This window comes from Zobellia barbeyronii (assembly GCF_018603515.1).
GTDB lineage: Bacteria > Bacteroidota > Bacteroidia > Flavobacteriales > Flavobacteriaceae > Zobellia > Zobellia barbeyronii.
The window spans coordinates 922,744-980,414 of sequence record NZ_JACATN010000002.1; the positions used below are offsets into that span (position 1 = coordinate 922,744).

The 57,671-nt window shown below is 33.6% G+C and carries 43 protein-coding genes and 1 tRNA gene (2 of these 44 only partly in view); 27 read left to right on the top strand and 17 right to left on the bottom strand.

Going from position 1 to position 57,671, the window contains the following annotated elements:
* The 8 genes from HW347_RS08395 to HW347_RS08430 all read right to left on the bottom strand — a co-directional run.
* A protein-coding gene (locus tag HW347_RS08395) for a TonB-dependent receptor domain-containing protein (RefSeq protein ID WP_214611423.1) crosses the window boundary here: on the bottom strand, positions 1-176 show its 5' portion. It extends 2,242 nt beyond the left edge of the window; 176 of the gene's 2,418 nt are visible here — the first part of the coding sequence; the start codon lies at positions 174-176; its stop codon lies beyond the left edge, outside the window.
* Positions 177-284: 108 nt separating this feature from the next.
* Positions 285-1,538: a sensor histidine kinase gene (locus tag HW347_RS08400; RefSeq protein ID WP_449668842.1), complete on the bottom strand. Its 1,254-nt coding sequence runs from the start codon at positions 1,536-1,538 to the stop codon at positions 285-287.
* A gap of 1 nt (position 1,539) precedes the next feature.
* Entirely contained in the window at positions 1,540-2,214 is a 675-nt protein-coding gene (locus tag HW347_RS08405) for a response regulator transcription factor (protein WP_214611425.1), read from the bottom strand.
* 60 nt (positions 2,215-2,274) lie between these two features.
* Positions 2,275-3,366, bottom strand: coding sequence for a serine hydrolase domain-containing protein (locus HW347_RS08410; RefSeq protein ID WP_214611426.1), 1,092 nt, complete (start codon positions 3,364-3,366; stop codon positions 2,275-2,277).
* A 151-nt stretch (positions 3,367-3,517) separates the two neighbouring features.
* Complete coding sequence (gene eptA / locus HW347_RS08415; RefSeq protein WP_214611427.1) at positions 3,518-5,041, bottom strand: phosphoethanolamine--lipid A transferase EptA; 1,524 nt, start codon at positions 5,039-5,041, stop codon at positions 3,518-3,520.
* 62 nt (positions 5,042-5,103) lie between these two features.
* The gene (locus HW347_RS08420) at positions 5,104-8,103 is read right to left on the bottom strand and encodes an efflux RND transporter permease subunit (protein ID WP_214611428.1); all 3,000 of its coding nucleotides are present in this window, start codon (positions 8,101-8,103) and stop codon (positions 5,104-5,106) included.
* A complete protein-coding gene (locus HW347_RS08425) occupies positions 8,100-9,020 on the bottom strand; it encodes an efflux RND transporter periplasmic adaptor subunit (protein ID WP_214611429.1) in 921 nt (306 codons plus the stop codon). The genes HW347_RS08420 and HW347_RS08425 overlap by 4 nt, the downstream gene beginning before the upstream one ends.
* Positions 9,021-9,023: 3 nt before the next feature.
* On the bottom strand, positions 9,024-10,268 hold the full coding sequence (locus HW347_RS08430; RefSeq protein ID WP_214611430.1) for a TolC family protein: 1,245 nt from the start codon (positions 10,266-10,268) through the stop codon (positions 9,024-9,026).
* 280 nt (positions 10,269-10,548) lie between these two features.
* On the opposite strand from HW347_RS08430, the gene HW347_RS08435 reads away from it, so the two are divergent.
* The 15 genes from HW347_RS08435 to HW347_RS08505 all read left to right on the top strand — a co-directional run bounded on the left by HW347_RS08435 (position 10,549) and on the right by HW347_RS08505 (position 26,438).
* Positions 10,549-10,824: a helix-turn-helix domain-containing protein gene (locus HW347_RS08435; RefSeq protein ID WP_214611431.1), complete on the top strand. Its 276-nt coding sequence runs from the start codon at positions 10,549-10,551 to the stop codon at positions 10,822-10,824.
* Positions 10,825-10,917: 93 nt separating this feature from the next.
* Complete coding sequence (locus tag HW347_RS08440) at positions 10,918-12,258, top strand: DUF3987 domain-containing protein (protein WP_214611432.1); 1,341 nt, start codon at positions 10,918-10,920, stop codon at positions 12,256-12,258.
* Positions 12,259-12,422: 164 nt separating this feature from the next.
* On the top strand, positions 12,423-13,472 hold the full coding sequence (locus HW347_RS08445) for a DUF6371 domain-containing protein (protein ID WP_214611433.1): 1,050 nt from the start codon (positions 12,423-12,425) through the stop codon (positions 13,470-13,472).
* Between the two features lie 90 nt (positions 13,473-13,562).
* Entirely contained in the window at positions 13,563-13,868 is a 306-nt protein-coding gene (mbpA, locus tag HW347_RS08450; RefSeq protein ID WP_214611434.1) for a mobilization protein MbpA, read from the top strand.
* Positions 13,865-14,716, top strand: a complete 852-nt coding sequence (locus tag HW347_RS08455; protein WP_214611435.1) for a relaxase/mobilization nuclease domain-containing protein — start codon at positions 13,865-13,867, stop codon at positions 14,714-14,716. Before mbpA ends, HW347_RS08455 begins: the two co-directional genes overlap by 4 nt.
* 2 nt (positions 14,717-14,718) lie before the next feature.
* Positions 14,719-15,168, top strand: a complete 450-nt coding sequence (locus HW347_RS08460) for a DUF6730 family protein (protein WP_214611436.1) — start codon at positions 14,719-14,721, stop codon at positions 15,166-15,168.
* A gap of 2 nt (positions 15,169-15,170) precedes the next feature.
* On the top strand, positions 15,171-15,755 hold the full coding sequence (locus HW347_RS08465) for a ParA family protein (protein WP_214611437.1): 585 nt from the start codon (positions 15,171-15,173) through the stop codon (positions 15,753-15,755).
* 49 nt (positions 15,756-15,804) lie between these two features.
* Entirely contained in the window at positions 15,805-16,029 is a 225-nt protein-coding gene (locus HW347_RS08470; protein ID WP_214611438.1) for a hypothetical protein, read from the top strand.
* 687 nt (positions 16,030-16,716) lie between these two features.
* On the top strand, positions 16,717-20,505 hold the full coding sequence (locus HW347_RS08475; RefSeq protein WP_214611439.1) for a T9SS type B sorting domain-containing protein: 3,789 nt from the start codon (positions 16,717-16,719) through the stop codon (positions 20,503-20,505).
* A gap of 540 nt (positions 20,506-21,045) precedes the next feature.
* A complete protein-coding gene (locus HW347_RS08480) occupies positions 21,046-21,927 on the top strand; it encodes a hypothetical protein (protein ID WP_214611440.1) in 882 nt (293 codons plus the stop codon).
* A gap of 307 nt (positions 21,928-22,234) precedes the next feature.
* Positions 22,235-22,957: an SOS response-associated peptidase gene (locus HW347_RS08485; protein WP_214611441.1), complete on the top strand. Its 723-nt coding sequence runs from the start codon at positions 22,235-22,237 to the stop codon at positions 22,955-22,957.
* Between the two features lie 73 nt (positions 22,958-23,030).
* Positions 23,031-23,300 carry a hypothetical protein gene (locus tag HW347_RS08490; protein WP_214611442.1) on the top strand — a complete coding sequence of 90 codons (270 nt, stop codon included), beginning with the start codon at positions 23,031-23,033 and terminating at the stop codon, positions 23,298-23,300.
* A 31-nt stretch (positions 23,301-23,331) separates the two neighbouring features.
* Entirely contained in the window at positions 23,332-23,553 is a 222-nt protein-coding gene (locus HW347_RS08495; protein WP_214611443.1) for a hypothetical protein, read from the top strand.
* 670 nt (positions 23,554-24,223) lie between these two features.
* A complete protein-coding gene (locus HW347_RS08500; protein ID WP_214611444.1) occupies positions 24,224-25,117 on the top strand; it encodes a tail fiber domain-containing protein in 894 nt (297 codons plus the stop codon).
* A gap of 223 nt (positions 25,118-25,340) precedes the next feature.
* A complete protein-coding gene (locus tag HW347_RS08505; protein ID WP_214611445.1) occupies positions 25,341-26,438 on the top strand; it encodes an exonuclease/endonuclease/phosphatase family protein in 1,098 nt (365 codons plus the stop codon).
* A gap of 350 nt (positions 26,439-26,788) precedes the next feature.
* Here the strand turns inward: HW347_RS08505 and HW347_RS08510 are convergent, their stop codons facing one another.
* The 3 genes from HW347_RS08510 to HW347_RS08520 all read right to left on the bottom strand — a co-directional run bounded on the left by HW347_RS08510 (position 26,789) and on the right by HW347_RS08520 (position 30,723).
* Positions 26,789-26,986 (bottom strand): helix-turn-helix domain-containing protein, encoded by a 198-nt coding sequence (locus HW347_RS08510; protein ID WP_214611446.1) that lies wholly within the window; start codon positions 26,984-26,986, stop codon positions 26,789-26,791.
* A gap of 529 nt (positions 26,987-27,515) precedes the next feature.
* Positions 27,516-29,156 carry a hypothetical protein gene (locus HW347_RS08515; protein ID WP_214611447.1) on the bottom strand — a complete coding sequence of 547 codons (1,641 nt, stop codon included), beginning with the start codon at positions 29,154-29,156 and terminating at the stop codon, positions 27,516-27,518.
* Positions 29,157-29,619: 463 nt separating this feature from the next.
* Positions 29,620-30,723, bottom strand: a complete 1,104-nt coding sequence (locus tag HW347_RS08520) for a hypothetical protein (RefSeq protein ID WP_214611448.1) — start codon at positions 30,721-30,723, stop codon at positions 29,620-29,622.
* 250 nt (positions 30,724-30,973) lie between these two features.
* Between HW347_RS08520 and HW347_RS08525 the strand changes: the two genes are divergently transcribed.
* The 3 genes from HW347_RS08525 (at position 30,974) to HW347_RS08535 (ending at position 33,718) form a co-directional block, all read left to right on the top strand.
* Positions 30,974-31,639 carry a hypothetical protein gene (locus HW347_RS08525; protein ID WP_214611449.1) on the top strand — a complete coding sequence of 222 codons (666 nt, stop codon included), beginning with the start codon at positions 30,974-30,976 and terminating at the stop codon, positions 31,637-31,639.
* A gap of 661 nt (positions 31,640-32,300) precedes the next feature.
* The gene (locus HW347_RS08530) at positions 32,301-33,080 is read left to right on the top strand and encodes a sensor histidine kinase (RefSeq protein ID WP_214611450.1); all 780 of its coding nucleotides are present in this window, start codon (positions 32,301-32,303) and stop codon (positions 33,078-33,080) included.
* Positions 33,077-33,718: a response regulator transcription factor gene (locus HW347_RS08535; protein WP_214611451.1), complete on the top strand. Its 642-nt coding sequence runs from the start codon at positions 33,077-33,079 to the stop codon at positions 33,716-33,718. The genes HW347_RS08530 and HW347_RS08535 overlap by 4 nt, the downstream gene beginning before the upstream one ends.
* Positions 33,719-33,905: 187 nt before the next feature.
* Here HW347_RS08535 and HW347_RS08540 read toward each other — a convergent pair whose 3' ends face one another.
* The gene (locus tag HW347_RS08540; RefSeq protein ID WP_214611452.1) at positions 33,906-34,139 is read right to left on the bottom strand and encodes a ribbon-helix-helix domain-containing protein; all 234 of its coding nucleotides are present in this window, start codon (positions 34,137-34,139) and stop codon (positions 33,906-33,908) included.
* 369 nt (positions 34,140-34,508) lie between these two features.
* Between HW347_RS08540 and hsdR the strand changes: the two genes are divergently transcribed.
* The 9 genes from hsdR to HW347_RS08585 are packed head-to-tail and all read left to right on the top strand — an operon-like array spanning position 34,509 to position 52,770.
* Positions 34,509-37,760: a type I restriction-modification system endonuclease gene (gene hsdR / locus HW347_RS08545; protein ID WP_214611453.1), complete on the top strand. Its 3,252-nt coding sequence runs from the start codon at positions 34,509-34,511 to the stop codon at positions 37,758-37,760.
* A gap of 25 nt (positions 37,761-37,785) precedes the next feature.
* Positions 37,786-39,231, top strand: coding sequence for a DUF262 domain-containing protein (locus tag HW347_RS08550; RefSeq protein ID WP_214611454.1), 1,446 nt, complete (start codon positions 37,786-37,788; stop codon positions 39,229-39,231).
* The gene (locus HW347_RS08555) at positions 39,221-41,170 is read left to right on the top strand and encodes a DUF262 domain-containing protein (RefSeq protein ID WP_214611455.1); all 1,950 of its coding nucleotides are present in this window, start codon (positions 39,221-39,223) and stop codon (positions 41,168-41,170) included. The genes HW347_RS08550 and HW347_RS08555 overlap by 11 nt, the downstream gene beginning before the upstream one ends.
* Positions 41,171-42,574: a class I SAM-dependent DNA methyltransferase gene (locus tag HW347_RS08560; RefSeq protein ID WP_214611456.1), complete on the top strand. Its 1,404-nt coding sequence runs from the start codon at positions 41,171-41,173 to the stop codon at positions 42,572-42,574. It abuts the gene before it with no gap.
* Positions 42,575-43,984: a restriction endonuclease subunit S gene (locus tag HW347_RS08565; protein ID WP_214611457.1), complete on the top strand. Its 1,410-nt coding sequence runs from the start codon at positions 42,575-42,577 to the stop codon at positions 43,982-43,984. It abuts the gene before it with no gap.
* Positions 43,981-44,244, top strand: coding sequence for a hypothetical protein (locus HW347_RS08570; protein ID WP_214611458.1), 264 nt, complete (start codon positions 43,981-43,983; stop codon positions 44,242-44,244). The genes HW347_RS08565 and HW347_RS08570 overlap by 4 nt, the downstream gene beginning before the upstream one ends.
* A 10-nt stretch (positions 44,245-44,254) precedes the next feature.
* A complete protein-coding gene (locus HW347_RS08575; RefSeq protein WP_214611459.1) occupies positions 44,255-44,758 on the top strand; it encodes a hypothetical protein in 504 nt (167 codons plus the stop codon).
* Positions 44,759-44,791: 33 nt separating this feature from the next.
* On the top strand, positions 44,792-48,907 hold the full coding sequence (locus HW347_RS08580) for a DEAD/DEAH box helicase (RefSeq protein WP_214611460.1): 4,116 nt from the start codon (positions 44,792-44,794) through the stop codon (positions 48,905-48,907).
* Positions 48,904-52,770 (top strand): UvrD-helicase domain-containing protein, encoded by a 3,867-nt coding sequence (locus HW347_RS08585; protein WP_214611461.1) that lies wholly within the window; start codon positions 48,904-48,906, stop codon positions 52,768-52,770. The genes HW347_RS08580 and HW347_RS08585 overlap by 4 nt, the downstream gene beginning before the upstream one ends.
* 360 nt (positions 52,771-53,130) lie before the next feature.
* Here HW347_RS08585 and HW347_RS08590 read toward each other — a convergent pair.
* The 5 genes from HW347_RS08590 to HW347_RS08610 form a co-directional block, all read right to left on the bottom strand.
* Positions 53,131-53,204: transfer RNA gene (locus tag HW347_RS08590), tRNA-Pro, on the bottom strand.
* A gap of 66 nt (positions 53,205-53,270) precedes the next feature.
* Positions 53,271-54,185: an alpha/beta hydrolase gene (locus HW347_RS08595; RefSeq protein ID WP_214611462.1), complete on the bottom strand. Its 915-nt coding sequence runs from the start codon at positions 54,183-54,185 to the stop codon at positions 53,271-53,273.
* A 14-nt stretch (positions 54,186-54,199) separates the two neighbouring features.
* Positions 54,200-54,922, bottom strand: a complete 723-nt coding sequence (locus HW347_RS08600; RefSeq protein WP_214611463.1) for a M15 family metallopeptidase — start codon at positions 54,920-54,922, stop codon at positions 54,200-54,202.
* 89 nt (positions 54,923-55,011) lie between these two features.
* Positions 55,012-56,850 (bottom strand): DUF5060 domain-containing protein, encoded by a 1,839-nt coding sequence (locus HW347_RS08605; RefSeq protein ID WP_214611464.1) that lies wholly within the window; start codon positions 56,848-56,850, stop codon positions 55,012-55,014.
* Positions 56,851-57,103: 253 nt separating this feature from the next.
* On the bottom strand, positions 57,104-57,671 hold the 3' portion of the coding sequence (locus HW347_RS08610) for a sugar phosphate isomerase/epimerase family protein (RefSeq protein WP_214611465.1). 254 nt of this gene lie beyond the right edge of the window; the window shows 568 of its 822 coding nt (coding positions 255-822); its start codon lies off the right edge, out of view; its stop codon occupies positions 57,104-57,106.

Genomic DNA, 57,671 nt, shown 5'->3' on the forward strand with positions numbered 1-57,671 from the left:
GTCATAGAACCTGTCACCAGCGTATTACTCCCAAAGGAATGTACGGCTACATTAGCAAATGGCAAGGGTTCTTCTGTTTCTGCATCTAATAGTTGTCCACTTACAGTTATAGTTTCCTGAGAAAATAGACCAAGGGTAGATAAAATAAAAATAATAGAGATAAAGATTCTTAACATATAATATTAAATTTTATTAAATGCGCAAAGTACATCTGAAACCTAAAGGGAATTTAAAGTTGTTCTTAGTTTAATATATTATGTAAAAAATCAGAAGAAATATTCAAGTTAGAATTTAACTGTGAAGATATGCCTGCCACTCTTAAAAGTATAGTTGATGTCAAATTTATAGATGTCGCAAATTCTCTTAACAATTGCCAACCCCAGACCAGTAGATTTAATAGCTTCAGACTCTCTATAGAATCTTGAGTACAAATTTTCGGGGTGTTCTAAGGGCTTACTACCGGAATTAGATATGGAATACATATTTTCCATAAAATTGATATCAATAGTTCCGTCCGGGTCACTATGCTTTAGTGCATTTGATATTAAGTTGTTACATAGCACTTCTGCTAAATAAGGATCCATGGCTGCCAGAATATTGGCATCACCTGAAATTTTAATTTGAACATTAGATAGTTCCTGGAAATTTTTAACCGTTTTTTCAACAAGTAGATTCATATCTACACTTTCCATATTGACAAATTGATTATTCTCAATTTTTGTCAAAAGCGTAAGACGTTTGTTCATTTGGGTTAACCGCTGGATATCTCTTTGAATAGATGTTAAATGCTCGAACTGAATATCATTCAAACCATCTCCATTAATAATATTCTCAATTTTAGCTTGGATGATGGCCAGGGGGGTTTGTAGTTCGTGCGAAACGTCTTCCGTATATTGTTTCAGGTTTTTATAATCTGAACGTACCTTGTTCGTTAAAACCTCAATCTCATCTTTAAATTCTGAAAATTCTATAATTTCACTATCTATCAGATATAAAGCCTTATCCGATGTAACGGAGAAATTTTTCATAGCTTCAAGGTTTGTGAAAAAAGGAAGCCACATTTTTTTATTTCGCGCTTTGTTGAGGTAGAATAAAAATATAAAAATTAAAAGGATAATGGTCACATAAGAAAGTATAATGGCAATCAATATATTCTCAGACTCAACAATAAGGTTACGGACAGTAATCTTATACTTTGTGCCATTAATTTCCTTAAATGTAGATAGCTCTCGAAACTCCTCCATTTCTTTCTGTGAAGGATCATAAATAACGGTGTCTTTTAATATTTTTTCAGTAATGAAATTAACACTGGCGACCTCGACTACAGGAGGCAAGGAAAATGGCGTACCATTTTCACCAAGGATCGTTTCAACTCTAGCTGTGGTAGAATAAAGTTCTTCTTCCACTTCTGCTCTCATTAAGTTTTTGACATAAAAATAAAGAGTTATTGTGCTAACAATCATTAAAACAAAACTTACCCAGAGAAAAGTTCTCGAAGTTTTTCTAATCAGTCCTATTTTATTATTCCCTTTTGCCAATTTAATCTTCTATAAATTTATAGCCGCTGCCATATGCTGTTTTTATATATTTTGCTCCTTCACTGGTCATTTTTTTACGCAAATTATTTATGTGTACGTAAATAAAGTCAAAATTATCGGCAAGATCACTGTTATCTCCCCATAAATGCTCTGCTATAATTTCTTTAGAAAGTACCCGCCCCATGTTGGTCATAAAAAAGACCAATAAATCATATTCCTTGCGGGTTAACGATAGTGCTTTACCGTTTACATAGGCTGTCCTAGATTTGGTGTCCACGTTTATCTCATTAAAAGTAATAGTGTCGTCGCCTCCATACTTACCTCTTCTTAACACTGCTTTAATTCTAGAATTAAGTTCAGCCAAATGAAAAGGTTTTGTAATATAGTCGTCCGCGCCAAGATCTAGTCCATCTAGTTTATCATCTAATGAATTGTTGGCCGATATGATGATAACCCCGGATTCTGTTTTGTTTTTTTTCAAAGTTTTGAGAACATCTAAGCCACTTCCAGTGGTTAAATTGATATCTAACAAAATTATGTCATATTCGTAAAGATCTACTTTGTAGATTGTCTCGGTAAAATCAGATGCTACTTCACATGTATTACCATCCTTTTCCAAATAGGTGGCAATAGATTGCTGTAAAGCGATTTCGTCTTCGGCGATTAATATTTTCATCTATAGTAAATTTAAGCATAAAGCTAGTACTTGAATCTAATGGAATTCTAAAGTTTGATTTTATAGCTGATCAATCAATTGTAAAAAAACCTCTTTCCAGTAATTCGGGTGGTATGCCGTGTCCGTATTACCAAATCTAACAATCATTATATTCTTTTCAGGGTACATATATAAAAATTGCCCGTATAGACCAATGGCAAAATAGCTACCATATTTCAAAGGACCTAAACCCCAATTGTTATTGTAATAGCGCTTATTGTTTCCAGAGGGATCCGGGCAAGTAGAATAATCGACCCATTCCTTCGGTACTATTTGTTTGCCTTCCCAGTTGCCGTTGTTCAAATATAAGCGACCGAATTTTGCGAAGTCAATTGTTCGAGCCTGAAGACAGCAGAAGGCCTTTTCAATGGCATTTTTATCTGTACCATCCAAACTCCATGATGCGGATGCCTCCATACCGAGTGGCTTCCAAAGTTTTTCGGAGAGATAATTAGATAAGGTTCCTTCCGTTACCCGCTCTAGAATCATTCCCAATAATTGGGTATTGATACTGCTGTACTTGAATTGCGTGTCGGGCGGAAATTCCAATTCTGCCTCTAATACTTCTTCACGTAAGTCATGACCCCAATAGTACTTAGCGTTATCGGAAGTTAAACTAAATTTGCCATCGCTGAATTTAATTCCTGAAGTATGATGTAATAAATTTCGGACCTTAATCTTTCCCCAACCCACCCTTTCCTTGTACTCGGGCAAGTAATCGACTATTTTATCTTCAACACTCCCTATTCTTCCTTCATTAATTGCAATTCCTACCAAAGTTGAAATCATGGGTTTGACCATGGAAAAACTGGAAACCAAGGTAGTATCCGAATAGGGTTCACTATAATGCTCATACAATAAAGTATCGTTACGGATAACCAAAAATGAAATGGTATTGTGCATACGGACAAAAGTTTCCAAACTGACACTGGTAGAATTAAAAGCCTTATTGGACAAAGCAATAGTAGTACCCAACTTAACATCTTTCTTTGTTTTGATAAAATTAAAATTCGGCACTTGATTGGCAACCTTACGTTGCGGAAAGTGCCTATAATCATTTTGACTTGGCAGCCCTCCATATCGCAACGACCTGTAAACGGTGCACGAATTCACCAGAAGGCAAGTCAGAAATACAAAGATTAAAAATCGGTTTTTATACAGAAGAGGTAACATACGGTTGGTTTATTACCATAAATGTATTAGAAGAATCTAAGGGAATTCTAAAGTAAGTGAAGGCTTTTCTATTTGAAAGTATTGTAGAAAATTATTTTTTCAAAATGCTCATGTCTTTGTCATATATGGGGCTCTCAACCTCTAAAAAGTCTAAAATACTATGGAACACGTTATATTGAGACAATGTTTTCTTGTTTTTAAATTGTAATGATTTATCAGTTGTCCATACTATAAATGGGATTTCAAATTGCTCTTTGGGTGCAATACTTAAAGGTATTCCATGCATATATAAGTTTTTTTCACCTAAAGATTCGCCATGGTCTGAAACATAAATCATTCCAGAATTATATTCATTTAGCTGTTTAAGGTTTTCAATCACTTTGGCTAAGAGATAATCTGTATATAGAATGGTATTATCATACGCGTTCACTAATTCTTGATTTGTACAGTTGGATAATTCAACACTCTTACATACGGGAGTAAATTGTTCAAATTCTGGTGGATATTTTTTGTAATAGGTAGGACCATGACTGGTGCTCGTATGAAGAACTATTAAAATCTTGTTCTTTTTACTTTTTACTATTAAATCTTTTAATTGATAAAGTAAAACATCGTCGTAATCACACTCGGTACCTTCGCATAATTCTCGAAGATAATTCTGATCCTGGTAGTTTTTGATATTCACCTTAGGTTCTCCCCAGTTGGTAGTTCTCCAAATAACTTCAACATCATTTCTATTTAAGTAGTTAGGTAAAATTTCATTTAAATCATTACTTTCTTTATAATCTAAAATAGCCTTAACCCCCGCTGTTGTATAGGTAGCAGATGATTGTGCTTCGTATACATGAAGATCTTTTATTTTGGCTAGTAATGGGTTTGTATTTCTATCATAACCATACAGAGAATAGTTTGCACTTCTAGCAGACTCTCCAATTACGAGAACAACTATAGATTTTCTATCATTTGTTATTTTGGCATCTGGTAGTAGTGTCTGTTTTTGATTCTGCTTATTTTCTTTGTGGTAGAATCTTATCGTATTTGCTACATATGACCATGGCATAACTAAAGAGCCTAATGTTTTTGAATTTTTATCGACCCATAACCAATTTGGAGCGTTGACATAAGTTATGGATAACAAAAAAATTAAAGCCAACGAACAATGTAATAGAAAGGGTTTCAATTTAACTCTTTCATATTTAAGGCGATATATAAATAGACTTGGAAGTACTCCAAGGAATATAAGATAACTGAGAAGCGTAAATGATATAAAGCTACTTGCTTCATCATAATTGGTATTAAGAATATTACCAATCATTGAACGGTCTATTAATACACCATAATTAACGATAAAATAAACACATAAAGAATTGATGATGAAGAATAAAATCAAAAGCCATTTACCAACATGTCTGAGCAAGTAAACGGCTATATAAAATATAAAGAAATTTGATACTATTGCTGTAATAACCAAGCTGGTGATTAATAACACTCCATTGAATGTGCTAAGTTCAATATTGTTGTACCCCAATTTAAAAAGAGGTATATTATATAACACCACATTAATAAAACTAGCGATTAAAGCATAAAAAGGTGTTTCTATTTTCTTTTTGAACATCTCTTTATAATTTTGATAGGTATAGGATAACCAATAAAATTTTAAAAAAGGATATCATTTAATTACTCTTTAATAATTTTTAAAATAGTTGGAAGTACAATCAACAACAAGGGTAAAGCAAATCCCAACCCACCAATAACGGCAATAGCCAAGGGTTGATGTAGCTGCGCCCCAGCCCCTATTCCTAAAGCGAGAGGAATCAAAGCCATTACAGCAGCAAAAGCCGTCATTAATTTAGGTCTTAACCGTGCCGCAATGGAATATTCGATTTTCTCGACATGGCTTAAAGACCCATCGCTTTCTTGGTATTGACGATACGTAAAAATGGAATTTTCTCCAATGATGCCTACAATCATAATAATACCCGTGTAGCTACCAACATTTAGTGGTGTTCCTGTAAGATATAAACTCAAAAGTGAACCAGCCACACCCAATACAGCAATTACGATAATCGCCAATGCAATCTTTATTTTTCGAAATAGAAACAGAATGACAATAAATACCAATAAAATAGCAGATACCAAAATCATCAAAAGTTCTTTAAATGCTTTTTGCTGATCTTTGTATGCTCCTCCATATTCAATACTATAACCTGATGGAAGGCTGATATTCTTAGTCAATTGAGCTTGTATATCCTTCAAGGTAGAACCTAAATCCCGATTGTTCAGTCTCGCAGTAATCACGCCCATCGATTTTTGGTTCTCTCTATTGATTTCGGCTACACCCTTACCTATTTCAATGGTAGCAACCTTTTCTATTGGCACGCTCGACCCGTTTGGTAGTAGAATGGAGGTCTTTTTTATATCTGAAACCGAAGTCTTATAGGCATCAGGATAAATCAGACGGATATCAATAATCTGCTCTTTGTCAATCATATTGCTGACCACCGTTCCTTCTATTTGAGTCTGTAGCTGTAATTGAAAATCGGCAGGAGTCATACCGAATTGTGCCAAAATAGGCACATTGGGAATCAGGGACAGCGTTGGTCCCGCAACGATCAAGCCATCATTAACATCAGCAGTACCGTTCACCTTTTCTATCTCTGAGGCAATTTCTTTTGATAATGTTTCCAGACGGTTTATGTCATCGCCGAACACTTTGACCTCTATGGGTTGAACCGATGACATCAAGTCTCCCAACATATCCCCTATTACCTGCCCAAAATCGATGGTTAACTGCGGAACCAAGGCTTCTATACGACGACGTATTTCATCCGAAACCTCCGTAGTGGTCGTGCTGCGCTTGTCCTTCAACTTGATTAAATAATCGCCTCGGTTCGGTTCGGTAATAAAAAAGCCCATTTGTGTACCCAGTCTGGCGGAATAGGCCTCAACTTCGGGTTGAGTATCTAAAATACCGTTTACTATCTGTAGCATGCGGTCAGTTTCTTCCAAAGTTGTCCCTGCAGGACTATTGTAATCCAATACTATACTGCCTTCATCCATTTCAGGTAAAAAGCCTGAAGGAAGTTTTGAAGGAATGATTATGATAATAGCAATACAAAGCACCATAAAGGCAATTCCAATAATTGGCTTCTCTAGAACACTATGAATCCACTTGGTTTTTGGTTCGTGTTTTTGTTTCAGAGATTTTTTTCGTGTAAATAGTATGGATAACACGGGAACAAGTAACCAAGTAACTAGAAAGGATGCCGCTAGAGCAATCATCATACTAAAGGCCATAACCTGAAAATAGGCTCCAGCCACGCCCGTCATCAAAATAAAAGGAATGAAAATAACCAGCGTACTCAAAGATGACCCAATCATCGCCGGAAATAAGTGCCCGATTGCCTCTCCTGCAATCCAGCCCATTGGTTTGTCATCATTTTCTTCTCGAATCTTATGAATTTGTTCGATTATGATAACCACATCATCAATCATTAAACCTATTGCGGCTGCTACAGCGCCCAAAGTCATAATATTGAAGGTGTACCCAATAGCATCCAACACAATCAAGGTAAGGGATAATGAAACAGGAATGGTAAACAACACGACCATACTTGCCGAAAAGGAACGCAAAAAGAAAATCACTACCAATAAAGCTAAGGCCAGTCCAATCCACAAAACATCCTTTATACTTGCAATGCTTGTCGTAACAAAATCCGCTTGTTTATAATAAGGTTTTAAACTAACTCCTTTTGGTAAAATGTTTTCTAGTTCAGCTACTTTTTGTTCAATGGTATTGTTGACATCGATAAGGTTGGCATTGGGCTGTTTTACAACTGCGATTATAGGTACGTTCTTTCCGTTCGCTAAAATCTTCACATACTCCTTGACCTCGTTGACTTTTACATCAGCAACATCTTTCAATCGAATCAGGCGATTGGAGTTATTTATAATAACCAACTCTTCCAAGTCGTTCAGGTCGTCGACTGCATTGTCAGTCAGCGTCAGGTACATTCGGTTGTAATCGGTAATGTATCCGTTGGACTGTAATAAATTAGAATTAACCACTGCATTTTGGATAGCCGTAATCGAAATGCCCAAAGATTTAATAATATCGGGGCGTAACTCTACTTGATATTCCTTGTCCTTACCTCCGATTACAGCAATATCGGAAACACCTGGAGTAGCAGCTAAATATGGTTTTACGGTATATTTAGCGATTTTTTTCAAATCTACTTGCGAATAACCTTCACCTTCTAAAGAATAGCCCATTACAGGAAGTATGGATGGATTCATTTTCTCTACGGAAAAGACCGTATTGGGCAAAATACTTCCTTGTGATTGATTGATAAATGATTCGATTTGTGATTTGGCAGTATTTATGTCAGTGCTCCAATCCACAAAAACTGAAATCTCACAACTTCCCCTTGAAGTGGTACTACGTATATATTGCAACCCTTCGGTACGGCGAATTATATTTTCTAACGGAATAGTTACTGTGGTCATCATCTTATCTACAGGTTGTTGCCCAGCATCTGCGATAACCTTAATTTTTGGGAAGGTAATATCTGGAAAGAGACCTGTTTTGAGATTTTTATAGGTAAAAACACCACCAATTAAAATCAGAATACCAATGGCTAAAAGCGGAAACTTATATTTGGAGTGTATGTTGTTCATTGCTTCTGTATGCTTACGATAGTAGAATCCTGCATTTGGTATCCACCTTTGGTAACAACCTTATCGCCGAGTTTCATCCCCTTCGATTCAATTTGTACCAGCGAATCATTCTTTAATTTTAGGGTTACGGAATGTTTTAAAGCCATTGAATCGTTAGTCAACTTTAGAACCCAATATTCGGTCAACAATTCATTGGTCTGCACGGCTTCTTTGGGTACCGCCATTGCCTTTGCATCTTCTCTATATATCATACGCACCTGTACATTCAGGTTTTCCGGTAAATCCTCGTTCGGAAGCGCAATCAAAAAAATCTGGGATTGGGCTATTGGGTCTATTGTAGGAAGTATGCCCGTAATCTTCGCAGAAATCGCTTTTTCGTTCTGCAAAACGATTTCACAACTGGAGCCAATGGAAACATAATCCTCGTATTCATAGGGTACATTTACCTGTACGACCAATGATTTCGGTTGTACGACAGTCGCCAGAATATCGCCTTCGGCCAAATAGTCGTTTGTGGTTACGTTGAGAGCTGTAATCACTCCCGTTGCATTGCTTTGAATACGCTGCGGCTGTATGAATTTTGACAAGGTGCTGTCAATCTTTAAAGCTTCTTTGAGGGCATCCTGTTCCTTTGTACGGACAGTTGCAAAAGTCTGTCCGGTTCGAATGGGGTCTCCTATTTTGTATTTCATCCAAGAGACATAACCTGTGACATTGGAGCGGATGTTCTCCTTTTGCTGAAATTGAGTAATACCATTGAACGTCAGGTATTCCTTAATATCATGTTGCTGCACTTCGGCCACATCAACGCTGATGGGTGCTTTTTTTCCTTTTGGGTTATCCGTTTTACTTTTACAGGACAACGCTAGTATAAAGACCAGGAAAATTGAAAGTTTTTTTATGTATTGATGTTCCATATGTTACCAGTTTATAAAGTTGTATTGGCTCTGCAACAGCAGGCGGTTGGTCTGCATTTGCAATTTGGTCTGAACATTCAACTTGTAGGTCTGGATGACGTTCAGGTAATCAACGATGGATACTTGCCCTTGTACCAATTTACCTTTGTAAATCTCCAGTACATTTTGTTGTTTCTGTAGTTGTTCTTCGATGGCCTGCATATTTTCTTCCAAAGCGCTCAGTTGGGCTTCAATGCTCTTTAAATTGTTTTCCAATTGTATTGCGGCATTTTCCTTGTAAAATTCAAGGTTTTCCTTTTTAAGTTCGCTCAGCTGAGCATTGTACTTACGTTGTTTTCCGTCATAAATGGGTACTATCAAACGCAATCCGGCACTTAGCCCGACCCTTCTGTCGATATTGGTCAATTCGACGGCATTCAGCCCTGTATTACCATATAAACTAAGTTGTGGTTTATATTGGTTCTCAAAAACATTCCGGTCAGCTTGCACCTGCAAGCTGTCACTCTGAAATTTACGCTGATAAAAATTTGTTTCGGGCTCGGCTGCGGTTAAGATATTAGGAACGGAAAGACTATCAGTTTTGGCTAAGGGTATTCCACTCAAACTATACAATTGGTCAATAGCGGTTTTGAGATTGGTACCGATTTGCTGAAGTTCCAATTTTTTCGAGTCGATGTCTAATTGTAATAACAGGTAATCGCTCTCCATCAAGACCGCCCTTTTTACCAGAAGTTCAACAACCTTCAATCGATTGTCAAGGTCCGTTAGGATCTCAATTGTAAAATTCTTCTGTAATTGCAACTGATATGCCATGATATAAGCATCAGTAATATTTTTGACCAAATTATGTTCAATGTCTTCAGCCGATAGGGAAAGTGTATTGTTTTGAACCTTGTTCTGGAACAGCAGATTATCGACCATCTTTTGATTGAACAGGTTTTTGTTAACGTTTAGTTGGGCGAAATAGAGTCCGCCATTGGTAATTCCTACATCGTACCCATAGGCCCTAGGGGAGGGAGTTGTAGTAACATCGATAAACCTACCGTTGTTATTAAAATATGGGGCGACTTGAACCTCAGAGGTTGCATTAATTTGAAAAGCCTTATTCTGGGCAATGATGATGTTGTTTTGTATTTCTCCTATTTTTTGAAGATTGTAATTCTCTTTTAAAACAGGGAAATTCATCTTTGCCTCGGAGATAAAATACTCCAATTTAGTTTCTTGAGCTTTTGAAGAAAATATCATCATAAAAAACAGTAGCCAAAAACCCAAGTGCCTCATTTGTAAAAGTTTGATTAGAAGATAGCGAAAATAGATATGAAATCTTAAGAAGTTCTAAAGTAGAGGATTAGCTAGTAAATTGTGTCGGACAAGGAAACTGCATGTTCATATTATCTTGACGGAAAACTAATTTTCGGTCAAATCTCTCCCTATTCCACTCTAGATTTGTTCCATCCTTGCAAGGAAGAAGATAGTTGGCCACTATCACATATATCATTTATCATCACCTAATAAAAGCAAGCAAAGTATGGAGTTATTTAATTCAAACGCACTGGTTGAGTGCATAAGAGACGCGATTAGAAGCGAACTTAAATCAATCTCGAAAGAGCAAAATAACACAAGTTATACCCCTCAAAAGGAAGAGAGTTTACTAACTAAAAAAGAAATGGCAGAGGAGTTAGATATCTCCTTGGTTACCCTAACAGATTGGATGAAAAAGGGGTTGCCCTACCAACGACTTCATAGCCGTATATATTTTCGAAAAGAAGATGTATTCAGTAGTATGAAGAAATTTTCAAAATAAAAATGATGGCTCGAGACCATCACTTTTATTCATTAATCCAGCTACTGATTGAATTGCTGAAACATTTAAATGGTAGCTAGCAAGAATATATACATGCAAGATAATGAAAAAAAAGGACGAATCAGCAAAGCTGATTTACACTTGGATTATTCAAGGAAAGTAGAAAATAATACAAACCCATTTCCCATTGATGTATTTCCAGAGCTTCTTCGTCAAATTGCCTTAGAAGCACATGATAAATACCAGTTTCCAATAGATTACCTGGGCTCGGGCATACTAGCTGCTGCCTCAACGGCAATTGGATTGAAATATCGATTAGCTGTCAAAGATGGATGGGAGCAAAAAGTCAACCTATTTACAGTAATAGTAGGTAGACCGGGAGATTCTAAAAGCCATGCACTCAAATTCTGCTTTAACCCAATTTTAGAAAGAGATAGTTTCTATTTTAAGGAGTATTCTAAGCTAATTCAGGAGTATGAGGACATTAAGGAAAATAAAGGGAGTAATGAAAAACCTTTCCTTAAAAAAAGTTTGATAAGCGACTTTACACCGGAAGCACTAATAACGGTACATAACAATAATAAAAATGGGGTCTGTATTTATGTAGATGAGCTAAATGGGTGGCTGAAAAACTTTAATAGATATAACAATTCAGGCGAAGCAGAAACGTATTTAAGTTTATGGAGTGGTACGCCTATTTCTATAGATCGCGCTTCAGGAAAGAGTTTTAGAATTGACAATCCCTTCGTTGGTGTGATTGGAAGCACACAAATTTCTGTTTTAAAGCAATTTGCTATGGGAGGAAGAAGTTCTAATGGCTTTATGGATAGGCTCCTTTTTGTATACCCACACGACCTTAAAACCATTAAATGGAATATTAGAAATGTAGATCCAAATCTCATATCAAGTTATCGTTCAATAATCAATAGCTTAATTCATGAAGATTATAAAGATGAATCACTGCCTATTGAAAAAACAGCGAAAGAGTTTCTTTTTGAATGGCAGAACAATCGTTTAGATGATTATTTATTTGACTATGAACGTAGTATAGAAATAAAACTTCAAGAATATGTATTGCGTTTTGCATTAATACTTCAATTGCTGTTTTTCGCTACAAACGAAGCCGAAAAGATTCAGGTTGAAATGAAAGCGATTAAAGGAGCTTTAAGATTATTTCATTACTTCAGAGTTAATGCCATAAAAGTTAGGACGCAAACAACTTCCCGAGAGTATTTGGAATCTCTTACTGAATTGCAGCAAAAAATATACCGCGAACTACCAAAAAATTTCACTACCGCTCAAGGGATCAAAACAGCTTGTAAGCTTGATAAAGAAGGTAAACCTAGAGTAAGTGAAAGGCAATTCAAAACTTATCTAACTGATAGAAAACTTTTTAAAAAAGAGAAAAGAGGTAAGTATTCTAAAACTCTATAGAACTGCATTTACTTCATTTAGTTCACTTGAAGACCTAACTATCTACAAACCTGGTCGTTCTTGTCTTTTTTTTGTGAAACCCTAATGAAGTAAATGAAATTTTACAAAGTGAAATAAATGCAATTATTGTGAAATTAAATTATAGCCAATAGACCACATACCCATTGGCTTGTGAACTAAATGAAGTAAGCGCAGTGTATAAATATTTGTTAGATAAAAGTAGCCGTAAGTATAAATGTCCAAAATGTAACAAAAAGAGATTTGTTGTTTATATGGACATGCAAGAAAATAAAATCATTTCTGAATTAGTAGGACGATGTGATAGAGAGGTTAATTGCGGTTATCATTATAGTCCAAAATTATTTTTTAAGAATAACAATTTTGAATATACCCCACTAATAAACAACAGCTATAAACCTGAAAAAAAAGAAACTACCTTTCATAGTATATCACTTCTAAAGCAAAGCTTAATTGGTAATGTAAATAATAATTTCATCAATTATTTAAAAACAGTGTTTGATACTGAGAAAGTAGAAAATATAACCAGACTTTATCGGATAGGAACAGCCACGTTCTGGAACAACGCAACAATTTTTTGGCAGATAGACAGTCAAGGAAAAATACGAAGTGGCAAAATGATAAATTATTCAAAGAATGGAAAACGTTCCAAATATGTGAATTGGGTTCACTCCTATCAATTAAAAAACAACTTAACAAAAGAGTTCAATTTAAATCAATGTCTTTTTGGACTTCATTTAATAAATCAAAGCAAAAAAGCCATAGCCATTGTTGAATCTGAAAAAACTGCATGCATTATGAGCCAAGTTTTTGATAAATATATCTGGTTAGCATCGGGAAGTTTAAACAATTTGAATGAGAATAAATTACATCAAATAAAAGACAGAAAAATCATCCTTTATCCAGACCTAGGACCAAAAGAATCAGACAATAAACCATATAATCAATGGAAGAAAAAATCTGACTATCTATCCAGAAAGGGCTACGACATAGGCATATCGGATTTACTAGAAAACAAAGCAACTGAAGAGCAAAAAAGTCATGGTTATGATATTGCAGATTATTTTTTGGATGTACCTAATAAAACATTAATCAAAAATGATATCACAACTGAAAACATCAATAAACTATTAGTCAAAAATGGTCAACTACAAAATCTAATTGAAGTATTTGATTTAGAAATATTGAGTAATTAAATATCAGTTTTGAGTAAGAGTTCAAGTTGTGTGTGCTGGGCCCACAATCTTGATTTTTCTCCCGATGGTCGCAAAATAAAAAAAGAACTAATGAAGAAAAAAGAAAGAGTTGTCACCAAGTTCAGAAGTACGATTTACGAGAAAAAGCTATTGAAAATAAGAGCTAAAAAATCGGGGCTCTCCCTCAGTGAATTTTGTTTTAGGGCAGCGTTCAACAAAGACATTAATGCACGCCTTACAGATGAAGAAATTGAAGTTTATAAAATGCTTTCTACCTATAGCCGGAATTTCACTTTGATAGGTAATATGTACAGAAAACAAAATCCAAAATTGACTACCGAAGTCTATGCATTGGCTAAAGAAATTAAGGAACACTTAAACAATTTCAAAAAATGATTGGTAAGGGAAAATCTATCTCACATACTAGTGCTTCCATGGCCTATGGATGGAACCAAGAAAAAAGTGCTATCGTAGTTTTAAAAGAATATTTAGCCGGCAATACCCCTGAAGAACTAACCAGGGAATTTCAAATCATTCAGGACATGAATGAAAATTGCAAAAAGAATACTATCAGCTTTGTTTTAAGTCCAACCATAGAAGATGGCAAAAAGTTGAAAAAAAAGGAACTCGGTGACATAGCAAAAAAGTTTCTAGCTCGAATGAATTTGAACAATCGTCAAGCAGTAGCTTTTGTTCACAAAGACAAAGCACACACCCATATTCATTTGTACGTAAATAGAATTGATTTTAAAGGTAAAGCCTATCCTGATGGATTTATAGGAAAACGAAGCATCGAAGCAGCTAGACAGGTTGCATTAGAAATGAATTTAAAAACCGCTCAAGAAATTCAAGTGGAAAAGCTTAATTCTCTCAAACAAATAAGGAGAGAAATACACAATTTAAGCGAGCATGTACTAAGAAAAAACTCACCTAAAACCCTTGATGACTATATTAAAAATATGAAACTGAGAGGTATTGATGTAATCCCAAGTATCAACAAGGGAAATAAGCTTCAAGGATTCAGATTTAAATACAAAAACATCAGCTTAAAAGGCAGTGAAATAGATCGGTCCATGTCCGGTGGAAAAATCACCAATGCTATAGCGGGGAATGGTCATATACTGCAGAATGGAAGCAAGACGATTCTAATTTCAAACAAAGTGGTTGAATTAGGTGCAAATTTCGTTGCAAATACTAAACAGCAATCGAATCAACAAATAGCTAACAAAGGACTAAGCAGATAACCATGGCAAAAATTGACGACATAGCAGAATTACTGGTAGAGGAATTGAGTGATTTCAAGGTGCAACTAGAAAAAATGAAGCATCTATCCGATGAACTTAAAACGACTCACCTATCACCAGATATGACCGAAATGAGTGCTGTTTTAGATTCATTTTTAAAAAGTCAAAACGTAGTTCTTAGAGAACAACATACTAAAATATCGCAATTAACTGAATATCTATCCAAGTCGAACCACTATCCAAGATGGCTATTAGCGCTACTGAGTTCGGTGCTACTTTTCACCTTTTGCTTAGTGAGCTATTCAATTTATGAGATAAAGGTAAGCTCTGACGCTAATCTTAATAATTATGCTAAAGGTCAAAAAGAAGCAATGCATCACTTTAATAAATTTTTTGAAGAGTATCCGGAAACCAAGGATAAATACTTAAAATGGAACACGAATAGAAACTAGATATGGCAAAAATTATATTAATTACTCATCAAAAAGGTGGTGTAGGTAAAAGCACCTTGACTTTTAATTTGGCACAAAATCTTAGTGAACATTCAAAAGTTGCTATTCTTGACATGGATGCTCAAGGCAGTCTATCACAGCTTTCAAAAATTGTCGATTCGTTTGAAATAACCACAGATGAAAATATTTTAACGACCAATGACAATTTGGATTTCATTTTCATTGATACGCCCCCTTACCTATCATCAAAGTTGAAAGGGCTTATCAAAATTGCAGATTTAATATTAGTACCCACTAAAGCTGGTATTCTGGATTTGTTAGCGATTGACAACACAATTAGCATGATTAATAACGAACTAAAAGAGAACAATACCATGATCATCTTAAACATGGTGAAAGCTAATACAACCATTACTGAAGATATATTGAAAAACCTTGAATCACACAAAATAAGAGTAGCTCAAACCAAGATAAGCGATTTGGTAGCATTCACTAGGTCTCCTTTACTAAAAGGTGTTATAACCGATAGAAATGCCCAAAATCAAATTGATAGCTTGACTAAAGAGGTCTTAACATCTCTTATATGAATACACAATTGTATAAATCATGAAATATATAATTATATAAATCTACATTATGTCGAAAACAGAATTCAATAATTTAATAGCCGAGGCACGAGCTTCAAAACCAGACAAGTCTATTCAGAAAGTAGTACCAGAATTACCTATTGACAAAAATGAAAAGCAATTTTCATTTTATATAGATAAAACAGTTTTGAGAAAATTGAAGATAAAGGCTTTAGAAGAAGACCGAAGTTTAAAAGCTATAATAAATGAGAGTATTCTTAATTATCTTAAGTAATAACTCGAAAAGACTGAAGTGTATAATTTAGCTTGTAATAAAAAAAATGGATCCCAATGAACTAATAAATATCTTAATTTTTAAAAGGATTGAAAAAAAGTGCGGTTGCAAAATTGGTGGCACCTACTACAAGGAAATATATAAACCCCTTCCTAAAATGTGGCTGCGGGAATATTACCATGTTTAATATATCGGACGTTTATGTTCGTTTTGCGACCACGAAGGCTACTAAGGAAGCTATTTTTACCCTTTTAATGAATGAAAGCAACTAGCGCTATCGGTATATGAGAATACTAATAATAAAATTGGAGATGAAAGAATAAAGAATAAGGTCGAAAAAATTAGATTCCATATAACAAGAACAGTATACTTGAAAATTAACTGGTGGGAAGGTGAAATTAATCCGAAAATGGCTGCTATAAGAATTTCCAATAAAAGTGATGTGACGGGTATTGGTGGTGTATGAGGGTAATACTTTATATTTACCAACCCCCCTCTACTAATGAAGATAATCGTCATGCAAGTATAAAATACTCTTGTTAAGGCCATCCTACAAAACACCCACAATCATGTACTATCAAACGTCATTTTTGGTATTTAAAAAAGTAATATTCTACCTTTTAACGAATTCTATTGTCCCTTAGGAATTTATGCACTATTATTGAAAGCCAATCTCATATTCTACACTTGAAGAAGTTTTTTACATTCCTGTTTATTATATTTTTCAATATCCTATCATCACAGTGCCCTTTAGGTAGTGTTATTTTAATTACACAAAATGATGTCAATAATTTTGTTTCGAATTATCCTACCTGTACTACAATTGATGGTAATCTAGAAATTCGAGGAAGCGATATCAATGACATTTCAGGACTGAGTTCACTAAGGGTCATCAATGGAGAACTTAAGATAATTGGAACTCAGGTAGTTGATTTTACAGGACTTTCATTTCTTACAGAAATCAGAAATGGGCATACTGAAATTCGCGAAAATCATAGTCTTATATCCGTGAATTTAGAAAACTTAATGGTTCTTAACTCATACATGTCTATAAATGTTAATAATAACCTGCTTACTATTTCTGGTTTTACAAATTTTACAGAAATGCAGAGTATTGAAATCTCAAATAATTACTCTCTCACTTCCATTCCCTTGTTTAATAATCTAAATAAAATAGAAACCTTAAGTATAACAGAAAATGAAAGTCTGGTAAATTTTGATGGATTTGACAATTTAAGATGTGTTGGTTATTTTATAATTCATGGGAATGATATTTTAGAAACGATTCCAAAATTCAACAACTTAAAACGAGTCTCTGGCTTTAGTTTTCGAATCAGCTTTAACCCTTATTTAAAATCGGTCGAGGGTTTTCAATCCTTGGAATTTGTAAACAATCTTTTAATTATAGAATCCAATGGCTGGCGGAATGACTCCATGCCTATCTCTAATTTTCCAGAGCTTAAAGAGATTACCGGTCCCTTAATGCTTGTTACAGGTATATCTGAAATAAATGGATTCAATAAGTTAGTAAAGGTTGGCAGCATTAAAATTGATGGAACAAAAGCCACAGAAATCGTGGGATTCGAAAGCTTAAGAGAAGTCACAAGTATTGATATAGATAACCATTTATTCTATCTAGAACGAATTGACGCGTTCAAAAATGTTGTATTTATTCAAAATGATTTCCGATTCTATAATAATCGCGTCCTAAATCATATTAATGGTTTTCAGAAACTAAAGACAGTGGGTGGTGATTTTAATTTTAACAATCAGTATGAAATAACCAATCTAGACTTTCTCGAAAGTCTTACTTCGGTGGGATATGTGGGTTGCTGTTCTAGACTAACCCTCACTGGAAACACCTCACTTAATGATTGTAGAGCTATTGCCTTACTAATGAAATTTGGAGAACTTCCAGGAAGGATTGATGTCTACGGAAATGGAGTAAATTGTAGTAGTCAGCCTGAAATTATTGACAATGCAGATCAAGATAGAGATGGAGTGTTAGATTCAGTCGATCAGGACGACGACAATGACGGAATTTATGATTCCATTGAAAATGCCGGAGATAACGATATAGATGGTGATTTAATACCCAACTCACTTGATTTGAATAGTGACAATGATGGTTGTAACGATGTGATTGAAGCAGGTTTGGATGATGATAACAACGATGGAATTGTTGGAGGGGAGATAGTAACTGTAGACGACAATGGTTTGGTTACGAGTTCAACAATGGCCTATTCAGCACCAAATGACCTCAATGGTGATTCTGTTTTAGATTTTTTAGATTTTAATTCTAGTCCTGTTGTAAGTGAACAACCTATACCTCAATCTGTAATTGCAGGAAATGATGTTACCTTTTCTACTGTAATTACAAATGCCGATACCTTTCAGTGGGAAATGAGTAATGACCTCGGAGTAACATGGGAAGATTTACCAGAAAGTACTGTCTTTAGTGGTGTAAATATCAATTCTTTGACTATTAATTCAGCTTCCATCGCTTACAATGAAGCCCATTTCAGACTTCGATTTTACAATTCCACCTCTACATGTGTTCAACCTATATATTCAGCCATCGCGTCCTTAGAAGTGACCAATACATCGCTTAATCCAGGAATGGATTCCTCCACATTTTCTTGTCCAAACGACGCTCCTTTCAACTTGTTCAATGCCATTGACGGTAGCCCAGACCCAGGAGGTTATTGGGTTCCCGCATTAGGTAGTGGTGGTGATATTTTTGATCCGTCCACTGATTCACCAGGTGTCTATCGTTATTATTTAGAATCTGACAACTGCGTCTATGTTTTTTCAGAAATGACAGTAGATGTTGAGAATAACAATGCCGGGACTGATAGCAAACTAAATATCTGCGTTACTTCTTCTGCCGTAGAACTGTTTTTATCCTTAGAAGGAAGCCCGGACACCCTGGGTACTTGGACTCCATCATTATCAAGCGGAACGGGAATGTTTGATCCTACCGTAGATAATGCTGGTATTTATACTTATACTGTAGGAAATACCACTTGTGGAAGTGTTAGTGCTCAGGTAGATGTTACAATTGTCGAGGAACCTAGCGCCGGAACAGATGGTTTTATTTCTTTATGCTCCAATGATTTACCCTTCGACCTATTTAGTGGTTTGACCGGAAACCCGGATAGTGGTGGAACATGGAGTCCGACCCTATCGAGTGGAACGGGTATATTTAACCCGACCATTGATTCAGCAGGGATTTATACCTATACCGTTTCCAATGGAATTTGTCAGGATTCCAGTGCTATTTTAGAAGTGTTAATTAATACCCCTCCAGATGCAGGAGAGGACATAGAAATCAATGTATGTCTTACCGATAGCCCCTTCAATCTTTTGGAAAGTTTGGGAGGTACTCCTGAAAACGGAGGAGAATGGACTCCTTCTTTATCCAGTAATGATGATATTTTTGACCCACTTTTAGACACCGCTGATGTTTATACATACTCAATAACCAGTAATACCTGTCCGGATAGTTCTGCAACTATTATTGTAAATATATTTGATGAAGCAAACCCCGGTATTGATAATGGCATTTCAATTTGTGAGAACGACCCACCTATTAATTTGTTTACATTACTTGGGGGCAACCCTGAAACTGAAGGTGTTTGGTTCCCTGCGCTATCCAGTGGAACGGGGGTTTTCGATCCAAGATTAGACAGTGAAGGAATCTTTACCTATACCGTAAATAACCCAGGATGTGGAAATCAATATGCAATTATAGAGGTTGATGTATTGGAAATCCCTAATGCTGGAGAGGATTCTTCGGTCAATATTTGTGTAAATGAGGGGCTGGTAGATTTATTTGATTTTATCCCAGGGAATCCGGACCCCAATGGCATATGGACTCCAAGCCTTGTCAGTGGAAATAGTACTTTTGACCCTGCGATTGATACTGAGGGCAGCTATATTTATACTGTAACAAATGCTGTTTGCGGAGAGGATAGTTCAAATTTGGAAGTTTCGATTTTAGAAGTCTATCCCATTTCAAATTATGAATTGAAAACGACGGATTGGAATGGCAACAATGAGGTCTACATAGAAATTGAATCCGAAAGGACCTATGAATATTCTTTGGACGGAATTAACTATCAATCGAATAATACCTTTAGTGGCCTCCTTGGAGGATTTCATAAGATATTCGCTAGAGAAATTAATGGATGTGGGATATTGAAAGCTGAATTTTCAATCATTGATTATCCGCGATTTTTTACCCCCAATAGTAATCTTGTAAATGATAAATGGCATTTAGTTGGTCTGGAAAACGAAGAATATACTTTGGACATTTATGACCGTTATGGAAAACTTCTTAAACAACTTTCCAACGTTAATCATACATGGGATGGTCTTTATAATGGTCAACAATTACCGGCAACGGATTATTGGTTTAAAGTTAAATTTACAAAGGGGCAAACGTTGACTGGTCATTTTAGTTTAAAATACTAGGAATATTTTCTATATAGTATTAAACTCGGTTTAAAAATGCCTTTTAGCATAATGAAAAAACCTTTATTTAAACTTTCCAAAGCTAAGTTTTCAGAAAACTAAACAGTTTTAATTAAGGTAGGCTTACATTTTTATGCGCGTCCCGTCATCAAAAAATAATCCATATTTTCAATTTAAACTGTATATTGAAAATGCAATAAATTTCCAATTCTAGAAATAAAATATTTATCTAGCAATGATGTATTTACTTTACCTTCAACTTTTCAAATTATGTCACGATTGATATAATTTGAAAAGTTAAAGTCCTGTGATTTTAGCTAAATTTGAAAAATGATTAATCAAAAAATATAAGGAACATCAAAGAATTATAAAATACAAAAGCGTTTAGCTTTTGATTTGGTCAGGGAAAATCGCCAGTTTAATCCATACCACCAAAATCAAAGCCAGGACGCCCACCGTTTGCGTGGGCTGTTCTTGTTTGGTGGTTGGGTGTCTGGCGATACCTCCCTTTCCGATAAGTTCAGTTCCACGCTTTTTTTTATGGAAGAAAAATACCAGATAGAGTTAGTGCTTAATGATAATTTAAGCCTACAAGAACTTGAAATAACGAATCGATATTGGTTTATAGAAGATGGAATATTTAAAGAAACACCGTCTAATATAGGGAGGGAATTCGGTTTGAGGTCTTTTGAAATTTCAACTATAGCAAGAAACGGTTCCTATTTGAATATTACTCAATATTGTTCTGGTTGCAAATTAAAACAGGAATTAAAAGCTGATTCCATAACCCTAGCAAAGACTTATTTAAAACCTTCATGGACATGTACTACGTGTTTAAAACAAATTGAACAAGCTAAATTCGACAGACTAAAAGAAGAAAAGATACTTACCCAAAAAAGAAGGTTTAATAAGTTCGTTCAAGCGACAGAAGAGAAAGCTTGGTATAAATTCACTAGAACCGAATTAAAGTTGCTAATTCAAATGCTACAAGCCCCATCTACCAAACATTTAATTGAAAAATTAATAGAATTAAAGGAGAAAAAATATTGGAGTATTTTGCATAGAGCCAATGAATATGGCCTTGTTGACCTAGTAAAAAATAGTAAAAATTACATAATTCAACATTACCCATTGTATAACCTTGAAGAACATGTAAAACCCTATTTGGAAGTATTACAAAAACCTCCGAGTTCAACTAAAGAGAAACATTCAAGGATAAGTTTTAGAATGCTAAAAAACAAAAATCGTAACTCAGCAGATGACCCTTTAAATAATGGAGTTATTGTATTAGGAAATGATGTAGTATTTAAAGCTGGAGAACCTCTTTCATACGCTCTTTACGCTAGAGAAAATGGAGATGTTCACCTGTCAATAACCCCTTCAGACAAGATTGTGAAATATAAGAATTTGACACGCACATGAGTTCCGAAACCTATAGAAGATATCATTAATTAGTGAATGTCTTAAATTTTGTAGATATCAAGCTAAGTCAATTAATCAAATCACATAATATATATTTTAAACAAAACGCTAGAACCTTATCTTTCTCAGCCGCACATCTAGTGCGATATTAAAATACTCAGGTCTACAACATGATTGAAAATTATAGAATATGAATGTTATTTTGTATTAAAAATACTTTTACATAAACCTTGAATGTTATAAAATAATATTATAGCAAAGTAATATTAATAAATATGTGATTGTTGATTTATAGTTATATTTAAACATGTGTTATTCAACCACATTAAGGAAAAAGGAAAAGGAAATTGAGAGGATGACTAGAAAAAGTTTTCAAGTCCCTTTTGAGTACAAGCCTTACTACCGTGCCAATGGCTTTACCCATCCAAATTTATATATAATCAAAATGGATGAGCCAGAAAATATCTATCCTGCTATGTGGGGCTTAATTCCTGAATTTGGGATGAAGGATATACCAGAATTTCAAAAAAAATATAATACCCTCAATGCCAAATCTGAGACTATATTAACATCCAATACCTATAAGCATTCCACTGCGGATAAAAGATGTTTGATACTAGCAGATGGATTTCATGAGCCACATGAAGTAAATGGCAATTCATATCCTTACTTCTGCCACTACAAGGATGATTCTTTATTTTACTTTGCTGGACTGTATACAGAAATTGATAACGAGTTTTTGAGCTGTACCATATTAACCATGCCGGCAAATGAACAGTTCGAGCAAATCCACAACAAAAAGAAGAGACAACCCCTAATTCTCGATACTGAATTCGAAACCGACTGGTTACGGCACAACCTTAATCCGAACGGAATAAAGGGATTGACCAAAGTAGGCTTTACAACGAAAGAGATAGAAGCTTACCCTGTGTCTAGAGACCTATATAAAAGAGATATAGACACGAACACCCCATTAGCCATAACAAAGGTTGACTACCAAGAACTAAACGAGCAAGGCAGCTTATTCTAGTAAATTTTCAATTTGTTAATAAAAAACGAACTCCTATATTCATAAAAATGGAAATTTTCCATAATTTTGGATTATGTCCAAAGTTGTTTTTCATCATACCGATATAAAAGTAATTAAGCTGTTGCTAAAGGAGATTGGTAAGGATAGGTATGACTGCGCTTTACAGGATGCAGGGCTCTCTAACAGTAAACCTATTACGATGCATGGATTTTTCATAGAATGGGATGAAGGCAATATTGATTTGCATTACACATATCCAAGTGGTATAAGTTTTAAGCTTACAACTGTTTTAGGTATGCAGCGAGTACCTTTTGAAGGTTGGGAATTGGTAAGAAAATTATAGAAATATGAAGTTGCACAGACAAGAAAAATTAATGGAAAGATTATTAAAATTCAGGTTGAAAGATTACAATTTCAGTTTAATCAAAGTTGAATGCTATGATAGGTTTGAAGGCGATAATTACATGTGTCGTGTTGAAGTATTCAAGGGCGGTAATAGTATAAAAAATCGTATCATGAAATATGAATCCGAATTGAACGGAACTTTTGTAGTGGAATTTGAAAATAAGCTAGAACTGCAACTTGCGATGAACTGAAATCTCATTAGTTCACTAATATTAGAGATTCCAAACCAGAGATAAATTTTAATTTATTCTAGCAAAACTTTGACCAATCGGAATCATATGAACCGTATTGACTGTTTAATAGAGGAAGCTCAGCAAATATATTTACATAATCTTCAATGTCATTTGTCTCTACTTGTTTAAGGTTCAGGTCGGGAAATAAGAAATAATACTTTTTGGAGTTTAGTGAAAACAGCTAAGTACTTAAGAGAAATTTATCTTTTAGAAAGTATTTAAGTTGAATACTATCGTGAACCGTTTTATGGTTCAAGATAACTAAACCCTCGTTTTCATAGCCTCTTCTAAAGCACTGGTGATTTTACTTTTTATGACCGTTCATATGAACTAATAATTTTCTTCAAAAAAAAGTTAACCTGAATCACATTATAACATTAAGATAAAAGAATACTAATCTAAAAAAGATATTATGTTCAATCTTAAAATAATGAGATAGAAATTAAAAAGCGGCAAGAAGCACTACAATTCGCTATAAACAATTTAATGTCAAATGATATTTTATTAGTAACTGGGAAAGGGCACGAAATGTATCAAGAAGTTAACGAAATTACATACGACAATTCTGATAAGAACACGATTTTATTTTTTTTAAAAAACAATATTAACACACTAAAAAACTACTATAATGGCAACAGATATTAAATTAGAAGACAGCTCAATCGAAATGTTCGGAGAAGTTCATATAACAAAACCTGGAAAATTGATTATAGGAAAAGATGATACCAAGACCTCGATAACTAATAATACTATTACAACAAATAGTTTGTTTGTTAACAAAGTCTTATCAGCAAGAAAAATACTAAATGCGAAAAAACTAAATTGTCCAACTGCGACTATTGGAAATCTAAACATTGCGATTGAAGTACCTAAGGATGGCGGAAATGTAGAGGTTAAGCCGGGGAAAATAACTTTTGCTAAGGGTACAACAGCCTTGACCGAGGATAAAATAGAATCGAAAACAATATCAGCAGGTAATTTTATTGGTATGAAAGCTAAACTTTCCGCTCTTGAAGTTAATGGTCTTATAGATGGTTCAGAAACATTTATAAGTGGTGGTAGTATTACTACTAAAAAAATTACGGTTAGCGGAGAAATTGATGCTAAAAAATTTAATGTGGTATCGGATGCTCGATACAAGAAAGATATCAAAGCGTTAACAAATAGTCTTGATAAAATTCTGAATCTTCAAGGTGTTAGTTTTAACTGGGAAGAAAATGACTTAACAGGTCTCAATCCTCCAAAGGAAAAACAACTTGGCTTTATAGCCCAAGATGTGGAAAAAATATTGCCCAATGCTGTTAGTAAAGATGATAGTGGGCATCTCTCAGTCGATTATATTTCCGTCATTCCTTTGCTTGTGGAGGGGGTAAAGACCCAACAAGAAAAAATTCAGTCGCAAAATGAGCAAGCTAAGTTGGTATCTGAAGAAAACAAACATCTTAATAAGAGAGTTTCTGATACTGAGCATAGAATGTCTGACCTCGAAAAGAAACTTGCGGCTTTTTTATCTCACAGATAGTTAACGTTCATCAATACTAATTACAATAAGGAAAGCTATGAATAGTTTAAGGAATATATCAAAAAAAATGGACTCAGTGGAGTTACCGCCTGTGAGCTTGCGAGCTTTAATAGAAATGCATCGATGGGCACCTTCAGAAGTCAAAAGTTTTCGAGGTATTGTATCAAGGCATGCGAATAACAGGCGTGAAACACGTCGTTTTCTGTGTATGAATACTTATTTAATGAAAGCATTTATATTTGGAACGAAACCAGCGGTCGATGATCGAGCAGATAAAATTGGAGAAAAAATTGTAGAAAATCATGACATTGCACTTCTTCAAGAAATTTTCGAAGATAATGTGAAAGACATTGTTTTAGGTGCATGGCGAAAAAAAGGGTTACCGAAACCATCTGTTGTCGAGGATGCACGATCAACTTCGAACGCTTCAAGTGGTTTAGTGATGATAGATCAAATAGGTACACTAGAAAACAAAAAATTTCATGAGTTTGACAATGAAGAAGGATTTTTTGGAGATTCACGCGCCGATAAGGGTGTGCTCTTTTCCACAGTAGATATTGGAATTGGGGCATCAAAATTAGAGCTTTATAATACGCATCTAAACTCAGATGGCCACAAGGCAAGGAGGCTCCAATTACTTGAGTTAGCAAGCTTTATTGAACGAACACACAAAAACAAAAATATCGCAATATTAGCTGGCGACTTTAATCTTTCACCCGATGATCCAATCGCCTTCTCAAATGGCATAGTGCTAACTGGAGGTAGAGGTGGAGAAGGTAATTTGGATAATATAAATTCACGCTTCAACAAAATTATCCGAAGCAAATTAGCAAGTGGAGAGTATCCCGATGGTATGACTGAGTATCAAGCATTGCTTGAAATATTAGGTGCCTTGGGGTTTGTTGACATGTGGGCTGCGCGAAACGGAACACGTGGCTATACGAAGAATGTACATGAAAAAAGCAAACGCGATAAAATGTGTAAGCCGGCCAAAGATAATCCACAGCTTTGTGAAGATTCTGATTCTAAAGTCTTGAAAGGCAGCTCAAAGCGAATAGATTTTATGTTTATTAGTAATCCAAATGACTCTCATACATTTTCATTAGATTTCACACGACCTCGTCGTGTACGATATGAACGAAGACCAAATGCCCCCTACAGAGAAGATAGTATTGTTCAACAACCACGAACCGCTCAAGGTACTCAACCTCCTCCTATTCTAATAAAAGGGATTGATATGTTATCAGATCATATTGGTTTATCAACAACTTTATTATTTAGCAAAAAAAACACAATGATATATAATAGACCATCATGTTAAGTATTAGACAAGTGCAGCTATAGGCTTGCCCATGTGGGAAGCCTACACTTTTTTCATACTATTCTAGGTTATTTAGATTTATACAACCTAAGTTAATGGGATTATTTTATAATTTAAAAAGAGCTTTTTTAAGCCTTTCTACGAAAAGCAAGTTGACTATTTTGAATTAGGAACCGAGCTATAATCTCATTTAGAGAATGTATCAGGGATAGAGTGTAAATCAATTTCAATGGGTAATTTAGAGAGTTACGATCGAGGAAGCGACTTTAGAAGCTACAACAGATTAGTAATGTTTTTTTTTCAATTGATAATTATCAAAAAAAAAGCCTTTAGACACCATAAAAACAGGTTTAATCTTTAAATATTTTATTAAAATTCTTAACTTTTAATTTATTGGCCATTTCTAAGAAGTCAACTAATTTAATAGCATAAACATCATGTTCATATTCATTAATGCGCTGCGGTTTCTTCCCTAATTTTACAGCCATTTCAGCTTGGGTCAAACCAGTTTCTTGACGCAATCTTTTAACATACTTCCCACCTTTCATACATCAATATTCTAAAACTAATTTATAGAAATCCTTATATAACTAATTACATTTTCTGTGTACAATAAATAATAAGTCCAAACCTTATTTCTGGCTTCAATTTGTTAATATCATAAGTTGGTTCAAGGAACCATAAACCCTCTTTATCAATTCCTTCAAAATATAAATCCTTTTGTAAAAGTAATATAGATAAATCTATTTCTTTTATCACGTAGATTTTCAATTGATTACTACATTTCTCCCCATTCATTCTGACTTGAGTTAAATTTACTACAGAGATTTTATCTTTCTCATCTGCACAAAATTCTCGTTAAGTCATTTCATTCCTTATCTCAAACCTTTGTTTGTTTCAATTCAATAAGTTCTCCTTCCATTTAATAGTATTAATATTGGTAAGATTTGGGTTTTGATTCTAACTCGAAATGCGCTTTTTATATAAATGTTAATGTAAAAACTTTGAATAAATAAATGGCTCGCGTTAAATAGTTTCTTTAGTGGCGGAATCAATCTAAACGTAGGGTTAATTCATTTATAATTCTGAACAACAATCTATCATAAAAAATAAATCAACAGCATCCCAAATTGAACCAACCGCTAGCCTAAATTTGTAAACTTTATTTGGTCTCAACTGATATCCTTGGGGTAAAAAGTCCGTAATTTTAATATCACTTGGAGCTTGGCCATTTGGTGAAACCCAATTAGCGTATAACGGTGTACCTATATCAACCCAACTATCTAAATCAAATATAGATAGTCCTACAAAATAACCAGATTCGCAACTACTAAGAGAACCATCTACTAGCAAATCACTAGATAGACATAATATAGCAACATCCCCAGGACCATATTTTGAATCCTTTTGAATTATTCTGATTGGATTTATGAAACTAGCAGCGGCCTTAGCGCCTGAATTCAATGTTGAATTATCAACTCGACCTATAAAAGTGCCAGCTCTTCTTAAAGCTGAAAAAGGTTGTGAAGTAGGCGAAATATTGCTGCCGCTTATAGTAATAGTACTAGAATGTGAGCCTAAAATATTAAATTTACCATCAGTATCAGATAATATTCCGACTCCTTCTGAATTTCTTGAAGAACCGTTTGAACTCCAATGAATAATGGAACCGTTTGTATTTTTATCATAACTAGCACTATAAAACGAAGAACCTATTTGATGCAATTTTCCTCCAGTAATGCCTACTAAACCACAATTATTGATAATCAACTGTTTAATGTACACATCAGAAGAGAAGTTTTTCGTTTGGATTAAAGCTCCTGTTGATGTAGCGTTATATTTTAAAACTAAGTTACCAGAACCCACATAAATAGAGGAATTATCAGGGTCACATTTTATATCTATATTATGAACATTGTAAGGATTAACTGGTAAGTTTTTTGTTCCCCATTGCACATCTATATTGCCAATTGCGTTTAATTTTTTAACCACTCGGTGCGTAGAAGGAGTGTCTGTAGCATTAGCATAAGTTGCAAATATATCGCCGTTAGTAGCGACCACAATATCGGTCCTGTATTGAAAGTGTGAATCTCCTATTTTAGTCACAGATAAGCACGTTCCATTGATGTCGTATATGGCAACAAAGGCCTCATTAGTAACGGGTACAGCAGAGTAATTATTACCAAAGTTAACGGAAGCTATAACATTATTATCGTATAAATTTCCTGAAATGTATAATTTCCCATTACTAAAAAAAACACTGTTCAGAGATATCGAACCATTAGTTGTAGTAATATTTCTAATCAATGTTCTGGTTGTTAAGGTATGATCAATTCTGTAGATCTTACCTGAACCGACTAAATAAATATTGTTAGGCCCTGAAGTTATCGAATTACTGGGGTTACCATCCCCAGGAGTAAAATTTACTCCAAAATTGAATGGACTTGTTGTTACGAGAAGGCCATTACTGTATTTGCTTAATCTTCGAGTTATTGTGGCGGAAGAATATGTCAATAGATTTTCGATGCAATAAATATTGTCATTCGCATCTATTGTTGCACCTAATATTTCGGGAACTGTATTGTTTGATTGCTGCTGAAAATTAATATAATCCCAACTTTGAGAATAACTAATAAAACAAAAAAGCGCAAAAAAAACAAATGTTACTTTTTTCAGAATGCTAACTACTTTAGGTGTTCTTTTTATTAAATTTTTCATGATTTAAATTTTTATGTGATTCTTTAGATACAGGTAACTTTTTATTTTTATTATATCGAAATTGGATTTCCACTCAGGTTGTCCAAGTCAAATAGAAATATGATGATTTCTGGTTTAATTTTAAAAGTTTAATCAAACTTTGGATAATGAGTTGGAATAAGTATAGTAGTGCTTTATAAGCATAAATCTGACTATTTTTATCTAAATACAAATTTTTAAAAAGCGGCTTTAATTAAGTATCAAAGCCGCCATTGCTTTGCCTAGTTAAATTGTGTTACGAGTCGTCTTCATCATTTTCAAGAAATCTAAATTGATTTGCTTGCTGAAGTTTAGGCAATTGCACTAACTCAGCTGAATAATGTTGTTCCTGAATAGAGAAAGTTGTCGTCCTGTATTTCACAATCCATTTTATTTAATTAGTCCTGCTGTTATCCAGAAAACTTTTTATAACAAAACGAGGATTTTAATCTTTACAAATATTAAACTCAAAGCAATCTTTTTGATGATAATGTAATTCAACATTATAGCAAATACCTGAAACTTTAAATTTGTATTGACCAGATTTCGCCCCATTATTTATAATTATAAACTCTCTTGTAACGCACGTACAGGCTTCGAGGTCTCCAAAACAATATGGTCCTTTTGGCACAATTTGTATGGAAGGATTTCCGTTTGGTAACACTTTTACTTTTCTTCCATTTTTATGAAAAACTTCAATCTCACCTATTGTATAGTTGGAAAACGTAATGTTTGAATATGGGTTACAGGCGGTTATGGTCATTATTTCATAATCGTTACTTTCAATACAATCACAATCACTTTCACCCCATTTAATATTTAAAGTTGGTTTAAATTCTGGGATTTCAGCCTCATAACACTGAGTAGCATTTTGAGCCAAAAAGCCTACAAAACCAGGTCCAGATTTAACATGTACAATAATTTCGTTAAGACAAGGTTGCCAGTCATTTTCTAATTTGATATCTACTTCTTGTCCTAAATCAAATCCTCTATTGCCGTATGGGGCTGTTCCCCCTTGGGGCAATATTGATGGCGAGTAAGCACTTTGTGCAATCCCATTAACATAAATTTCATGGACGGCATTGTCTGAAAAAAACTTCATGTCCAAGAAAAAGCTATTGAAATCGAAATTGCTGTTTAAATTAAACTGAATTCTAAAATATGCTTCTATATTTCCACGACCCTGATTAGTGTCTTGAAAAAAAGAAACCCAGTTAGCATTAGAATAAATACTATCAACCCAAGCAGCATTTTTATTCACAAATGCTGGAATCCAATTGGTAACACTGCTATAGTCGTTTGTAGTTCCTATACCAGCTTCCCAGTAAGAATCCGTGCCACTTCCATTAGGTATTAAACCTCCTTGTCCATCATGCCCCGTATTTAAAAGAGGTGCATCAAATGGAGAATTGATTCTCAATATATTTGAATTAACTATTTCACAATCAGTACAATGATCTAATTGATTTAGTTTTTTTGCTGATAATTTAGAATAATAGCTATTTATCTCTTCTCTATTTTTTTTGCATTCGGTTTGTGTGCTTTTCATAATTTGTAATATTTAATACACCTACTCTAGTTACAGTTTTCGGCTACCCTGTGTTATACGTCAAATTTCGTAACAATCTCATTTTCAAATGATGAGGAAAGAACCTTATTTCATGTGCGTTTTTCGCACCTTTTAAAAGGGTTCTTTAACCCTTTTAATTCACGTGGTTAAACTTGGAATTTTAAAAACACTTAACTATTTCTTTGTGAGCACCTTAAGTAGTATCTTAATAATCTAAAAACTTTTAATTATGAAAACTAAATTTTTGACAGGATTGCTAATTGCGTTTATTTTTTCGGGTATTACATCCTGTGGGAGTTTGCGTGGAATTTCAAATAATGGTGAAATTATTTGCTCAAATTATTCTAATGATGGTGTAAGTGAGTTAAGTGTTAATCTCGTACACAATATGCGAGAAGGGTATAAAGAGAATCAACATAAGGTAATAGCTAGTAGTCTTAACTTACAGGATGCTATTGGAACTCGTTTTGACCTAGAAACGCTAAAGAATTATATTTTTGATATTGAAAATGAGGCAAAAAAAAATAATAAAAATTTAAAAACCGATAGATTGGGAGTTACTATTTACTTCGCTCGTTACCCTGAACTAAAAACTTGGTATAGTATTTATGAGAAGGACTTAGGTGGGTTTTTAGGTAACCCAGATACTGAAGGGAATGAAAAAATGCACACTGTAGTTATGATCCCTTATATTGTTACGAAGGATAGTGTTGAAGTGGATTTTAATCCAACCGACTTTAATACTTTTGAAAATGGTATAAGCCCAGAAGGCAGGTACGCCCCATCTTCGACCGAAACATTAATGGGACTATCCGCAACTGGGCGCCAAGGTGTTTCGCGAACAGTTCAATCCGGCAATACAACTGCTCAAAATCATGGAGGTGTAATACGTTAATTTAATACTCAGGTTCTTGTTAGCATAATATGGAAAATTATCATTCAATATTAAGGAGTTTACTACTTGCTGCAGAATTTTTGTCAGCTATAATAGCTTTGGTTTATGTATTCAAAATGAATTGGAGCTATTGGAGTTGGTTTTGCATTTATTTGCTATTTATCTTTATTCAAGAATTGTATTGGTTTTTTAATGAGTCTTTATTTAATGTTACGGCTCAAACTTATTATGCCTTTATTGGAATTCCTGTTCAGTATCTATTTTTCTTTTGGTTGTTTGCATTAAAATCGTTGAAGAACAAAGCACTATTTTTTGGTTGTTTGATTATTTATTTATCAACTTATATTCCAGTCGAGGTTTATTATAAAAAAATCGACACGATTTACTCTTTGAACCTAACTACGGGAACTTTATTACTTTTAGTGCTCATAATTATGGAATTTATAAAGCAGATTAAATCAGATGATATTTTAAAATTTAGAGAAAATAGAATGTTCTATATAACTATAGGTGTTGTGTTATTTTTCATTGGAACTTACCCCTTCTTTGCATTTTATGATATACTTCATGGGAACACTTATCATAAAATCTGGGAAATGTATTATTTGTATTTTATTATTTCAAATTGTTGTATGTATGTCTTATTTGGTGTTTCGTTGATATGGGGGAAAACTCGTTAATAGCATTAATCGTTTTATTTAATTTGATTTTTATCATCTTCATTGGCGGTATAATCATATTTATCAGGGAATATCGCGTTAAAAAGAAGCTACATATCGAACAGGTTGAAACTATTAATACGCTCCATCAAAAAGAATTGTTAGAAAATAAATTGGAGATCCAGGAACAAACTATGAGGTACATTGGTCAAGAAATACATGATAATATTGGACAGAAACTAACACTGGCAAGTATTTATTTGCAACAACTTGAACATGCCAATAAAGCTCCTCAGATTAATGAAAACATTACCTCGATTAATAGTATAATAAGCCAATCTCTTACTGAGCTAAGGCAATTATCAAAATCATTAACCGATGATACAATATTAGAACAATCTATTTCCGAACTTTTAACTAATGAATGTAAAAAAGTAAGAGATTTAAAAATATGTAAGGTCAAATTCGATGATGATATAAGTTGCGATATAAATTCTTATCAGGTTAAAAGCATTGTTCTTAGAATAACACAAGAGTTTTTTCAAAACAGTATCAAACATGCTAATTGTAAAAACATCCAATTAAAACTATCTGCAAATACAGAATATGTCTACTTAAAATTGAAAGATGATGGTATCGGGTTTAGTATTAACGAAGTAGCAAACAATGGAATTGGCCTAAAAAACATGAAAAAAAGAACTCAAATTCTAAAAGGACACTTTAATCTTAAAAGCACCCTCAAACTTGGCACTGAACTTAATGTCGAAATTCCTATAAAATGAAACATACTATAGCAATCGTAGATGATCACCTTTTAATTGCAAATGCCTTGAGCAATACAATTTCTAATTTTAATCATTTTGAGGTAAAATATATCTGCGAAAACGGTTTAGATCTTCAAGAAAAAATTAAAGGAAATTCCATGCCAAAAATTGTTCTTTTGGATATTAGCATGCCTGTAATGGACGGTTTTGAAACTGCAAAATGGCTAAAAGAAAACCATCCAGATATTTTGATAATGGCACTCAGTATGCAAGATGACGATCAAAGCTTGATTAAAATGATCAAGAATGGTGCTAAAGGATACATGCTAAAGAATGTACATCCTAACGAACTTGAAATTGCATTGAACAATCTTGTTGAAAAAGGATACTTCTTTCCTGAATGGGCTGCAAGTAAAGTATTCACATCTCTAAGTGAAAATACCAATGAAACAGTTTCTAAAATAAACATATCAGATAGAGAAAAGGAGTTTCTAAAGTTTAGTACTTCTGAAATGAACTACAAACAAATTGCTGAAAAAATGTTCTGTAGCCCTAGAACTATAGAAAATTATAGAGATAGTTTATTTGAGAAATTAGAATTAAAAAGTAGAGTAGGTTTAGCTGTTTATGCACTTAAAAATGGATTTTCTGAGTAAGAATCCTCTAAGCTCATTTTTACAACTGCACAAAATTCTCGTTAAGTCATTTCATTTCTTAACTCAAATCTTTGCTTACTTCAATGCGGTAAGCTTACCTCCCACTACATAGTATTAGTTTTGGTAAGATTTGGGTTTAAATCGTAATCCTGATTAATTATCCCGAATAATTACCTACTTCTATCTATCAAAGAATTTTATTCTTTTTCTTCGCGGAGATAATATCGTTCATGGACTTACTGCTATCCGGACCGTTCCATCCTTTATCAATTTCTTCCAATAAATCTTTTTTTGATTTTTCTCGGTATGATGCATGAATTTCAAGCGCATCCTTTACTACATCACCACCATTTTTGTATAACCCTGCAAGAACTAAATTTTCTATATATTCCTCCTCTTCTTTTGCTAATTTAATTTTCATTTTTTGAATTTAAATTACGTTTATTTTTATACCTGCAGATGATAGTATAACGATACAAACCTTGAATTACTACAGATATCCGTAATTATACATTTATATAAATATATAACTTGTGAGAAATTCAAAATATCAGAAAATAGTCTCGTATTTCAAAGAAAAATATATAAATCTATAATTATAGAGTTATATATTTATAGTCCATTCAAAAAAACTATCTATTCAAATCAATAATGAGCTTTTGTTTTTACCAAACCCTGCTAATACCTTTTCCTTTATAGGCAAACGTATTAGTATTGAAAAAACTCTGAGAATATAGACAGTTGTCAAGTTAGACTTTGAATAAACCCAACCTAGAACCAAAAACTATAAATGAAAATAAAAACCAATTTTAGTTTTTTAAAAGATAATTATGCCGGGCTTTATCAGTTAGCAATATTAGGCGAACGCAATTGTTTTTCTGACCCTAGTACTACGTTATCGAAGTTGAGAATTTTATCAGAAAAATTATCAAGTATTTTAATTGATTTTGAACAACTTGAAGAGCCTGTAGACAAAAGACAAATAAGTAGACTTACTATACTGCAAAACAATTCAGAAACACCTTCTGAAATTATATCTATACTCCACACAATTAGAAAATCGGGTAATAAGGCATCTCACTCTGGCGAAGGTTCTCAACCAGAAGCCCGTTATATGCTTAGGCAAGCTTATTACTTAACGAAATGGTTTATTGAAGTTTACGAAGATGAAGAAGTATTAGTTGATTATTATACACCAGAAGAATCTTGGTTTGCCTCCGATGATAATAGAACTGAAGAGCTAGAACAAGAATTAGAATCGCTTAAAGTTGAAGTAGAGAACTACAAACAGAAAATAAAAGAACAAACCCAAATATCTACTGAAGCTAAACAAGAACGTAAAGAACGTGCTTTTGAAAAAGCGAAAAAAACTGAGGAAAACGAAGCCGAAACTAGAGATAGAATAGATAAACAATTACGTGATGCTGGTTGGGAATGTGATACCCAGACACTCAACTATAAGTCCAATAAAACCTTGCCTCAAAAGGGTAAGCAAATGGCAATCGCAGAATGGAAATGTGGAACTAAGTGGGCAGATTATGCGCTATTCAATGGTTTAGAATTAATAGGTATTGTAGAAGCCAAAAAGCACATTAAAAATGTAATGAGCGATTTAGGCCAAGCTAAAACATACAGTAGCCTTGTTACCGGCGAAAATAACATATCATTTCCCAGTCATCAAAATAGCACAAACTACAAGGTTCCATTCCTCTTCGCCACAAATGGCAAACCGTATTTAGAGCAACATGAAACTGCTTCTGGAATTTGGTTTTGGGATGGTCGCAACCAAAAGAATATAGCAAGAGCACTATCTAATTGGTTTTCACCAAGAGATTTAGTAGAAAAATTAAACTACGATGAAAACGAGGGCGTAGAAAAGCTTCAAAAGACTGATTATGATTTATTGTCGGATTCAAGTGGTTTAAGCTTGCGAGAATATCAGATAGATGCAATAAAAGCTGTAGAACATAAAATACTAACTAATACAGAAGATAGACGTGCTTTGCTAGCAATGGCTACCGGAACAGGAAAAACACGCACCATGATAGGTATGTGTTATCGGTTAATTGCTTCTGGGAGGTTTAGGCGTATTTTGTTTTTAGTAGATAGGCGTATGTTGGGTAAGCAAGCGTCAGATGCTTTTAAAGAAGTTCATATTGAAGGGTTACAAACCTTTGCTCAAATATATGATCTACAAGATTTAGAAGATAAAGCTGCGCAGCTGGATACAAAAATACATTTTGCAACGGTACAGGGTATGGTGCAACGTATTGCATACTCGGACGATTCACCAAGTGTTGGTGATTATGATTGTATCGTAGTAGATGAAGCACATAGGGGTTACACCTTAGATAGAGAAATGGACGAAGAAGAAGTTATACTTCGTGATCAAATCGATTTTCAGAGCAAATATCGTATGGTGTTAGATTATTTTGATGCCTATCGTATTGGTTTAACAGCTACACCTGCTATACATACCAAAGATATATTCGGTGACCCTGTTTATATGTATTCATATCGGCAAGCGGTTATAGAAGGTTATCTAATAGATTTTGAACCTCCCTATGTATTTCAAACAACCCTATCAAAAGACGGAATTGTTTGGGAGAAAGGTGACGAAGTTAAAATTTATGATCCTGAGGAAAATGAAATAAAAAATATTGGTGCTACTGAAGATGAGATTAAGGTTGAAATTACTGGCTTTAATCGTAAAGTAATTACTGAGAATTTTAATCGTGTCATTTTAAACGAGCTAATCTCTACTTATGGCATTCTTCCTGAAAAAAGAGCAAAAACTCTAATATTTGCAGCAACTAATGTACATGCTGATACCATCGTAAAATTGCTGTTTGAAGAGTATACAGAATTAGGTGAAGATGTAGACGCGGATGCTATTGTAAAAATTACAGGCGAGGTATATAACAGAGAAGATTTACTACGTAAGTTTAAAAATGACCAATACCCAAGTATTGTAGTAACGGTAGATTTGTTAACTACAGGAATTGATGTGCCTAGTATATCTAATTTAGTATTCTTACGCCGGGTAAACTCTCGAATTCTTTACGATCAAATGGTTGGTAGAGCAACAAGACGCTGTGATGAAATTGGAAAAGAAGTTTTTAAAATATACGACTGTGTTGGTGTTACTGAAATAATGGCTAAAGAACAGGTTATGAAACCTGTTGCCCCATTAATAACTAAAACCTTTGGGCACTTAGTAGAAGAACTGGGTATTATTGAAGACAATTACTCCAAAGAGGCTAAAGTAGACCGTATTATAGCTAAGATACAGCGCAAAGTTTCGGGTTTTAATAATGAACAAAAAGAGCAGTTTTCATTATTATCTGGTGAACCTACTGTAAGAGATTTTGCTAAAAAGCTAAAATCTATAGATATAGAGAATGTAAACCAGTCAATTCAAGACTTTGGTCATTTATGGGAGTTTTTAGACAGAGAAAAAGGTAAGGCTTTAAACTATGGCACACTGTACAGTAACCATGAAGACAAAGTAGAAGAAGTTACTCGTGCTTACGAGAAAAACTTGAAACCTAAAGATTATTTAGAATCATTTGCAGAATACATTAATAACAATAGAAATGAAATCACGGCTTTAAACATAGTTTGTACGAAACCTAGTAGCTTAACTCGTAACGACTTAAAAGAATTACGTCTAATATTAGATACACAAGGCTTTAATAAAAACAACTTAAATACAGCCTATAAAGAAGTGACCAACACAGAAATAGTGGCTGATATCATTGCTCACATACGTACATCTGCACTAGGGGAAACATTAGTAGACCATCAAGAACGAATTACTAACGCAGTTGCTAAACTGAAAGCTTCTCATGATTGGAATCAAATTCAATTAAAGTGGCTTGATAAAATGGAAGCCCAGCTTCAAAAAGAATCAATTATCACCCTAGAAGATTTAAACAAACCTCCTTTCAGCGTTGATGGTGGTCTTAAAAAATTGAATAAAGTCTTCAAAGATGAAACTGCTGAAATCATTAAAGAACTTAACGAATACCTGTACGCTTAAATAGTTTAAGCAGATGTGCCATTATATGACTGATACCAAAAATCTAATTACAGATATTTTACCAATAAAGGACTTTCTATGCTTAGAAAATCTTAGCATTCCAGAGTTTCAAAGACCATACAAATGGGAAACTAAGCATGTAAAACAATTGTTAGAAGATATTGTCTTACACAAAGATAAATCTGCTTACAGACTGGGTACTGCTGTTTTATTTGATAATAGAGATTCAAATGAACCGAGGACATGTTTGCAAGTAGTTGATGGGCAACAAAGATTGATTACGATGTCTCTTATTGCTCATGCATTGAAGTTGAATAAAGAAAAAGAACCGTATGTTTCTAAACTTTTAAATTATAAGGAGATAACTCTTTTAAATCAAACTTTCAATAGCGAAATAACAAAGAATAATATCGTAATAAATTTTAATGAAATTAAAAGAGAGGTAGCAAATTTCTCTGAAGATGAAATTCGTTTTTTCCTTAATAAATGCGAATTAGTTTGTATTACTTTATTTGATGTTTCTGAAGCCTTTCAGTTTTTTGATTCTCAAAATGCTAGAGGAAAAGATTTAGATCCCCACGATCTATTAAAAGCTTTTCATCTAAGAGAAATGTTACAACTTTCAGAAAGCGAGAGAGAAAAATGTATAGAAGATTGGGAGAATAGAAATGATGATGAACTAGGAGAGCTTTTTAGTCAATACTTATTTAGAATTAGAAGATGGTCTAAGAGAAAAAATGGAAGGTATTTGAACAAATCGAATGCTTCCATTTTTAAGGGCATTTCATTAAGTAATAACACTGATTTCCCTTTCACATATCCATTAAAAATCAATAATGTTTTTACAGATGAGTTCAATGACCATCTCCATAGAAAAATAGATAACAACTCAAAAAACTACCCCTTTCAATTAGACCAGGTAATTATTAATGGAAAGCGATTTTTTGAAATGACAACCTTTTATCAGGAAAAGGTTGATTTGATCAAAAACATACAAAAAGGCATTTATATAAAAAATAGTGAAGGAGAATGGGTTTTTGATGATATTGATTATTTACAGAAATTAAAATTCCTAGGTGTACATTCAGTTAATGATAACGTATTTCTAATATTCAAACAATTGGCGACTTATGGTGGAAAAAACCGGATTGGAGACCAATATATTAGAACACTTTTTGAATGTGCACTACTCTATTATACAGATAAATTCGGAAATCAAGATTTAGAAAGAGTACTTGTAAAACTCTTTATATGGTCATACAGCTTACGCTTAGACCTGCAATCTGTTCAATTGGCTTCAGTAGATAATAGAGCATTAGAATGGAATAGTGTTTTTTCCATTATTAGAGAAGCAACAGAGCCAAAAGAAATTTATCAAATGTATTTGGAAAGAACCTCAGAAGTACGTTTTACAAACGCAGTAGATATAAAAGATTTATTTATAAAACTAGGGTATTACGATGGGGAATAATTTAAAAGAACTTACAATCGGCACTATTTTTCTTCCTAAGGTCCAAAGTGACATAGCCGACTACGTTATACCAAGGTACCAACGAAATTATGCGTGGAAACAACCTCAGGTTGTACAAATGATTCAAGATATTTATGATTTTGCAACAAGTGAAAACTCTAAAGACCAAAATTATTACATAGGTACACTAGTCGTATATGAAAGATCTAAAAATGGAAAATCTGTTTATGAAACAATAGACGGACAACAAAGATTAACAACATTGAACATCTTGTTTTCAGTACTAAAAAATGAATTCAAGGTTAGTTCTGAACACTTTAAAATAAATTTGAGTTTTGACAGCAGACCATTATCCTCTTATACATTAGAGCATATTTTTGACCCACCATACACTGACATCCAAAAATCTGATAATAAACTAAATACAAGAATTACAGATGCTTATGTAACTGTAAAAAATGAGCTTAATAAAATTCAACAATCAGGTGACTTAGATAAATTTATTAGCTATCTAAAAAATAAGGTAATTTTATTACGTGCTCCTGTACCTTACGATACTAATCTGAATCATTATTTTGAAATAATGAATAATCGTGGCGAGCAATTAGAAAAACATGAAGTTTTAAAAGCTCAAATGCTTAAAGTTTTTCAGGATAATAAAAAGGCTACGAAAGTATTTTCTACTATTTGGGAAGCATGTGCAAATATGGAAAAATATGTACAATATGGTTTTTCAACTAAAGACAGAACAAATCTTTTTGGTGAAGATTGGAACCAATTTAAATCTGAAACATTTGGCGAAATAATCAATTGCTTTAAAGAAGTTAATTCAGACAATGATGAAAGTGAATCTATTCTTTCTATTCTTGACAAGAATAAAATAACAGATAATAACTCTTCGCAAACGAATGAAGCTCCTGATCGTTTTAGCTCCATCATAAATTTTTCCAATTTCCTATTACATATTCTAAGAGTTTTAGTGAATACATCTAATAAATATACATCTGACGAATTTTTAAAAGATGTGCCTTTAGACGACAAAAGGTTATTGGACACTTTTAAAGTATTTCTAGATGACGAAAACAACAAGAAAGATTTTGTAGAAGAGTTTGCTCATTTGCTTTTGAAAGGAAAACATTACTTTGATAAATACATAATCAAAAGAAATTTAAGAGACGAGAAATGGAGTTTAAAATACTTAAAAGTTGAGTACTATAATAAAAATGCTTCTCATCAATATATTAATAGTCTAGATGTAAAAGGAAGTAATAAGCAGCTCTTAATGCTTTTATCCATGTTTCATTTTTCTACACCAACTTTAGTTTATAAACATTGGTTAAATGCTGCATTAAATTATGTACTAAAACAAGATGAAGTGGATGAGCTAGATTATATTAATTATTTAGAAGATTTAAGCGATTCTTATCTATATGATCGTTTTCTCTCTCATGAAGAGAGCAGCTACTTCCAAATTATATATAATAATGATGCTTACCCAAAAAATAGGAATACCGATTTAAATAAATTGAAACTTCATCAAGGTACTGGAGTTGAAAACTTTATTTTCAACCGTTTAGATTATTTACTCTGGAAAAATGATTTAGAAAAAGATTCTAAAACTTTTTCTAATTTCTACTTTACTTTAAGAACATCTGTAGAACACTATTATCCACAAAACCCAAATCATACAGAAGACAAACTGGATGATTCATCAATTTTGAATAATTTCGGAAACCTTTGTTTAATAAGTAATAGAAAAAACTCACAACTAAATAATGCCTTACCAGAAATTAAAAAAGGGTATTATAAAGATAATGATCGTGAAATAGAAAGCTTAAAGCAAAGACATATGATGAATGATTATACTATTTGGAGAAAAGAACAGATACTTGATCATGGAGAAAAAATGAGAAAAATACTTTTAACAACAAGAATATAAATGGCATTATCCACACAAGAAATAGTAAACAAGCTTTGGAATCTCTGTAACGTATTACGTGACGATGGTATCACCTATCACCAATACTTAAACGAGTTAACTTTTATTCTGTTCCTTAAAATGGCAGAAGAAACTGACTATAATGATAAGCTACCGGAAGGTTACCGTTGGGAAGACTTAAAACAAAAAGAAGGAATAGAATTGGCAACATTTTATCGTCAACTTTTACTGCATTTAGGCACTGAAAGCACCGGTAAAATCCAAAAAATATACAATAACGCACAAACCAGTATACAAGAACCTGCCAACCTGCGTAAAATTATAAAGCACATAGATGAGCTAGATTGGTTTGAAGCAAAAGATGAAGGCTTAGGCGAAATGTACGAAGGCTTACTAGAGAAAAATGCAAGTGAGAAAAAGTCTGGGGCTGGACAATATTTTACACCACGAGAATTAATTAATGTCATGGTGCGTTTAATGAAGCCAAAAGTTGGTGAACGCCTAAACGACCCTGCTTGTGGTACATATGGATTTATGATTGCTGCTCATCATTACATTTTAAAGCATAACGATATATACAACCTTACTGAAGCTGAAAATAAACATCTGCAAACAGACCAATATAGTGGATGCGAGTTGGTAGGTGACACTCACCGATTAGCCATGATGAATGCTTTTCTACATGGTATGGGCGGAAACATTGCTCTAGCGGATTCTTTAAGTAGTTATGGCGAAAGCGTAAAAAACATAGACTTAGTTCTGGCAAATCCACCTTTTGGGACTAAAAAAGGAGGAGACAGACCCACTAGAACAGATTTAGTTTACCCTACCAGTAACAAGCAATTAAATTTCTTACAGGGTATATACCGAAGCCTACATATACGTGGTGGTGCAAGAGCTGCTGTTGTATTGCCCGATAATGTATTGTTTGAAGATGGCGACGGACAACGAGTACGCCAAGACCTAATGGATAAATGCGACCTACACACCATTTTGCGTTTACCAACAGGTATTTTTTATGCCGCAGGTGTAAAAACAAATGTGTTGTTTTTTAAGCGTGGTAAAACAGATAAAGGGAATACCAAAGAAGTCTGGTTTTATGATATGCGTACCAACATGCCTAACTTTGGGAAACGCACACCATTTACCGAAAGCTATTTTACAGACTTTGAAAAAGCCTACGTAGCGAAAGACCGAACCAAAATTAAAGACGAGCGTTTCAACTGTTACTCGAGAGATTTTATTGCTAAGAAGAGTGACAATTTAGATTTAGGTTTAATTGCAGACGATAGCATTACCAAAGCTAAAGACATAGGTGAACCTATAGAAATTGCCAAGGAAGCTCTAACCGAATTAACTAGCATTACCAAAGAGTTAAATGCCATAATTAAAGCATTAAACTAAATGGAAAAGACATTACCAAAAAATTGGGTTGAGACTAATGTTTCTGAATATTTGATTAATTATGATAATCAAAGAAAGCCTATATCTTCAAAGGAAAGAGAATCGAGAAAAGGTGATTTTCCATATTTTGGAGCTACCGGAAAAATTGATAATATAGACGGTTTTACTCATGATGGTGAATTCGTACTAATCGGTGAAGATGGAGCGAATTTATTAACTAGGGTTAAACCTTTGGCGTTTTTAGTTGAAGGAAAAATATGGGTAAATAATCATGCGCATGTATTGAGTTATGGGAATACTATTCAGAATAAGTTATTTACTTTTTACTTCAATAGTCTAGATATTAGTGAGTTTGTTTCTGGTTCTGCACAACCAAAATTGAATCAAAAAAACTTAGGGTTAATTCCTATAAAATTACCACCACTAGCAGAACAACATCGCATTGTTGCCAAGTTAGATGAGTTATTCGGGTATCTAGACACCCTTAAAATCCGTTTAAACAACATACCACAAATCCTTAAAAACTTTAGACAAGCGGTTTTAACCCAAGCGGTAACAGGTAAGCTTACTGAAGAGTGGCGTGTTGGGAAGGAGTTGAATACAAAAAAGGATTATGACCAAATACAAAAGTTAAAATCTGACTTGCTTAAAAAGGGTAAGTTAAAGAAGAACAAATTAGAGCCAATAAAGAATGAAGAATTAATTTACGATTTATGTCCTGAATTTTGGCATAAATGCATTTTTGATGACCTTTTTAGATTTATAGATTATCGAGGTAAAACACCTCAAAAAACACCTAAAGGTTTAAGATTGATAACAGCTAAGAATATCAAGATGGGCTTTCTTTCTAATGAACCAATAGAATTTATGAGCGAAGAAGCTTATGAAGATTGGATGACTAGGGGTTTTCCAATAAAGAGTGATATCTTTTTTGTAACCGAAGGATATACAATGGGTAATGTTGCATTAAATAATAGAGACGATAAGTTTGCTTTAGCACAAAGAACTTTAACGTTACAGTCATTTTCAAATTTAAAAACTACATTCTTTTATTATTTAATGATGGAGTCTAGATTTCAACTTATTGTAGATAACAATGCAACTGGGACGGCAGCAAAAGGTATAAAAGCAGCTAAGTTTAAAAATTTACCATTAATTTTTCCTTCATTAAAAGAGCAAACAGAAATCGTAAAACGAGTAGAACATTTATTTGCCAAAGCTGATGCTATAGAAGCCCAATACCAAAGCCTAAAAGTAAAAATAGACAGCTTACCACAAGCTATTTTAGCCAAAGCCTTTAAAGGCGAGTTAGTAGAGCAGTTAGATACAGATGGTGATGCTAAGGTGTTGTTGGAGGAGATTAAGAAGTTGAAAGTAGAAATTGGTACTAAGAGGAAAACTAAAAAATGAGTGTAATTATTAGAAATAGAACCATACGCCCAAGTACAAGAGATGTAAAGTCAAAGTATCGTATTCAAGTAACTAATGCCATGCCAGAAGATGAAATAGTTGTTTTTATAGACCATGAATCTGCAGATTTTAGAGCCATTTATAAATGTACAGGTGCCTTTTTTCAAGAAAAAGATTCCATTTATTTTAAGGTAGAAGATGTAAATAATAAGCCAATAATTATTTGGAGTGGTGATAATGTGCCTGAATTGGTAAGGTAAATAATTAAACATGAATGATAAACGAAAGAAAATATGCTTAGCCTATTTAAAAGCCAGAAAAGAATTTTTAGATTTTGGTAATAGTGATGAAGTTCTACATGGTAATGATAATATTGTAGGTAGAATAGGCGAGGCAATTGCACACTCATATTTAGAACAACAAGGTAGACAACCAAAAGTTCTAGTAAACCAAACAAATGCTGGTTATGATATTATTTGTGGTACAGATGAATCAAAAATTTCAGTAAAAATGATAACTGCTGAGAACAAATATGGCAGTACTTCACAAATTAAGCATGAGTGGACAGAGCTTATAGGTATAGAATTAGGTGAACACCAAAAAGTAATTAAGCTAGGGGTTATAACTAGAGAGAATTTTGAGAATGAGCAAAAGAAAAGAGGTCGTCGCTTAGAACCAAATTTCACAAGAGCAATGTTGAAAACTAATGGAATATTTACTACGGGTGGTAAAGTATATGAAGGCGAAGAATTAGAAGAGTTTAAATTATTATAATGTTTAGTTAAGTCAAAAAATAAAGTAGTAGAAATGAACCTTCACGAATTAGAGAAAGCCTACAATATAGATTATATAACCATTTCTACTATACTTAATAAACAAGGAATTAAAATAAGTTTAGAACATCTTAATGATATTCCTGAGCAATGGGTTTCTATAATTGAAGAATCTTTATCCCCTTCAGATACACAGAAATCAGAAAAAAAACATCCCATATCAAAGCAGAAAAGACCAGTTCAAAGAGTTAGAAATAAATCTGTAGCGAATGACAAAAATTATTTCTATGCCTATGTTAAGTTTGTAGGTGATGATAAAAAGCATGCTTTCATTAAACGTATTGATGATATTAATGAAATAAATAATATTGATCTACGTAACAAAGATGAAAATGATTATAAACTTCAAGAAGATTGCACTTTACTTGAAAGGGAGCAACTTATAGTTTGCGAAGAAAAATCAAAAAAATACAACCTAGCTAAAATTAAGTCGATTTACTTTGAAGGTACTATTCATGTAGAAAATAGAGTATCTAAATTTATTGATTGGTTATCATTTAAAAAGCCTTCAGTTATAAACGTTTCGGATCCTTTAGGTTTTAAAGAAGATGATAGTCTTGTGGTAGCTACACTGAATTACAGTAGAAGGTCAATTTATTGTAAAAAACATAACATTGCACCAAACGAGCCTAGCCTCGAATCAAAAATTGAGAAGAAGGCACTTCAAATAGTTTCAGAAAATCAGATATCTCTTGACTCTTCTTATATGCTACAAGCATATAAGGCAATTGCTGATAATGACTTATACAATGAACTTATAGTAAACCAATTTACCCACGAATTAGAAAATGAAGATTTTAGTACTAAAAGTAACTTAGAATCTTTTATAGAAAAATGGCAAGGTTTAGATAAGACACAGGTAACGTATGTTAATCTAAGACAAGAAAAATGGTTTAGTGAGTTGTTTGTTATGTGGTTGCATAACACTGTTCATATTAATTTTTGGGAAGAACATTTAGTAGATGCTTGTATTCAATTTGAAATAGCCAGCAACGAATCTATAGGTGAAGATGATAAATTGTTATTTCAGCCACTACTACAGAAACATCATTTAGATTGGCTTTCAAATGAATTAATTAGCTATCTAAAACAAGATATTATAATTGAAACTCGCTTAATTTATGAAGTTTTAATTAAGCTAATCAATCTTTCTAACATAACTAACAAGTCAGATTATGTTAAAAGCCTAGATAATGGTTTAAATGAAGATCTTCAATTTGAGTTTTGGGTTGCAGATAAAGCAAAAACATTTCCAAAAGAGAAAGCATTACTTAATTATAAAGAACAAGATAAGGTAATACAAGACAGAATAATTACAGAACTAGAAGACGATGAAATTTTAGCAGTTTTAGAAACAACTAAAGAACTATCAAATTCCAATAACCTAGATCGCTTTTTAAACCTTACCAAAAATCATCTGGTAGAAATTCTTAACCCTATAAGTTTTGATATCGAGAGTGATACAGAATCAATATTTGAGCTCGCTTGGAATGTTAAAGATAAATGGACTTATCTATCGGATAAAACTCAGGTTGATGAGGATCTAGAATTGTTTGGCAACGAGGTAAATAATTTTGAAAACGTAATATTAGGTCATAACATTATTGATTTTGATTGTCCCCTTTTAGAAAAAAGAGGATTAGAGTTTTACCAAGAAAAGATTTGGGATACTTTGTTGGTAGAAATTTTATTAAACCCGAATAGAAAAAGTCTAGCTCTACGTACTAAACATAATGCCAAAGATGATGCCTATTTAACTCTAGATTTTTTTATTAACCAGGTTCTTAGAATCTTAAAAACTCCAAAGGAAGAATTAAGTGAGCTTTGGGCTTATTTACCTGATGCCATTACAAATGCAATAGAGGCATTAAGGGAAAAAATTAATTTAAATTGGATATCAAAAGAAGAACTTCTAAAAAGAAGTAATATATATTTTAGACCAGAACCCAAGTTAAATAGCTTGGTAATAGATTTAAAAGAAAAATTAACTAAATCTCACGCCAAAACAAATTTAATAATTGGCACCAATGATTTTAAAAGGGATGTGTTACATCTTAAAGATATTCGATACTCGGCAAAACACAATACTGATTTAGATTTTGCCATAATTGATGAGCAAAAAGTAAAAGAAAGTATAGGTCTTGATAAATGGTTGAAGTCGGTATTATTAGCATTTATTTACCATTGCAAGAAAACTAGTAAAATTACCTATTGGGGTAATTTACCACCAGTGGTTAAAATTAAACTACAAGAACAAACTTTTGATATTTATAGCTTGTTTACAGAGCAGCCTTTAGATTTGTCTTTAGATGATTTAATCTTCCTATCAGTAGATGAATTATATGAATACTCTTCAGAATTGAGACAAAATAAGAGTTTAGCAGTTTTTGTAGTGCAACCAGATTTAATCTCTGTAACCCAAAAACAGTTTCTCAAAAATTTTGATTTAGACTTTTTTAAATCTGTTAATAATGATAATTATTTGTGGCTAAAATTTTCTGGCGGTCAAAGTTATGTTCCAATTTCTGAAAAACAATGTGAGAGCTTAAATATTACAATACCGAAACATCTTACTAATTTTTGGGTTGAAAAATACCTCTTTGGAAAATATCGAGTTTGGGGCTCTTATAATTGGGAAGCGCTTTTAGATTCAATTGATTATGACAGCAAAGAAATACTAAGTTTAGACAGTGGAAAATTTCAAAAAGACCAAACAAATTTTGCGCGCATAAATGTTACGAAGTCCAATAGTATGGGAGTTATTAGATTTAATCCCGAATCTGTTTACCGTTCTCGTTATTGGGTGTTTCAAAAAGAACTTATTCAACAGACTATAACACCAGGTAAACTCACCGTTTTATTAATTCAACGATATGATGAAGTAGAGGTTCTAGAGACATATTTTAGAAGCTTAGGTTACTTTGTGCCCGATAAGGCGAGTTCTTTAGGAAGAAGATTAGAACTGTTGTACAGTTACCGTAAAACAAAGAAAATAGTTATTGCTACAATTCATGATATTAGTAAAGTAATAAAAGCTAATTATTTAGGGGAATTAAATGTGGTAATTGACAGCTTTAGTCTAATCGAAAATTTTTATGTTTCAAAAGGGACTGATTTTTTCAAAACATTAACTACAGAATCAAGCAATTTAAATTCCAGAAATTCGGAAGAAATATTAGGTGAAGAAATTATTGATAAAACGCCTTTAGTAAAAGATACTTTTCTTTTACTGAAATTACATCTGCCACAAATTTCACAATATAGAAATCTACTTTTTCATGCAAACCCAAATCATAAATTGTGGATTTTAGATCCAAGGGTAAATGATTATCCAGATTTAAGCAAACTTTGGAATGCACGTAGTGTAAGTATGAATATCTGGCAAGAAAAAGATAATTACGAAGATGATGTGAAACTTGCGGATACACATATTACAGGAGTAAAGCCAATAACAGACCTACCTTTTGAACTTGAAGAAACAAAGCAAATTCTAAGTCAAGTGTTTTTGGGAAAAGGTGCTAAGTGGTATGATTATCAAGAACCATATTTAGATGTAATTATTCCGGGAAAAACAGACCTTTTGGTAACTCTACCAACTGGCGGAGGTAAATCATTGCTTTTTCAGGCGCCAGCACTCTTCAAAAGCACATTTACCAATAGACTGACTATTGTTGTCACCCCTTTAAAAGCGCTTATGGAAGATCAAGTGGACGCTTTATGGAACAAAGGTTTCTATGGTAGTGTCGAATATTTAAACTCAGATAGAAGTACTGATACACAATTAATATATAGAGCGTTGGCAGGTGGTGAAATAGCCCTGTTATTTGTGACACCAGAACGCTTTAGAAGTCAGTCATTTAAAAATGCACTCAATGTACGACTGCAATCTGACGGCGGATTAGAATACATTGTTTTTGATGAAGCACATTGTGTATCGCAATGGGGGCATGAATTTAGACCTGATTATTTTAACTGTGCCAAAGAGGTATTTAAGATTAAAACTGCCGCTAGTATTGATATTCCACTACTATTGTTTTCGGCAACTGTTTCTGAAAAAATATATAAGGATTTTAATCGCATATTTTCATGATAGAGAGACTTAACGACAATGAGGTTTATAACCCAATTAGAAAACATATTCAACTGTCTTTTGATATTGTAGGGGATTCTGAGGAAATGGTTGAAGCAATAGCCAGTGACTTAAAAAACAAAGGTTTTGATGAAGAAAAAAGTAGGGTGCTGATATTTGTACAAACTCGAAAAGGAACTGAAGAAGCTACTACTAATTTAAAAAAAGCTTTAAGTGATATAGGGTTGAACTATGCTCATAAAGTTGAATACTATCATGCAGGTTTAGATGGTATAGAAAGAGAAGAAACTTACGATAATTATAAAAATGGAAATACGGTTATACTAATAGCAACCAAAGCCTTTGGTATGGGTATGGATATAAAGAATATCCATTTTATTTATCATTTAGGTCCGTCTTCAACTTTTGAAGATTATCTGCAAGAAGTTGGTAGGGCTGGGAGGCATGAAGGAATGCTTCATGCAGCTGGTTATTCCAACGATAAACCTTTACAATCAAAATGCCTTGTAACTAGAGATGATTTTAAAAAACAAAAAGATAAGCTACACAAAAATCAAATTAGTTGGAATCAAATAAATCAGGTACGTGAAACCATTTTCAAATACCTTAAAAACTTTCGAAAACTAGAGCCTGATAGTGAAAATGCTTTTCCATTACCATTAGACCTTTTAGAAAATGACCCTGATTATGAAGATGTTTTTAATACCGATACTTTCTTTAGGGTAACATTATATTGGTTAGAAAAACTTGAAAGAATAAAATTAGGGGTTTTTACACCTACATATTTACCCATAGCACTTTTAGACGATGAGCCTGATTTTAGTTCAGTCAAGACAAAAGAAGTTCGTGAAGATATTGAAAGACTTTTAATTGTACTTAAATCATACAAATCAAAGTTTTATCCAACTGCCACTACAATGATGGTAGATATGGGCTATTTAAGGGAGCATACTAAAATAAAGGATACAACAAAATTATTTAAAATACTTTTCAAAGCCCAGAAAGTCAAGTTGATTTGCTTAGAGAGAGAAATAAAATTAACACCTACCATTACACGAACAAATGAAATAAAAGAATATAATAATTATACATTTCTACCTACAATAGAAGCATTATTTGAATTATCAAAAGAACTGTTAGCTCTAACAAAATCAAAGGATCAAGTTACTTTAGAAGGTGAAACTATTGATGAATTAATTAAGCAGGTAAGTGCAGAATGCTTTGCCCCACGAAATATATTCTGGGAAGCGCAAAAAAATAATAATGAAAACTTCACAACAGAAGAAATAGCTGAAAAGCAAAAAAATGATTTCGAAAACAAGAGAGCTAAATTTGCTTTTAAACTCCTAGGCTTTTTACCAAAAATAAAACATAAGTCCGTAATTGACATAGAAGATGGTTATAAAAAACCAAAGATTACCCAATTAATTTACAATGCGAATACATCAAATAAAAAGATTTTAGCTGAATTAGATGCTTTTAAAGAAAACCTTCTTAAACTTATAAATTACGTATCTACAGAATACATAAAACACAATATTAATTCCTTTAATATTGTTGACCTTATATTAAAATTAGGTGTTGAAGACAAAGGAGAGGAATACTTCCAAAAACTAATATTTATCTCAAAGGGTTTAGCTTATCTAAAGGGAGGCGGTGACCTAGTGCCGATGGGGCTGGAAATGTTTGTAATTGACACTTCAGATTTAGAAGGTGATCAGCAAGGTTCTCCAGATTATAGTGTAAAGCAAGAGTTTATTGAAAGTTCTAAAATGAAAGAACTGAGATTAATATCTTTAGAATGCTTATCAGAAATACCCCAACATCATCATGATGGGTTTATAAAAAAGTACTTTCAATGTGGAGAATTAAGCGAATTAATAGGCTTACTTGAAGAGAATATAGGAGAAGATCACCCTAATTTAATTGCTTATCGAGAGGAGGCTCTTGAAGAGCGAAAAATGAAATTGAATGAAGAACAATTAGCGGTTTATGATTCGCCAATAAATACAAATTTACAAGTTATTGCTGGTCCTGGAAGTGGAAAAACACATACGTTAATACTTAGAATAGCAAGACTTATTCAAGAAGAAGGAGTAAATCCTGAAAATATTTTAATACTAGCTTATAATAGAGCAGTTGTTGTTGAATTAAAAGAAAGACTTACTAGATTATTTAAAGAGCTTGGTTACTCCAAACTAATTAAAAGATTAAAGGTATTTACCTTTCATGGATTTGTTAAGTTTTGCGTTTCAGAACGTCTTGAAGAGGTCGATTTCAAGGATTGGACATCAACATTTTTACAAATAACTAAAGACACTCCTGGCTTAATAAGTCAGAAATTAGGTTCAATAAGATATGTGTTTGTTGATGAATTTCAAGATATAACCTCAGAACGCCTTGATTTACTGGAGAAAATAGCAAATCCTGATAACACAAAAGTTTGTGTCATAGGAGATCCTAATCAAAGTATTTATGGGTATCAAAGAGCCGATGCAAGAGGAGAAATGGATCCAAAACCTTATTATGATAGGTTTAATGAAATCTACAAGCCAACTGTGTTAAACTTAAGTATTAATTACCGCTCTTACCCAGAGATTCTTATTCAAGCGGAAAAATTATTGTCCTTGAATAAATCAAAATTTCCAATACCAGAATTGGCAGCCAACTTAGATGATCAGGGTCATGAAGGCTACTGTGAAGTGATTAACTATCATGATAATAAGGTAGATTGGAAAGATAAATTAATGGAGATAATTAATTCTAAAGATGAGAATGGAGTAAAATATAAACAAATTGCAGTAATGTATCGTTCAAACGATCAGGTTTTTAGGGCTTATAATATTTTGCAAAATCTTTCAATCCCAGATGTTAGATTAAGAATTCAAGGAGCAAAGGGTAATTTATTCAAATGCCGTGAATTCTATTGCTTCATTTCAAAATTTTCTAAGAAAGATAATGAACTACTCCCAAAAAATTTCATTTTAGAAATTGAAACTTTTAAGAATCAAATCTTACAAGAATATCCAAATTGGGATTCTTATTTGTTAAATATCTTTCATTGTATCGTGTTAGAATTTGAAAAGGACAAAGAGGAAGATTCAAGATATAAAGATCTTATCGAGTTTATAAAAGAAATTTCCTCAAATGATGATGGTCAATATGGTAAGATATATCAACAAAATATTAGTACTATAAAAAAGAACGTGCAAGACCAAGAAATTATAATTACTACAATGCACAAAGTAAAAGGTTTGGAGTTTGATGCTGTTATCATACCTCCCTCGTTTTCTAATTTACCTTTGGTTAATAGAGAATATATCCCAATTGAAGATTCCATTGAAGAAGAAAGACGACTTTATTATGTAGCATATACCCGAGCTAAGTACAAATTAGTTTCGATTAAATACGCCAGGGAATTAGCTATGGATAATAATCATGGATTTGAGTTTGAAGATAGAATAAGAAATAGTTTCGGAGTTTCTGTTGATGAGGGATTGGATAAATTCACCATGTATTGGAATGCAAGTACTTTTGGGAGTAATTCTTTTGGCTTTATAAGAGACCAAGTAAAAATTGGTGATGAGATAGTATTGGCTCCTACGCATAGAGCAGGGTATACATTCTGGCATGCTATTGTAAATAATAGAAATGTAGCCTCTTTATCAAGAAGTATGGTAGATAAAATTCAAAACATGCCAAAGGTAAATGGCTTTATAGTTTCTTCTATTTATGTCAGTACTTATGAAGATACAAAGTACTCCGACGATAAAAATGGCACCAATTATGCTAGCAATTGGACACAAGAGGCTATCAATCGGGGTTATGTTTACCTAATTGATTTTTCCGGTTATGGGAATTGAGTTTCTTATGATGATGTTTATGTTGTCAATGTACACTTAAAGCAATCGTATAATTCTATTGAAGTCAAAGCATTTTAAAGGCACTAATGTAAACCTTTTGGCAACGAAATTGGCAACAGTAAAAACAAAACCCCGTAAACATTATGTCTACGGGGTTTTTATGCGGAGAAAGAGGTATTCGAACTCTCCATCCCGTCTAATTATATTAAAAAAAATGATTTAACTTTAGTCCTGACTCAAGGTTAGCTTAATCCAAGTTAACCTACTTTGCCATATCTTACCAAAAGGTCAATAAAAAGAGAAAAACTGTCCGCAATATGTCCGAAAAAAGTAAAAGCCACTGATTATCAGTGGCTTTTGTCGGGATGACAGGATTTGAACCTGCGACCCCACGCCCCCCAGGCGTGTACGCTACCGGACTGCGCTACATCCCGAATTTGGATTGCAAAAATATAAAAGTCAGACAGATATTCTGTTATCTTTTTTGAAAAATGCTACAACTACTTTAGACTCTCCATCCAACCAAACAAAAGCTCTGGCCAGGTTCTTAAATATGGGTCTTGTAGCCCCAAAGCAAAACCGTGACCTCCTGTTGGAAACACATGTAATGCAGCAGGAACATTATTTTCTACTAAAGCCTTATAAAATACCAAGCTGTTTTCTACTGGAACAGATGTATCATCAGTTGCATGCAGCAAAAAGGTAGGGGGCGTATTAGCCGATACTTGTTTCTCGTTACTAAAACGTTCAACCGCTCCTGGTTTTGGGTTATTACCAAGTAAATTATTCTGAGAACCTTTGTGTGTAGATGATTGATTAAATGTAATTACCGGGTAACATAAGGTCAGAAAATCTGGTCTTGCACTCAGTTTATCTGCTTCATCAATTGGCGTGTATACTTTTTCATCAAAATGAGTTCCTAACGTAGACGCTAAATGTCCTCCAGCTGAAAAGCCCATAGCGCCAATCTTATTGGGGTCTATATTAAACGCTTCTGCTTTGCTCCTAACTAAACGTAATGCACGTTGTGCATCAATTAACGGTACATCTTCTTGATTAGTCTGAGATACCACTGAAGGAAGACGATACTTCACTACAATGCCTGCTATGCCTTTACTGTTCAGGAATTTGGCTATATCAACACCTTCCCAATCATAAGCCAAAATACGATATCCGCCTCCAGGAAAAATTACCATTGCTTGGCCAGTAGCGTTCTTTTTTGAAGGCAAATACACTTCAATAGTTGGCTCTTGAACTTTACTAATACGTAAAATATCTTCTATTACATGCTCTTCTTTTTCATCAGATACTACGTGGTTAGGTATCTTGTCTTTTGGCCATAAAGGGATTATGGTGTCTTGTGAAAATACGTTTACGCTCATTGCAAATACGGTAAGGAATATTAGTTTTTTCATCTTAAATACTATCATTAATTACAATCCCATTTAAAATTTGCTATTGGATACTTATGCGCGCCATCTAGATTATAATGCCACCATTCTGTTCTGGTAGACCAAAACCCATGTTTCTCCATCGTTTCTTTCAAGAGCTTTCTGTTTTCCAATATCTCTTTTGGCAAATCAAAATTATCATGGTAAGCCCGTTTTCCAAAAAAATCAAAATCGGTTCCCATATCCAGTTCTTCGCCATCTAAAGACTCCAAAGTAATATCTACGGCACCTCCTTTATTATGAATAGAGCCTTTTTTAGGGTTGGCTACATATTGCGGATTGGGTACTATTTTCCACATCTTGTATTGTACAGAATTTGGACGGTAGCAATCAAAGAACTTTATGCGTACGCCGCTTTTTTTGAAATCTTCATTAGCTTTTAATAAAGCTTTTGCTGTTATAACCCGTGTGTAACATTCCGGGCAATCGTAAACTTTTTCTTTAAGAAAGTTATTTTTGGTAGCATATCGTAATTCATAACCAAAACCATCGCTAAAATCTGCTAAACGAACAAATGTAGTATCCGCCAACTTTTCAAAAGTCTTAAATATTTTCTTAGGAACTTCTTTTTCTTTAACTACCGTATCTACCTGCTTTGTAGATACATCTTCATTTTTCTCTACATTCTGGTCTGCTTTTGGATTGTCTCCACAAGACACTAAAAAAACAAATAAGATAAGGGTACTATAAAAATTCCTCATAAAAATAAATTATCTACCTGACATGAGATGATCGTCAGTTTTTAGGGATATATTGATATAAAATCGATTTTCAATTTACATGCAAGATATTACTTTCTTGCTATAACAATTACCCAATCCTTCTCTTTTTGCCCATTGTAGGCTGATAATTCTACACTGTTGGGTTTAGTTATTTTCCAACCTTCGTTTTGCTTGTCAAACAACATTCCTCCTGCTTTAGGGTCATAAAAAGCAATGGTAAAGGCACCATCACCTATAGCAAGATCGGTAGTCTCGTTCTTTGGCAAATACACTACGTAAATTTCATCCTTTTTAGCAAAACAGTAGGCTTTATCGTTACTCAACAATTCGTCATGATTTTGCATTGTTTCATACGGCAAGTGGTCTTCGAAAAACTTCCGGGCATTATTGCTGATATCCCACCAAGCATCACGCGCTCTAAAATCTTCTGCAGAGATATCATTATTAGGCACATCCTTACCGCCAAAATACCAGGAAGCACCGGCCGCACCAGACATTAGGCTTCCCCAAAGACTGCTGTGCATTACCATATCATGGTTATTATTTGCGGCAGTATCCGTAGTTACGCCAATATCCCAATGACCAATTTCATCAAGGTAAACTACCCATGGTCTTTTTTTCTTTACAGACAAATCCAACCACTTCTTCACTTCCTTATGGACCTCTGTAGTATCATACATCTGTAAAGATGGTATCTCAAAATTACGATAGCCTAACATAGGCGTGAATGTTTCTTTTATAGGGTCTAAAGGCCTACCTTCTCTTCGTTCTCCCGTAACTCTAACATGATTATGAACCGCTATAGGATGATTGTAAGGGTCAATTTTGCGAATATAATCTGCATAACTTTTCAACTGCTCTGGGCTACGATTGGTTTCTTCCCCTAAATTCCAAACAACACCTAAATGATGGCCAAAACGAGCTACTAATTCTTTGTAAAATAGTTTCCGTTCAAGTCCTAATTCACCCTTGTTCAAAACCGTATCATTCTCCGTTTCTTGAGTAAAAACGTTCATGGCCATTCCCAGTTTATCCATATGAGTGAAAACAGTTTCCCATTGATCTAATTTACTAACGTCGTAGCGTGTTTGCTCTTTTGGCGCAATCCATGGCCATACATCATTTCCATCTCCATTTTCGTTCATAACAAGAAAATAAAGACTGTTCATTCCTTTATTAGACAAATAATTAAGGGCTCCTATAATTCCTTTTCCATTATTAAAGCCCCATACTGGGTCTGAATCCTTCCAATCATCTACATGTGTAGGGTATTCATGAAGGCCGTCTTCTAATGTTGGCGTATCCGGTCCTCCATTATCGTAAGTTCCATCAAATTCAGAATAAGCCAAAAAGTTCTCAGGACTACCTACTCCATTTTTTAAAAAAGGCTTTCCTGTTTCACTTTGCTTGAGGTAATGCGTGCCGTTATAAACAAGCATGCCTTTGCTATAAAATCCACTTTCGATTGAATCTATAGGTTGTACTTCAAAGTTTCCTTTTATATCCCAAATGCTTTTATTCTTTTTGGGCAGGGAGAATTGCTTGACGGCAATATTTTTTCCTTCCATCAAATAGGCTCTAAAATCCCATTCACCAGTTTTACCAGGAGAAAATTTTACCTGCCATTTATTTCCTGCTTCAGCACTAGAGTTGGCCGCATCTCCATCTGCAGCAAAATAACCGTGAACTGTGTAGGTGGTATCTTTATTTGAGAAGTTAACCAATAATGAATAATCTAAAAACGGATTTATAGAGTCTGTTTCAGATACTTCTGGTCCGTTAAAAGTTAGGGTTACAGGCTGCCATTTCTTTAAATTACCTTCAAGCAGATAATTCTTAGTACTTCCTTTTTTTGTACAAGAACCTAACACAAAAACAAGTGCACAAGTAAGTACAAAAAACTTCATTGGTCTGTGGGAACACATAAGCAGTTATTTGGTTTTAAGCGACCATAAGGTAACAATATTTTTTATTACCAGGCTACAATTCTCAGTTCTATTAAGCAGAATAGAACCAATATTTTTTTTCAATTTAACCACCTTACACCTTTAAGATCTGTAGTGCATACAATCTATTTTAAAGCACCAATAAAATGATTAAAAAACAAAGGCCTTTACCTCAAAAAAGATAAAGGCCCCTGCCATTAAAAATTGTACTAGATTACTTTTCTAAGCTCTTTAAATACTCTAAGCTTTGAGGTACTTGCTCAACTACACTAGATGATTCGTCTTCAATGAACATATACTCGATACCCAATTCCTTAGCTTCGGCAACAATACCAGCAATATCTACTTGACCTTGACCCAGAACTACGTTAGTTTCATGGTCTTCTTGTCCCGTATTATTCCCTTTAACACCTTTTTCCATATCCTTCAAGTGGAGTAAAGTGAATTTAGATTTGTACTTTTTCATCAATACCAAAGGGTCTGCACCACCATGTTGCGCCCAAAACACATCTAATTCAAAAGTATAGTCTGTAGCGTTCTGAATCATATAGTCGAATAAGGTGCCATCTTCATAAGGGCGAAATTCATACCCATGTGGATGATATGCCAATGTAATACCGTTTTCTTTTAAAAGTTTACCGGCCTTGTTAAATACCTCGGAAGCATGTTTGGTTTCTTCCAAATCCCATTTGTTATCATCATGAGGTACCCAAGCACACATGACATACTTGGCGCCATATGCTTTTGCATCTTCCACTACTTGCTGTGCATTTTTCTCTAAA

Coding starts and splice junctions, on each gene's coding strand:
- HW347_RS08405 (WP_214611425.1), bottom strand. CDS start 2,214: ATGAAAATATTAATCGCCGAAGACGAAATCGCTTTACAGCAATCTATT.
- eptA (WP_214611427.1), bottom strand. CDS start 5,041: ATGTTCAAAAAGAAAATAGAAACACCTTTTTATGCTTTAATCGCTAGT.
- HW347_RS08420 (WP_214611428.1), bottom strand. CDS start 8,103: ATGAACAACATACACTCCAAATATAAGTTTCCGCTTTTAGCCATTGGT.
- HW347_RS08425 (WP_214611429.1), bottom strand. CDS start 9,020: ATGGAACATCAATACATAAAAAAACTTTCAATTTTCCTGGTCTTTATA.
- HW347_RS08430 (WP_214611430.1), bottom strand. CDS start 10,268: ATGATGATATTTTCTTCAAAAGCTCAAGAAACTAAATTGGAGTATTTT.
- HW347_RS08435 (WP_214611431.1), top strand. CDS start 10,549: ATGGAGTTATTTAATTCAAACGCACTGGTTGAGTGCATAAGAGACGCG.
- HW347_RS08440 (WP_214611432.1), top strand. CDS start 10,918: ATGCAAGATAATGAAAAAAAAGGACGAATCAGCAAAGCTGATTTACAC.
- mbpA (WP_214611434.1), top strand. CDS start 13,563: ATGAAGAAAAAAGAAAGAGTTGTCACCAAGTTCAGAAGTACGATTTAC.
- HW347_RS08455 (WP_214611435.1), top strand. CDS start 13,865: ATGATTGGTAAGGGAAAATCTATCTCACATACTAGTGCTTCCATGGCC.
- HW347_RS08460 (WP_214611436.1), top strand. CDS start 14,719: ATGGCAAAAATTGACGACATAGCAGAATTACTGGTAGAGGAATTGAGT.
- HW347_RS08465 (WP_214611437.1), top strand. CDS start 15,171: ATGGCAAAAATTATATTAATTACTCATCAAAAAGGTGGTGTAGGTAAA.
- HW347_RS08470 (WP_214611438.1), top strand. CDS start 15,805: ATGTCGAAAACAGAATTCAATAATTTAATAGCCGAGGCACGAGCTTCA.
- HW347_RS08480 (WP_214611440.1), top strand. CDS start 21,046: ATGGAAGAAAAATACCAGATAGAGTTAGTGCTTAATGATAATTTAAGC.
- HW347_RS08485 (WP_214611441.1), top strand. CDS start 22,235: ATGTGTTATTCAACCACATTAAGGAAAAAGGAAAAGGAAATTGAGAGG.
- HW347_RS08490 (WP_214611442.1), top strand. CDS start 23,031: ATGTCCAAAGTTGTTTTTCATCATACCGATATAAAAGTAATTAAGCTG.
- HW347_RS08495 (WP_214611443.1), top strand. CDS start 23,332: ATGGAAAGATTATTAAAATTCAGGTTGAAAGATTACAATTTCAGTTTA.
- HW347_RS08500 (WP_214611444.1), top strand. CDS start 24,224: ATGGCAACAGATATTAAATTAGAAGACAGCTCAATCGAAATGTTCGGA.
- HW347_RS08505 (WP_214611445.1), top strand. CDS start 25,341: ATGAAAGCATTTATATTTGGAACGAAACCAGCGGTCGATGATCGAGCA.
- HW347_RS08510 (WP_214611446.1), bottom strand. CDS start 26,986: ATGAAAGGTGGGAAGTATGTTAAAAGATTGCGTCAAGAAACTGGTTTG.
- HW347_RS08515 (WP_214611447.1), bottom strand. CDS start 29,156: ATGAAAAATTTAATAAAAAGAACACCTAAAGTAGTTAGCATTCTGAAA.
- HW347_RS08520 (WP_214611448.1), bottom strand. CDS start 30,723: ATGAAAAGCACACAAACCGAATGCAAAAAAAATAGAGAAGAGATAAAT.
- HW347_RS08525 (WP_214611449.1), top strand. CDS start 30,974: ATGAAAACTAAATTTTTGACAGGATTGCTAATTGCGTTTATTTTTTCG.
- HW347_RS08530 (WP_214611450.1), top strand. CDS start 32,301: ATGGGGGAAAACTCGTTAATAGCATTAATCGTTTTATTTAATTTGATT.
- HW347_RS08535 (WP_214611451.1), top strand. CDS start 33,077: ATGAAACATACTATAGCAATCGTAGATGATCACCTTTTAATTGCAAAT.
- HW347_RS08540 (WP_214611452.1), bottom strand. CDS start 34,139: ATGAAAATTAAATTAGCAAAAGAAGAGGAGGAATATATAGAAAATTTA.
- hsdR (WP_214611453.1), top strand. CDS start 34,509: ATGAAAATAAAAACCAATTTTAGTTTTTTAAAAGATAATTATGCCGGG.
- HW347_RS08550 (WP_214611454.1), top strand. CDS start 37,786: ATGACTGATACCAAAAATCTAATTACAGATATTTTACCAATAAAGGAC.
- HW347_RS08555 (WP_214611455.1), top strand. CDS start 39,221: ATGGGGAATAATTTAAAAGAACTTACAATCGGCACTATTTTTCTTCCT.
- HW347_RS08560 (WP_214611456.1), top strand. CDS start 41,171: ATGGCATTATCCACACAAGAAATAGTAAACAAGCTTTGGAATCTCTGT.
- HW347_RS08565 (WP_214611457.1), top strand. CDS start 42,575: ATGGAAAAGACATTACCAAAAAATTGGGTTGAGACTAATGTTTCTGAA.
- HW347_RS08570 (WP_214611458.1), top strand. CDS start 43,981: ATGAGTGTAATTATTAGAAATAGAACCATACGCCCAAGTACAAGAGAT.
- HW347_RS08575 (WP_214611459.1), top strand. CDS start 44,255: ATGAATGATAAACGAAAGAAAATATGCTTAGCCTATTTAAAAGCCAGA.
- HW347_RS08580 (WP_214611460.1), top strand. CDS start 44,792: ATGAACCTTCACGAATTAGAGAAAGCCTACAATATAGATTATATAACC.
- HW347_RS08585 (WP_214611461.1), top strand. CDS start 48,904: ATGATAGAGAGACTTAACGACAATGAGGTTTATAACCCAATTAGAAAA.
- HW347_RS08595 (WP_214611462.1), bottom strand. CDS start 54,185: ATGAAAAAACTAATATTCCTTACCGTATTTGCAATGAGCGTAAACGTA.
- HW347_RS08600 (WP_214611463.1), bottom strand. CDS start 54,922: ATGAGGAATTTTTATAGTACCCTTATCTTATTTGTTTTTTTAGTGTCT.
- HW347_RS08605 (WP_214611464.1), bottom strand. CDS start 56,850: ATGAAGTTTTTTGTACTTACTTGTGCACTTGTTTTTGTGTTAGGTTCT.